Annotated in this window: 47 protein-coding genes (2 of these 47 running past the window's edge); 16 read left to right on the forward strand and 31 right to left on the reverse strand. The window is 73.0% G+C overall.

Features of this window, described 5'->3' with window-relative positions; all coding sequences use genetic code 11:
* Positions 1-380: the start of a hypothetical protein gene (locus OG357_RS27085; protein WP_329623626.1), read on the reverse strand. It extends 1,063 nt beyond the left edge of the window; 380 of the gene's 1,443 nt are visible here — the first part of the coding sequence; its start codon is at positions 378-380; its stop codon lies beyond the left edge, outside the window.
* 49 nt (positions 381-429) lie between these two features.
* On the reverse strand, positions 430-852 hold the full coding sequence (locus OG357_RS27090) for a hypothetical protein (RefSeq protein ID WP_329623627.1): 423 nt from the start codon (positions 850-852) through the stop codon (positions 430-432).
* Positions 853-1,061: 209 nt separating this feature from the next.
* On the opposite strand from OG357_RS27090, the gene OG357_RS27095 reads away from it, so the two are divergent.
* Positions 1,062-2,009, forward strand: a complete 948-nt coding sequence (locus OG357_RS27095; protein WP_329623628.1) for a hypothetical protein — start codon at positions 1,062-1,064, stop codon at positions 2,007-2,009.
* An 8-nt stretch (positions 2,010-2,017) separates the two neighbouring features.
* On the opposite strand, the gene OG357_RS27100 is transcribed toward OG357_RS27095, so the two are convergent.
* Positions 2,018-2,695, reverse strand: a complete 678-nt coding sequence (locus OG357_RS27100; protein ID WP_329623629.1) for a GAP family protein — start codon at positions 2,693-2,695, stop codon at positions 2,018-2,020.
* A 21-nt stretch (positions 2,696-2,716) separates the two neighbouring features.
* Complete coding sequence (locus OG357_RS27105; RefSeq protein ID WP_329623630.1) at positions 2,717-3,142, reverse strand: SHOCT domain-containing protein; 426 nt, start codon at positions 3,140-3,142, stop codon at positions 2,717-2,719.
* Positions 3,143-3,407: 265 nt separating this feature from the next.
* Between OG357_RS27105 and OG357_RS27110 the strand changes: the two genes are divergently transcribed.
* On the forward strand, positions 3,408-3,965 hold the full coding sequence (locus OG357_RS27110) for a potassium channel family protein (protein WP_329623631.1): 558 nt from the start codon (positions 3,408-3,410) through the stop codon (positions 3,963-3,965).
* 20 nt (positions 3,966-3,985) lie between these two features.
* Here the strand turns inward: OG357_RS27110 and OG357_RS27115 are convergent, their stop codons facing one another.
* The 3 genes from OG357_RS27115 to OG357_RS27125 all read right to left on the reverse strand — a co-directional run bounded on the left by OG357_RS27115 (position 3,986) and on the right by OG357_RS27125 (position 6,426).
* Entirely contained in the window at positions 3,986-5,422 is a 1,437-nt protein-coding gene (locus OG357_RS27115) for a DUF2252 domain-containing protein (RefSeq protein ID WP_329623632.1), read from the reverse strand.
* A gap of 167 nt (positions 5,423-5,589) precedes the next feature.
* A complete protein-coding gene (locus tag OG357_RS27120; protein ID WP_329623633.1) occupies positions 5,590-5,916 on the reverse strand; it encodes a carboxymuconolactone decarboxylase family protein in 327 nt (108 codons plus the stop codon).
* Positions 5,917-5,967: 51 nt separating this feature from the next.
* Positions 5,968-6,426: a DUF7144 family membrane protein gene (locus tag OG357_RS27125; protein WP_329623634.1), complete on the reverse strand. Its 459-nt coding sequence runs from the start codon at positions 6,424-6,426 to the stop codon at positions 5,968-5,970.
* Between the two features lie 363 nt (positions 6,427-6,789).
* Here OG357_RS27125 and OG357_RS27130 point away from each other — a divergent pair, with 363 nt between their 5' ends.
* Complete coding sequence (locus OG357_RS27130; RefSeq protein WP_329623635.1) at positions 6,790-8,001, forward strand: hypothetical protein; 1,212 nt, start codon at positions 6,790-6,792, stop codon at positions 7,999-8,001.
* Positions 8,002-8,077: 76 nt separating this feature from the next.
* Here OG357_RS27130 and OG357_RS27135 read toward each other — a convergent pair whose 3' ends face one another.
* The 5 genes from OG357_RS27135 to OG357_RS27155 form a co-directional block, all read right to left on the reverse strand.
* Complete coding sequence (locus OG357_RS27135; protein WP_329623636.1) at positions 8,078-10,135, reverse strand: phosphocholine-specific phospholipase C; 2,058 nt, start codon at positions 10,133-10,135, stop codon at positions 8,078-8,080.
* A 166-nt stretch (positions 10,136-10,301) separates the two neighbouring features.
* Entirely contained in the window at positions 10,302-12,143 is a 1,842-nt protein-coding gene (locus OG357_RS27140; protein ID WP_329623637.1) for an HEXXH motif domain-containing protein, read from the reverse strand.
* 21 nt (positions 12,144-12,164) lie between these two features.
* A complete protein-coding gene (locus tag OG357_RS27145) occupies positions 12,165-12,359 on the reverse strand; it encodes a hypothetical protein (protein ID WP_329623638.1) in 195 nt (64 codons plus the stop codon).
* Positions 12,360-12,443: 84 nt separating this feature from the next.
* Complete coding sequence (locus OG357_RS27150; RefSeq protein WP_329623639.1) at positions 12,444-13,568, reverse strand: effector-associated domain 2-containing protein; 1,125 nt, start codon at positions 13,566-13,568, stop codon at positions 12,444-12,446.
* Positions 13,565-14,803 carry a hypothetical protein gene (locus tag OG357_RS27155; protein WP_329623640.1) on the reverse strand — a complete coding sequence of 413 codons (1,239 nt, stop codon included), beginning with the start codon at positions 14,801-14,803 and terminating at the stop codon, positions 13,565-13,567. Before OG357_RS27155 ends, OG357_RS27150 begins: the two co-directional genes overlap by 4 nt.
* Before the next feature lie 125 nt (positions 14,804-14,928).
* Between OG357_RS27155 and OG357_RS27160 the strand changes: the two genes are divergently transcribed.
* Complete coding sequence (locus tag OG357_RS27160; protein WP_329623641.1) at positions 14,929-16,287, forward strand: cation:proton antiporter; 1,359 nt, start codon at positions 14,929-14,931, stop codon at positions 16,285-16,287.
* Between the two features lie 66 nt (positions 16,288-16,353).
* Here the strand turns inward: OG357_RS27160 and fxsT are convergent, their stop codons facing one another.
* From fxsT to OG357_RS27180, 4 genes are all read right to left on the reverse strand, one after another.
* The gene (gene fxsT, locus OG357_RS27165) at positions 16,354-20,937 is read right to left on the reverse strand and encodes an FxSxx-COOH system tetratricopeptide repeat protein (protein WP_329623642.1); all 4,584 of its coding nucleotides are present in this window, start codon (positions 20,935-20,937) and stop codon (positions 16,354-16,356) included.
* Entirely contained in the window at positions 20,937-22,043 is a 1,107-nt protein-coding gene (locus OG357_RS27170) for an AAA family ATPase (protein WP_329623643.1), read from the reverse strand. Before OG357_RS27170 ends, fxsT begins: the two co-directional genes overlap by 1 nt.
* On the reverse strand, positions 22,040-23,596 hold the full coding sequence (locus tag OG357_RS27175; RefSeq protein WP_329623644.1) for a VMAP-C domain-containing protein: 1,557 nt from the start codon (positions 23,594-23,596) through the stop codon (positions 22,040-22,042). Before OG357_RS27175 ends, OG357_RS27170 begins: the two co-directional genes overlap by 4 nt.
* 114 nt (positions 23,597-23,710) lie before the next feature.
* Positions 23,711-24,127, reverse strand: coding sequence for an organic hydroperoxide resistance protein (locus OG357_RS27180; RefSeq protein ID WP_329623645.1), 417 nt, complete (start codon positions 24,125-24,127; stop codon positions 23,711-23,713).
* 138 nt (positions 24,128-24,265) lie between these two features.
* Between OG357_RS27180 and OG357_RS27185 the strand changes: the two genes are divergently transcribed.
* The gene (locus OG357_RS27185; protein WP_329625707.1) at positions 24,266-24,748 is read left to right on the forward strand and encodes a MarR family winged helix-turn-helix transcriptional regulator; all 483 of its coding nucleotides are present in this window, start codon (positions 24,266-24,268) and stop codon (positions 24,746-24,748) included.
* An 18-nt stretch (positions 24,749-24,766) separates the two neighbouring features.
* Here OG357_RS27185 and OG357_RS27190 read toward each other — a convergent pair whose 3' ends face one another.
* From OG357_RS27190 to OG357_RS27210, 5 genes are read right to left on the reverse strand one after another with little or no spacing between them, the layout of a single operon-like run.
* Positions 24,767-25,990 carry a beta-ketoacyl-[acyl-carrier-protein] synthase family protein gene (locus OG357_RS27190; protein WP_329623646.1) on the reverse strand — a complete coding sequence of 408 codons (1,224 nt, stop codon included), beginning with the start codon at positions 25,988-25,990 and terminating at the stop codon, positions 24,767-24,769.
* Complete coding sequence (locus tag OG357_RS27195; RefSeq protein ID WP_329623647.1) at positions 25,990-26,220, reverse strand: acyl carrier protein; 231 nt, start codon at positions 26,218-26,220, stop codon at positions 25,990-25,992. Before OG357_RS27195 ends, OG357_RS27190 begins: the two co-directional genes overlap by 1 nt.
* A 53-nt stretch (positions 26,221-26,273) precedes the next feature.
* Positions 26,274-27,929, reverse strand: a complete 1,656-nt coding sequence (locus OG357_RS27200) for a prenyltransferase/squalene oxidase repeat-containing protein (RefSeq protein WP_329623648.1) — start codon at positions 27,927-27,929, stop codon at positions 26,274-26,276.
* A 41-nt stretch (positions 27,930-27,970) separates the two neighbouring features.
* Positions 27,971-28,471: an NUDIX domain-containing protein gene (locus OG357_RS27205; protein WP_329623649.1), complete on the reverse strand. Its 501-nt coding sequence runs from the start codon at positions 28,469-28,471 to the stop codon at positions 27,971-27,973.
* Positions 28,468-29,757, reverse strand: a complete 1,290-nt coding sequence (locus OG357_RS27210; protein ID WP_329623650.1) for a cytochrome P450 — start codon at positions 29,755-29,757, stop codon at positions 28,468-28,470. Before OG357_RS27210 ends, OG357_RS27205 begins: the two co-directional genes overlap by 4 nt.
* A 105-nt stretch (positions 29,758-29,862) precedes the next feature.
* On the opposite strand from OG357_RS27210, the gene OG357_RS27215 reads away from it, so the two are divergent.
* Positions 29,863-31,119 (forward strand): wax ester/triacylglycerol synthase domain-containing protein, encoded by a 1,257-nt coding sequence (locus OG357_RS27215; RefSeq protein ID WP_329623651.1) that lies wholly within the window; start codon positions 29,863-29,865, stop codon positions 31,117-31,119.
* 73 nt (positions 31,120-31,192) lie between these two features.
* Here the strand turns inward: OG357_RS27215 and OG357_RS27220 are convergent, their stop codons facing one another.
* The 3 genes from OG357_RS27220 to OG357_RS27230 are packed head-to-tail and all read right to left on the reverse strand — an operon-like array spanning position 31,193 to position 34,104.
* Positions 31,193-32,677, reverse strand: coding sequence for an MFS transporter (locus tag OG357_RS27220; RefSeq protein WP_329623652.1), 1,485 nt, complete (start codon positions 32,675-32,677; stop codon positions 31,193-31,195).
* Positions 32,674-33,279 carry an NAD(P)H oxidoreductase gene (locus OG357_RS27225; RefSeq protein WP_329623653.1) on the reverse strand — a complete coding sequence of 202 codons (606 nt, stop codon included), beginning with the start codon at positions 33,277-33,279 and terminating at the stop codon, positions 32,674-32,676. The genes OG357_RS27220 and OG357_RS27225 overlap by 4 nt, the downstream gene beginning before the upstream one ends.
* A 45-nt stretch (positions 33,280-33,324) precedes the next feature.
* On the reverse strand, positions 33,325-34,104 hold the full coding sequence (locus OG357_RS27230; RefSeq protein WP_329623654.1) for an SDR family oxidoreductase: 780 nt from the start codon (positions 34,102-34,104) through the stop codon (positions 33,325-33,327).
* Positions 34,105-34,280: 176 nt separating this feature from the next.
* Between OG357_RS27230 and OG357_RS27235 the strand changes: the two genes are divergently transcribed.
* The 4 genes from OG357_RS27235 to OG357_RS27250 all read left to right on the forward strand — a co-directional run bounded on the left by OG357_RS27235 (position 34,281) and on the right by OG357_RS27250 (position 43,166).
* Positions 34,281-37,562, forward strand: a complete 3,282-nt coding sequence (locus OG357_RS27235) for a BTAD domain-containing putative transcriptional regulator (RefSeq protein WP_329623655.1) — start codon at positions 34,281-34,283, stop codon at positions 37,560-37,562.
* A 35-nt stretch (positions 37,563-37,597) separates the two neighbouring features.
* A complete protein-coding gene (locus OG357_RS27240) occupies positions 37,598-38,044 on the forward strand; it encodes a GNAT family N-acetyltransferase (RefSeq protein ID WP_329623656.1) in 447 nt (148 codons plus the stop codon).
* Positions 38,041-39,303 carry an MFS transporter gene (locus tag OG357_RS27245; RefSeq protein ID WP_329623657.1) on the forward strand — a complete coding sequence of 421 codons (1,263 nt, stop codon included), beginning with the start codon at positions 38,041-38,043 and terminating at the stop codon, positions 39,301-39,303. Before OG357_RS27240 ends, OG357_RS27245 begins: the two co-directional genes overlap by 4 nt.
* Positions 39,304-39,467: 164 nt before the next feature.
* The gene (locus tag OG357_RS27250) at positions 39,468-43,166 is read left to right on the forward strand and encodes a S8 family serine peptidase (protein WP_329623658.1); all 3,699 of its coding nucleotides are present in this window, start codon (positions 39,468-39,470) and stop codon (positions 43,164-43,166) included.
* 76 nt (positions 43,167-43,242) lie between these two features.
* Here OG357_RS27250 and OG357_RS27255 read toward each other — a convergent pair whose 3' ends face one another.
* From OG357_RS27255 to OG357_RS27270, 4 genes are all read right to left on the reverse strand, one after another.
* Entirely contained in the window at positions 43,243-44,688 is a 1,446-nt protein-coding gene (locus OG357_RS27255; RefSeq protein ID WP_329623659.1) for an acyl-CoA synthetase, read from the reverse strand.
* 61 nt (positions 44,689-44,749) lie between these two features.
* The gene (locus OG357_RS27260) at positions 44,750-45,934 is read right to left on the reverse strand and encodes an MFS transporter (RefSeq protein WP_329625708.1); all 1,185 of its coding nucleotides are present in this window, start codon (positions 45,932-45,934) and stop codon (positions 44,750-44,752) included.
* Positions 45,935-45,993: 59 nt separating this feature from the next.
* Positions 45,994-47,706: a GAF domain-containing sensor histidine kinase gene (locus tag OG357_RS27265; RefSeq protein ID WP_329623660.1), complete on the reverse strand. Its 1,713-nt coding sequence runs from the start codon at positions 47,704-47,706 to the stop codon at positions 45,994-45,996.
* Positions 47,707-47,767: 61 nt separating this feature from the next.
* Entirely contained in the window at positions 47,768-48,829 is a 1,062-nt protein-coding gene (locus OG357_RS27270) for a rod shape-determining protein (RefSeq protein ID WP_329623661.1), read from the reverse strand.
* Positions 48,830-49,305: 476 nt separating this feature from the next.
* On the opposite strand from OG357_RS27270, the gene OG357_RS27275 reads away from it, so the two are divergent.
* Positions 49,306-50,184 carry an SCO2400 family protein gene (locus OG357_RS27275; RefSeq protein WP_329623662.1) on the forward strand — a complete coding sequence of 293 codons (879 nt, stop codon included), beginning with the start codon at positions 49,306-49,308 and terminating at the stop codon, positions 50,182-50,184.
* 25 nt (positions 50,185-50,209) lie between these two features.
* Here OG357_RS27275 and OG357_RS27280 read toward each other — a convergent pair whose 3' ends face one another.
* Positions 50,210-50,650: a MarR family winged helix-turn-helix transcriptional regulator gene (locus OG357_RS27280; protein ID WP_317594711.1), complete on the reverse strand. Its 441-nt coding sequence runs from the start codon at positions 50,648-50,650 to the stop codon at positions 50,210-50,212.
* 106 nt (positions 50,651-50,756) lie between these two features.
* Here OG357_RS27280 and OG357_RS27285 point away from each other — a divergent pair, with 106 nt between their 5' ends.
* From OG357_RS27285 to OG357_RS27305, 5 genes are all read left to right on the forward strand, one after another.
* Complete coding sequence (locus OG357_RS27285) at positions 50,757-51,776, forward strand: NADP-dependent oxidoreductase (RefSeq protein WP_329623663.1); 1,020 nt, start codon at positions 50,757-50,759, stop codon at positions 51,774-51,776.
* 63 nt (positions 51,777-51,839) lie between these two features.
* Entirely contained in the window at positions 51,840-52,262 is a 423-nt protein-coding gene (locus OG357_RS27290) for an organic hydroperoxide resistance protein (protein ID WP_317594708.1), read from the forward strand.
* Between the two features lie 85 nt (positions 52,263-52,347).
* Entirely contained in the window at positions 52,348-53,187 is an 840-nt protein-coding gene (locus tag OG357_RS27295) for an EI24 domain-containing protein (RefSeq protein WP_329623664.1), read from the forward strand.
* 12 nt (positions 53,188-53,199) lie between these two features.
* Positions 53,200-54,015 (forward strand): pectate lyase, encoded by an 816-nt coding sequence (locus tag OG357_RS27300; RefSeq protein WP_329623665.1) that lies wholly within the window; start codon positions 53,200-53,202, stop codon positions 54,013-54,015.
* A 298-nt stretch (positions 54,016-54,313) separates the two neighbouring features.
* Positions 54,314-55,372 carry an RNA-guided endonuclease InsQ/TnpB family protein gene (locus tag OG357_RS27305; RefSeq protein ID WP_329623666.1) on the forward strand — a complete coding sequence of 353 codons (1,059 nt, stop codon included), beginning with the start codon at positions 54,314-54,316 and terminating at the stop codon, positions 55,370-55,372.
* Positions 55,373-55,486: 114 nt separating this feature from the next.
* Here the strand turns inward: OG357_RS27305 and OG357_RS27310 are convergent, their stop codons facing one another.
* Entirely contained in the window at positions 55,487-56,200 is a 714-nt protein-coding gene (locus tag OG357_RS27310; protein WP_329623667.1) for a carbon-nitrogen hydrolase family protein, read from the reverse strand.
* Between the two features lie 7 nt (positions 56,201-56,207).
* Positions 56,208-56,831, reverse strand: partial view of a LysR family transcriptional regulator gene (locus OG357_RS27315; protein ID WP_329623668.1) — the 3' portion only. 318 nt of this gene lie beyond the right edge of the window; the window shows 624 of its 942 coding nt (coding positions 319-942); its start codon lies off the right edge, out of view — the gene reads right to left on this strand; it ends in the stop codon at positions 56,208-56,210.

The following is a 56,831-nucleotide window of genomic DNA, read 5'->3' on the forward strand; positions in this document are numbered from 1 at the left end:
TCGTGAGAGTAGGCCGTTCGCTCAGCCTGGGTGAGCCGCTCCGAGTCGAAGGAGATCGTGCCCTGGTCGGAGACGCGCATGCCCGCGTCGACGGCGCCGTCGCGGATCGCTTTGACCCGGTTCCTCAGGTCGGTGAGCTGCGTGTGCGCGTCACGGAGGATGGCGGCGACCGCCTTCGCCTCCCTCCGAGCTCCTTGGAGTTCCTTGAGCGTGACGGCGAACCTGTCTTGGGCAGCCTGGGCGCTCAGGCCGATCCAGGACTCGCCGAGTGAGACGCCGTGGACATCCTTCTTGTAATGGTCCTCCAGCGTCTTGAACTTGGCCGCCATCTCCTCCCACTTGCCCGCGGCGGTGGCGAGCCTGGACAGGTCCGTACTCATGACCTCGTGGTAGGTCGGCATGTCTCTCCCCCCGGGACCGGTCGGCCGGTCAGACGCCGTCGATCCGCGACTGACGAGCCAGTCGCGCCGTGATGTCGACTTCGTTCTGCTGGAAGCTCATGCCCGTGGCGCTCAGGGCCTGCCTCTCCGAAGCCAGCCGTCCGAGCAGCATCGTGATCTGCTTCTCCCAGGTCTCGTGCGCCCTTTTCAGCGCGCTGGACGTGTCCCAGCCGTAGCCGTCCTTCGGGCCGAACTCCTTGACCGCGGCGCCCGTCGTCTCGGCCGTGTGTCTGCCGTCGCGGGTGACGCCCGGCTCCAGATCCCCGCCGATCGCCTTCGCCGCAGCCTTCTTGGCTGCCGGGCTCGAGGCCATGTCCGGCTTGGCGGCGCCGCTGCCTCCCGCTTCCGGGGCCGGTTGGTTCAGCCGCATGGGCGCGGCCGCCTTGATGTGCTCCCACTCGTCCCAAGCCATCGAACCCCCAGGCTGACAGTCCCTCCGACACCTTATGGAACAGGGCTTACGGCTGGTGAGCTCGATTCGGCCAGGGAATTCGTCAGTGGCCGGGTCGACGGCCCAGGCGCCGCGAGCTCCTCCGGCGGCTGGGGCGTTCGTTCGTTAGGGTTGATGGCAGACGTTCGTCTCCGTCGGAAGCACAGCCCCACCCGCGACTGGAGCGTCGCATGGCCTTCCGTCCGATGCGTCTCGCGGCCGTGTTCGTGGTGGCCTTGGTCGCCGCTCCGGCGCCTCCCGCGCAGGCGTTCACCGGGGGTAACCACGAGAGCATCACCAGGGCCGCCCTGCCCTGGGAGTCGGGCACGCTCTCCGCGATGGCGGATGACCGTGACGGGGCGATCAACGCCAATGACCATGGCGGGTACTTCCTCGCCGGGCCTCTGCACTGCGACAACGCCGACTACCTCGCCCCCCGCTACGCCCAGGACTATCCCCGCAGCCGGGACGAGGCCACCACCGAGCTCCTCGCCTGCATTCGTTCCTCCGTCGCCCGCTTCCGGAACGCGGTCCAGGCGGCCGACGGGCTCGTCGACGCCCACGGCAAGGTCCGGGCCGAGGAGACCGATCTCTCCTCTCCCTGTGTGTGGAACGAGAGCTCCGACCGTGCCAAGTGCGACGTGCTCGAACAGCTCGGCCGCGGCTGGCACCAGCTCCAGGACTTCCACGCGCACTCGAACTGGTCCGACCGGGCCGCCCCCGGTCCCGTCGGCCTGGACAACCCGCCCGGGCTGGCCCGTACCGGTGCCGTCCCCTTCCTCGACATCCGGCGCTACAGCACCATGGAGGACGGTGAGTGGACACGGGAGGTACGCGCCCTCGTACCCGCGGACCTCGCCACCGGCTGCTACTCCGACTTCGACTCCACCGGCGTCAAGTCCGCCGACTGCGCCGGCCGTGTCACGCACAACCGCGCCCTGAACAAGGACACCGCCGCGTCCGCCCGCTCGAAGACCGGCGACAACTTCAGCCGCGCCGTCTCCGGCGCCACCGCCGAGACCACCCGCCAGTGGAACGACTTCGCCGCCGAACTGCGCAGGGCCTATCCGGACGACCGGCGCGGCGAGCAGATGATCTGCGCACTCGTCCACGACGAGCCGGCTTCCAGCTGTCCTTGAGCGGGGAGTCAGCCTGTTAGTTGGTACAGGCTCCTGCCTACCAGCCACAGCCCGAGCACCAGACAGATGAGGACGATCGCCGGGTCCTTGTGGCGTTCCAGCCACGCGCGCAGCCTCGTCAGGCTCAGCTGGGCCTTCTCGGGCGCGAACACCATGTACAGCTCCATGGCCAGCAGGCTGGATGTGGCCAGGACACAGAAGCCGAAGAGCGCCAGAAAGGACTGGACGTGGGCGAGATCGGCCTTCACGACGGTGGCGGCCGCGGCGCTGACCATTCCCCAGGGCTGGAGGAGCACGGCCAGTCCGGCCGCGGACCATCCGGTGGCCTGGTCCATCCGGGAGGTCAGCGACCGGCCGCCGGAACCCTTGGGCGGCTCCTTGTCCGAGGCGGACGCGGCGCGGCGGCTTCGGCGGCGTCTGTGCTCGCTGTAGACGATCAGGCCCACGCCGATGACCAGCGTGGCCGTGAGTGACGCGATCGAGGGCGGGGAGCGGGGCGCGGGCGGTTGCCCGTCGGTGAAGGCCAGGACCATGGCGATCACGGCCACCAGGCAGCCGAACCAGGCGATGATGAAGGCCAGTCCCTTGTACACCCCGCGGGGTGCGGACACGACCAGGACGAAGGCCATGACCGGCAGGGGGTAGACCGTGATGGCCACGCCGATGAGGAACAGGTCGAGGATCACGGGCGGGTACCGCTGACCCGGTCAGGTCGCGAGGACCTTGGCCTTGGCCTGGGCGAACTCGGCGTCCGTGATCGCGCCGCGGTCCTTGAGCTCGGCGAGCCTGGCCAGTTCCTCCGCGTGGCTGCCGCCGGTCCCCGTGGTCCCGGCAGTCTCGCGTACGTACGAGCGGAACTGCTCCTCGTTCTTGCGGACCCGGTTCAACTCGCGTTCGCCCATGCTGCGCCCGCGGGCGATGAGGTAGATGAACACGCCGAGGAAGGGCAGCAGGATCACGAACGCGGTCCACCCCGCCTTGCCCCAGCCGCCCAGCTCGTCGTCGCTGAAGATGTCGCCGATGATGCGGAACAGCAGCATGAACCAGAGGACCCAGAGGAAGATCATCAGAATGGTCCAGAACATGTTCAGCAGCGGGTAGTCCACTGCCAGGTTCACCATCGAGTCCTTCATGGTCGATCTCCTGCCGGTCGTGACGGTCGCGGCTGCCCTTCCGGGTGCCGCGATCCGGCGTGACGAACTGATTCCAGAGTGCGCCGGGGTCGGGCCCGCCGCACCCCGGACGGGGACCCGGGCCCCGGGGAGGATCACCGCTCGACGGAGCACCGGTGCCTCCGGCCCGGTGACCTCCCGGTGCGCCTGCCGTACGGCGCCGGGGTCGCCTGGGACAGTGACCGCCCTCTGGCAGGGGCGCAGCACGAGAGGGGAACGGGGACACGTGGACGGGAATCCGAAGGGCCGCCGGTCGGCGGTGCTCACCACGGCGCGTGCGATTCTGTCGCTGGCGGCCGTTCTGGCCGCCTACTACCTGTTGCCGTTGGACTCGGCCTTCACCGCGGGCACCGTGGCGGTGCTCGCCGGCGGCATCGTCCTGGTGGCGCTGCTGCTCGCCTGGCAGGTGCACACGATCATGCGTTCCGCGCGCCCGGGGCTCCGGGCCATCGTGGCGGTGGCGTCGGCGCTGCCGTTCTTCGTGCTCCTGTTCGCCGCGACCTACTACCTGCTGGAGCGCAGCACACCGGGGAGTTTCAGCGAGACGATGTCCCGGACCGACGCCCTCTACTTCGCGATGACCGTGTTCAGCACGGTCGGCTTCGGCGACATCACCCCCCGCACCGAACTCGCCCGGCTGTTGACCACGGCACAGATGACGGCCAATTTCCTGCTGATCGGCGTGGCGGCCCGCTTCCTGCTGGGGGCGGTCCAGGAGGGCCGACGCCTGCGGGAAATCGAGGCGACGGGCGATGAGGACGGCGGCCCGCCCACCGTGCGGTGACCGGGTCCGCCGTCTCCGGTTCAGGCTCCCGGCAGCTCCTCAGCGGGCAGCCGGCCCGTGACCACGGCGTCGACCAGCGCCTGGTGGTCGCGCTCGTTCTGGTCGGCGTAGGCCTCCGCGAACGTCGCGATGGCCCGGTCGAACGACGTGCCGCTGCCCAGGTACGAGGCGATCGCGATCCGGTCGCCCGACCGCGCGTGCGCCCGCGCCAGCGTGACCCCGCACAGATCCCCGAACGCCTCCATGCGCCGGGGGTTCATCCGCTCCGGCATGGCGATGCCCTTCCAGTCGCGCAACTGGCGTACGTAGAAGTCGCGCCGCTTGCCGTCGATCCCGTCCACGCGCTCCCAGCCAAGGAAGATGTCACTGGTGGCCTGCATCAGCCGCTGGCCGGAGACGACGCGCTCGCCCTGGTTGCGGTACGCGCTCGCGCCGACGTGCTCGGCGAGCACCGAGGTGTCCGCCTCCTTGGCCTGGAGGAAGAGCGGGTCCTGGTCGTCCCGGCCGAGGAGCAGGAAGATCCAGCAGCGGGTCCCGACGCTGCCGACCCCGACCACCTTGCGGGCGACGTCCGCCAGACGGTAGTCCGAGAGGAGTGTGCGCCGATCGGACTGCAGGGTGCTGCCGTACCGCTCGATCAGACCGCGGAACTGGCGTTCGAGGGCGGTGCGCTCGACGTCGGGCAGCAGGTCGCCCGCCGGAACGAGCAGCGGGGGATCCGCCGCGATCACGGGCCGGCCGTCGACCGTCTCGGTGAGCTTGTCGAAGGCTTGGAGGCTGTCGCGGGTGCGGGCCTTGGCCATGGCGCGGGCCAGGTCCTTCCGTCCGCGCTTCTGGAGCCGGTCCGTGGCCAGGTCCTCGAGGCGGTCCGCGTCGATCTTCGCGTACCAGACGTCGATGGTGCGCATGCCCGCGAGGCGGATCATCGCCTCGCGGTAGGAACGGACCGTGTGCCGGACGATGCGGGCGCGCTCGGCGTCGTCGAAGCCGTTGGCCCGGGCGGCGATGACGAAACTCGCCGACAGTCGTTTGACGTCCCACTCCCAGGGGCCCGGCAGCGTCTCGTCGAAGTCGTTGATGTCGAACATCAACTGCCGTTCCGGGGAGGCGAGGAGGCGGAAGTTGAGCATGTGCGCGTCCCCGCACAGCTGGGCCGTGAGCCCTGAACGGGGGGTGTCGGCCAGGTCGGAGGCCATGATCGCGGCGGCGCCGCGGTAGAAGCGGAACGGGGACTCCGTCATGCGGGCGTAGCGGATCGGTACGAGCTCGGGGACCCGTGCCGCCGACTGCGCCTCCAGGATCGTCAGCGGGTCGGGCCTGTCGGCGGACGGCCGGTACTCGGCGTGGCCCGACCGGGGCGAGCGGCGCCGGGCTTCCCTGCCGAGCGCCGCACGTTCCTCCGGCGTCGCGTGGCGTGCCGCGCGCATCGCCGTCGCCGTGGTCGATTTCCGGGGCATGGGAACCCCTCCTGCCTGGCCCTTGTGCAGGCCGTTGGCCGTGGGAATGCCCGGCGCGAGGGTCAGGCGGCCGGAGACGGCTCCATCGCCTTCTCGCCTTCTCCGGTGGGGGCCGCGCCGGGCATCGATGTCGGGTGGGGATGAGGGTGGTGGGTGGGGGGCGGCTCTCAGCCCTGGTCCTCAATCTCGGCATCCGCGACGGCGATGGCGATGCCGAGCGCCGCGGAGATGTTGCCTGCCGCCGTCATGACGCGGGCGGTGCCCACGATCGGCGCGATGGCGACCAGGACGTCCTGGAGCTGCTCGGCGGTCATGCCGGTCTCGATGGCGAGTTCGATGTGGGCCGCGTACGAGATCGGAGGGGCGTCCGAGGCGGCGAGGGCCGCCATCCGCGCGACCATGAGCATGTCCGGAGCCAGGCCGCACCGCTCGATCGAGTCGATCGTCATGGCGGCGAGGGTGTCCAGGACAGGGGTTTCCGATGCGGTGGACATGTCGTATGTCCTCCTGAGAGGTGTGGTGTGGTGTGGTGGGGGTCGAGACCGTCAATCGGTGTGGTGCGACCAACTCGCGCACAGCGCCCAGATGATGAAGATGTCGATCGCCAGGATGACGAGCGCCCACCACGGCTGGTACGGCAGCCAGAGGAAGTTGGCGATCGCGCTGAGGGAGGCCAGGGTGATGCCCGTTGCCCGCGCCCAGTTCTGGCTCATGAAGAGGCCCACCGCGCACAGGATGACAATGATCCCGAGGACGAGGTGGATCCAGCCCCAGGCCGTCAGGTCGAACTCGAAGACGTAGTCGCCGACGCGTGCGTACACGTCGTCCTTGGCGATGGCCCCGATGCCCTGGAGGACGGCCAGGAGGCCCGAAAGGGACAGCAGCACCGCGGCGAACACGGTGCCCCCGCCGGCGACACCGCCGCCGTCTCCGGACCGGTGCGCGTTCCCTGGCGCGGGGCCGGTGTTCTTCCACTGCCCTCCGGCCGGTGTTTGCTGGCTCATAGAAGTCACCTCGCAGCTCGCGGTGCGTTGCCGGGCATCCCTTCGGCCGTGGATGTGCTGGTGCCTCCTCGGGAATGTCGGGCCTAGGTGCCTCACTTCGAGTATCACGGTCGCCGGGCCGGCGTGCTCGACGGCGGTGTGACCGGCTGTCGGCGGCCACGGCTCGCACCTCGGTGGAGTAACCCGGAGTGCGAGGTCGGCTACGGCGAGTGCCTAATGGGGTGCCAGTACCCTCTCCGCAGCCGCCCCGGGAGTGTCATGAGTACGCCGCCCGAGCCTCCCCCGCCTCCCCCGCCGCCCGACGCCGCTCCTCAGGCTCCGTCGCCGCCGGGCCGGAAGGGCTCACGCGCCGGACGGATCGCGATGAGCACCGTCTCGGCCATCCTGATCACGCTCACCTGCATCCTCGTGCCGGTATCCCTGATCACCGTCTGGGTGCACGACATCGTCCTCGACAACGACCGGTACGTGTCGACGGTCGCCCCGCTCGCGTCGGACCCGGCGATCGAGGCGGCAGCCGTCAAGCGGATCGCCGAAGCCGCCGACGCCAGGGTCGACGGCCCGCAGGTCACGTCCGACATCGCGGCATGGCTGCAGTCCCAGGGGCTGCCGCCCCGCGTCGCCAACGCGATCAAGTCGCTGGGGCCGCAGCTGGACTCGGCGGTCGACCAGGCCGTCACCAAGGTGGCGACCCGCTTCGTCGAGAGCGACCGGTTCGAGACCGTCTGGACCGGGGCCAACCGCGTCGCCCATTCGGCCGTGGTGCACGCCCTGACCGGTGAGGGCCGCGGCTCCGTCGAGGTCAGCGGCGGCACGGTCACCCTCGACGTCGGCGCCGCCGTCGAGCAGGTCAAGAAGGACCTCGTGGACGCCGGACTCTCCCCGGCGGAGAAGATCCCGGACGTCAACAAGCAGATGGTGCTCTTCCAGTCCGACAAGCTGGAGAAGATCAGGGACGGGGTCCATCTGCTCGACGTCGTCGGCAACTGGCTGCCCATTCTCACGGTGGTGCTCGGCGCCATCGGGGTGGTACTCGCCCGCCGCCGTCGCCGGGCCCTGGTGACCACGATGCTCGGCGCGGCCGCGGCCTGTCTGGTGCTCGCCATCGGCCTGGTGATCGCCCGCCGCTACTACCTCGACCATCTGCCCGAGCAGGTGCAGTCACCGGACGCGGCCGCGGCGATCTTCGACACGCTGCTCCGCTTCCTGCGCGTCAGCATCCGCACCGCGATCGTCCTCGGGATCCTCGTGGCGCTCGGCGCCTACCTGTCCGGTACGGGCCGCCTGCCGCGTGCCGTGCGCGGCGCGTCCGAGCGTACGGCCGACTCCGTCGCGCGCTGGGGCGCGGGCCACGGAGTGCACACCGGGAAGGCGGGCACCTGGGTGAACACCTACCGCCGGTGGCTCACCATCGGGGTGCTGGTCGTCCTGGCGCTGGTCTTCGCGTTCTGGAACCACCCGACGGTGCTCACCGTCCTGCTGCTGGTGCTCATTCTCCTCGCCGTCCTGGCGGTGATCGCACTGCTGGCCGCCAGTGGACGCGAGCGCCATGACGAGGCGGTTCCCAAGGTCTGAAGCCGGGAACGAACGCCGAATCGCCACCCCGCCCGCCCGCCCGTTCGACGGGTCAGCGGGCGGAGTGGCGTACGGGTCAGTACGTCAGGATGCCCGGGTCCGTGACGCCCTGCGCGCCCGTCTCCACGTGGCCCGCGAGGCGCCGGAGGTAGTCGGCGGACGTGTCCGAGGTGACCGTCACGTCGTACCAGGCGCGGCTCGTGCTCAGGTCGACGGTGTGGGTGACGGTGGCGCCGCGGGGGACCGTGACGGTCCGCGGGCCGCCCGCGTAGGCGTGGGTGACGGTGAGACGGGCGTCGGCCGTCCCCACGTTGGTGAAGGTGAGGTCCAGATTGCCCGTGGTGGCGTTGTGGCGGGCGGTGACCTCGGGGACGGCGGTCTTGCCGGGGGAGCGGAAGCGGCGGAGGAAGCCGTTGGGGCCGTGGACCGTGAGGTCGGTGAGGGTCTTGGAGTACTTGGTGTTCCAGGTGTCCGAGAGGGACTTGTTCGCCTCGGTCGTGTACGTCCAGGGCGCGTCCGTGCGGTTCGCCGACGTCACGTAGAACTGGGCGCCCGCCGAGGGGCCTCCGCTGAAGGTGAGGCGGTAGGTGCCGGCCGTGGTGTCCGCGCTGCCGTCCACGTACGGGGCGTACTTCAGGGGGCGGGTGGGCTTGCCGCCCGGCTCCTGGCGGGGCATCGCGCCGACGGCCGGGGCGGTGGCGAGGAAGTCGGGGTGGCGGTCGCGGTCCGGCGGGTAGTAGCCGGCGGTCGGCGGGAGCGGGGCGGCCTGGGTGTTCGTCCGCGTGAAGTCGAAGGCGGAGGTCAGGTCGCCGCAGACGGCCCGCCGCCACGGGGAGATCTGGGGCTCCTGCACCCCGAAGCGCTGCTCCATGAAGCGGATGACCGAGGTGTGGTCGAAGGTCTCGGAGCAGGAGTAGCCGCCGGTGGACCAGGGGGAGACGACGATCATCGGGACGCGCGGGCCGAGGCCGTAGGGACCGGCGACGTACCCCGTCTTCCCGGGGAAGTGGTCGAGCGCGGTCGGCGTGGTCGACAGGCCCTGTGCGGAGGAGGCCGGGACGTACGGCGGGACGACGTGGTCGAAGAAGCCGTCGTTCTCGTCGTACGTGATGAACAGGGCGGTACGGGCCCACACGTCCGGGTTCGAGGTCAGCGCGTCCAGGACCTGGGCGATGTACCAGGCGCCGTAGTTGGCGGGCCAGTTGGAGTGCTCCGAGAACGCCTCGGGGGCCGCGATCCAGGAGACCTTGGGCAGCCGGCCCGCCTGCACGTCGGCGCGCAGGTCGGCGAGGTAGGTGTCGCCGTTCTTCACGTTCGTGCCCGTGCGGGCCTTGTCGTAGAGCGGGTTGCCGGGCTGGGCGTTCCGGTAGGTGTTGAAGTAGAGGAGCGAGTTGTCGCCGTAGTTGCCGCGGTACGCGTCGTTGATCCAGCCCCAGGAGCCGGCGGCGTTCAGTCCGTCGCCGGTGTCCTGGTAGACCTTCCAGGAGACCCCGGCCGCCTCCAGGCGCTCGGGGTACGTCTTCCAGCCGTAGCCCGCCTCGGCGTTGTTGAGGACCGGGCCGCCGCCGGTGCCGTCGTTGCCGGTGTGACCGCTCCACAGGTAGTAGCGGTTCGGGTCGGTGGAGCCGATGAACGAACAGTGGTAGGCGTCGCAGATCGTGAACGCGTCGGCGAGCGCGTAGTGGAAGGGGATGTCCTCACGGGTGAGGTAGGCCATCGTGGCCTTGGTCTTGGCCGGTATCCACTGGTCGTACTTGCCCTTGTTGAAGGCCTTCTGCCCGCCGGCCCAGTCGTGGTTGAGGCCCTGGAGGAACTCCATGCCGAGCTTGGCGCTCTCCGGCCGGAAGGGCAGGGTGACCTTCGAACCGTCCGACTGGTTCCAGACCGGCTTCCCGCTCGGCAGGGTCACGGGACGCGGGTCGCCGAAGCCGCGCACGCCCTTCATCGCCCCGAAGTAGTGGTCGAAGGAACGGTTCTCCTGCATCAGGACGACGATGTGCTCGACGTCCTGGATCGTGCCGGTCGAGCCCTGCGCCGGGATGGCGGCGGCGCGGGCGATGCTCTCGGAGAGCAGGGTGAACGCGGCGGCACCGCCGGTGAGTTGGAGGAACCGGCGACGATCGATGTCGGTCATGGGGGGAGTTCTCCTCGGGGGTGCGAGCGGTCGGTGGGGGTGCGGGTACGGGTATGGGTGCGCGCGGCCGGCCGGAACCGGCGTGCGGGCGCCCCAAGGAGAGCGCCCGCGGCCCACGTCCGGGAGGCCGCCTCATGGCTGCCCGCCGTACGGCAGACGAACACGTTCAGCGGCCCCTGCCCGGTTGGCCGGCCACCCCCGAGGCCAGCCAGCGGGCGAGTCGCCGCGGGTCGGCCGTCGTGCCGATGACGCGGAGCTCGCGGTGGACGGCCCGGGGGAGCTCGGGGCGCCGGAGCAGCGGGCGGAGGGCGGGGTCGGCGAGGGCGAGGGCGAGCACGAGTCCGGTCCACGCGTCGGGGTCCTCGGGATCCTCGGCCAGGAGGCGCGCGTAGGCGTCCACCGCGGCCGGGTCCCCGGCGACGAGAGCACGCTCGGCGCCGAAGGGCCCAGCCAGGCGGCCCGAGTGTCCAGGCAGGTCGCCGGAGTCCGGTGTGTCGAGGAGGTGGCGGATCACGCGGGTGCGGGCGTGGGACCAGTGGGTCGTGAGGTCGGGGACGACCGAGGGCTCGGCGCCTCGGCAGTCGGCGGCGGCGCCGGTGACGTAGGCCCTGGCCAGGGCGCGTACGGCGTCCGGGGCGGGGACCAGGTGCCGGATCCGCCACTCGGTGCGGTGGTCGGTGGCGGCGAACGCGGCCATGGCGTCGATGCCCGGCCGGACCCGGCTGTCGGCCGTCCAGTCGGGCAGCCGGGCGGCCATGCCCCGCAGGAACCGGCGGCCGTGGGCGGTCAGCGCGGGATCGGCGCCGAGGGTCTCGACGGCCTCCCGCGTCTGGCGCAGTCTGAGGGCGAACTCGAACTCGGCCGAAGCCCGTTCGGCTGCGGGCGCCCGGTCGAGGCGGCGGGACCAGAAGTCGGTGATCCCCAGGAAGGCGTACGCGCCCTGGAGCAGACCGCTCAGGGGACGGGGGTCGTCCCGCCAGGGGGCGTGGTGCCGCTCGGCGCCGTCGTCCCGCTCCAGCGTCAGCAGATGCAGCAGCGCGCCGAGCTTGGTGTGCTGGAACTCGTGGACCAGCGTGACGGCGAAGGTGACCGGATCGGGCGGCAGCGAGGTCAGCAGGCCGCCGAACGCGTCACCGGAGGAGGCGCTGAGGACCGCCCCGGTCGATAAGGACCGCACGGGCGTCATGCTGCGCAAGCCCTCCGCGACAGCCGCGGCCGTCTCCGGGTCGCTGTCCTCCAGAACGCCGAGCGCCAGGCCGAACCGTTCCCGCCAGCGGGCGGTCTCGTCCGGGGCGAGGCGGTGTGCGGGGAGCGGCTCGCTGAGGTCCCGGTAGGGGTCGATGTCGTCCAGCCAGACCCCCACCGGCCGCCCCGCCACGCGCGCGTGCAACCGGTGCGGCTCCTGCCACCCCGGGGCGTCGCCGGCGGGCGGGTCGGGCGGACCGACGCACGCTCCGTACGGGTCGACCCTCAGCCGTCCCGCCTCCACCACCACCTCCGCCGTTCCCCAGCGCGGGCGGTCCGGCAGCCGGGCGAGTCCGAGGGTGGGGAACATGACGCCGCCGTCCCGCACGGGCACGGTGGTGCGCAGCGGCAGCCCCGTGCGCAGCGCGGCGACGGCGCACACCGTGAAGACGTGCCCGACGTCGGTCCAGAGCGGTCCGTCGCCCCAGGCCGTCCGCCGCAGCCGCCGCAGCCCGTGCCCCAGCCAGACCCCGACGTGCGGATGCATCAGCAGCTCCCCGAAGTCCTCCGGGGCGCGCTGCTGAGCGGCCGTCAGCGTGTCCCACACGCTGTCCACGTCCGGCAGCGGGCCGAGCGCGCCGGGCGTCTCCGCGACGGCGTCGAGCAGGGCCCGCAGCAGCAGGAGGCGCCTGCTGTACTCGGTGGTCCGCAGGAAGCGGATCGTGCCGGCGTCGCCCCGGCCCGCGGCCAGGGCGTCGAAGTGCGCCGAGGGAACGAGATGGTGCGCGCTACGGGCGGGTTCGTGTCGTCCGTCGGTCTGCACGGATCTCCTCCCCGGGGACCGTCAGTCGGCCCGCCCGGGCTTACCGTCCCCGGCGAAGTTGACCCGCGGAGACTCGACCTGACGGAGCAGCCGCTCCAGCGAGCGGGCGTGCAGGCTCGGGCTCTGCGACCGGAGGGCGGAGAGCGGGACGTCGCTGAGATCGACCAGCTCGGATCCCATGTACTCGGATCCCATGTACTCGTCGGACGTGTGCATGCGACATCCCCCTAGCAGCCGTGAACCCCGTTGACTTCATGATGGCGCAGCCACAGAGGTTCGGGAAGAGCGTGATCAGCCCGGTCAGCCGCCGGATCCCGGTGTCAGCCGGCGGTCGGCCCAGTCCTTCAGCTCGCGCTGCTCCAGGGAGCCCGGTTCGAGCAGGGAGAGCGCCTCGACGAGGGCGGCCAGCCCTCCCGGGTGGCGTCGGCAGGTCCGTACGATGCTGATGATGTCGGGGCGCGGCGCCCCCATGCGGGGGATCGCGCCGGCGAGGTCGGGGGGCAGCATCCCGAGGACGAGCTGCCGGTGGTCGCGGTCCGCCATGCTGGGCCAACCGGCCAGCAGGCCGATGAGTTCGGCCAGCCCGGCGTCCGTCACCGGTTCCTCCAGGCGCCGGGTGGACGGGAAGTCCAGGGGCCGGGCGGACGGGAACTCCAGCCGGCGCTCGTCACCCGCCCAGGACCGGTGCCAGAGTGAGGTGGGCCGCTGTCCCGGCCCGGTGAACTCCCCGAGGACCGTGTCCGCGACCGCGTTCATGTCGGGCGGCCACGCGCCGCCGTCCGACGCGGCCAGGGCGGCCAGTACGGCACGGGAGAAGGCTCCCGTCTGCCGTACGGGGTCGTTGACCGCCCGCTGCCCGGGGCCGGAGGCCAGCAGGACGTACTGCTCCCGGCCGGGCAACCGCTCGCCGCCCGAGGGCAGTTCGGTGGGCAGGGCGCGGGCGAAGCCGAGGTCCTCGACGAAGGTCTGGCAGGAGTCCACCAGCCAGATCTGGCGCCGGAAGCCCGGCAGGAGGTCGGTGGTGAAGGCGGTCAGCCAGGCGTCCAGGTCCAGGTTCCGGCGGTCGTCCGGGCCGGCGTCGCCGTAGAAGAGCCTGCGGTGTCCCTGCGGGTCGGTGACGCCGTGGCCGCCCCAGAACACCCAGAGGAGGTCGCCCTCCAGGGCCGGCAGCCGGCGCGTCAGCACCTCCTGCACGGCCTCCCGCCCGGCGGTGCCCGCGGCGACGTCGACCTCGGGTCCGCCCGCGCCGGGCAGCGGATCGAGCAGCAGGAAGACGTTGGCCGCGGGCACGCCGCGGCCGCGCAGCCAGTCGGTGAAGCGGCGGGCGTCGGCGGCGGGCCCCGGCAGGTCCCAGGACGGCCCCGCCGCGTAGCGCTCCGCGCCGACGACGACGGCGTACGTGCGCTCCGGGCGCGCGCCGGTCACGGCAGCTCCTCCGCGAGGAGGCGGTACAGCTCGGGGTTGCTCCAGTAGGCGCTGTGGGAGAGGGGGAAGGGCTGGCGGCCGTCGAGGGCCACGTCCCGGACCCGGTCGGGGAAGACGCCCGCGCCGACGTAACCGAGCAGGTCCCGCCGGTCGTACACGTTCACCCAGCGCGGTACGTGTGCGGGCAGCGGGCTGCCGTGCTCCAGGCTCGGCAGCGCCCCCAGCTCGTACAGGAACGGCGCCTGTGAGCCGACGGTGACGAGCAGTTCGACCTCCGGCAGCGCCCGCAGCACCAGCAGGTCCAGGGAGGCGATGCCGCCCAGGCTGTGGGCGAGCAGGACGACCGGCGGCTCGGCGGCCCGGACAGCCTCCGCGACGACCTCGCGGATCGCCTCGCCCCGGGACAGGTAGAGCAGGACGTCCCCGGCCGCCGGATGCGCCGCGTCGGTGAGCGCGGACCGCCGCTTGACCGCCTGGGCGGAGGCCAGGCCGAGCGCCAGACGTCCGGCCAGCTTCTTGACCCGCCGGGTGACCGGGCCGCGATGCGTCCCCGGCCCGTCGGAACCGTCAGCCCCGTCGGACGGGTCGCCGGGGAGCAGGGCGACGATCCGGGCGACGGCCTCGTCGCGGGCGGTGCCGTCGAAGGCCTGTGCCGTGCCCTGCCGCTCGGCCCGGCGGCGTACCGCCTCGGCCGTGAACGCCCGTGCCAGTGCGCCGACTTCGGTGCTCGCGGCGGGGGAGCGCAGGAACTGGCGGCAGTCCGGCGAGGTGAGGACGGCGGCGACGGCGGCGGGGAACTCCTCGCCGATCCCCGCGGCGTCGAGCAGCTCGCGCAGGCGGGCGTCCCCGGTGAGGGACTGGGCCGCCGAGGAGAGGGCCTCGCCCGGCGGGACGGCGCCCGGGGCCAGTTCCGTACGGGCGGCCGGCTCCGAGGTGAGCAGGCGCAGTTCGAGCAGCGGATCGAGGTAGAGGAGACCCCAGAACTCGACGTCCTCGTCGGGTCCGTCCGCCTCCGCTCCCGGGGCGCCCGCCCCCGGCAGCCCGCGCCCGGTGCCGTACCCCGGCACGGAGGCTCCGTTCGAACGCAGTGCCGATCCCGCGCTTTCACCCCAATAACAGGGAGTAATGGCGACTTCGGGCCGTAAGGGCAGCAATCCCGCCCGTACCAGCTCCAGGGTTCCGGTGAATCCCGGCTCGCGCACTCCCGTGCCGTGTACGAACAGCACTGTCGTCATGCTGACCCCCCGTTCGTGGCGGCATACGCCAAACGGCTTCCACGATAGGCCACTTGCGCGGATGGCGGCTACACTCCGTAGGGGCTGTGCCACAGTGAGCGGCATATGCCAGAAGGGGAATGCCGGTGAGCTCGGACTCCGTGATCACGCATGTCGTCGCAGCCCTCGCCGTGGTGATCGCGGCCTCCTCCGTCATGGGCGCGGCAGCGCGCAGACTCGGTCAACCACCGGTCGTGGGCCAGCTCTTCGCGGGCATCGCGCTCGGTCCCAGCCTCCTGGGCCTGTTACCCGGCCAGGTGTACGAGACGCTCTTCCCGGCGGAGATCCATCCCATTCTGACGGCCCTGGCCCAAGTGGCCCTGGTCTTCTTCCTCTTCGCCGTCGGATACGAACTGGACCTGGGCCTGCTGCGCGGGCAGCGGGCCGTGGTCGCTGTCTCCCTGGGCGGCTTCGTCGTCCCCATGGCGATGGGCGCCGGCCTCGTCCTGCTCCTCCCCGAGGCCTTCGAGTCGGTCAACGGCGGACATCCCGTCGACACCACCTTCGTCCTCTACATGGCGGTCGCCCTGTCCATCACGGCGGTCCCCGTCCTGGCGAGCATCATCAAGGACCAAGGGCTGGCCGGGAGCGTGCCCGGCACGGTCGCGATGGCCGCCGCCGGCGTCATCGACGCGCTGAGCTGGCCCGTCCTGGCCGTGGTCCTGGTCGGCGGCGCGCACGGCTCGCTGCGGTCCTGGGTGGTCAAGGCCGCCCTGCTGGCCGTGTACATCCTCGTGATGCTCTTCGTCGTACGGCCCCTCCTGGCCTGGTGGAAGGACCGGCCCGGCACCCGGGTGTCCCAACAGGTCCCGGTCGCCGTCTCCGTGGCACTGGCCTCGGCGTGGGCCACCAACGCACTCGGGCTGCACGTCATCTTCGGCGCGCTGCTCGCCGGGGTCGTGATGCCCCGCCGGTCCGACGGCTCCCCGGACAGCAGCCTGCTCCGCCCGCTCCAGGACGCCGGGGGGCTGCTGCTCCCGGTGTTCTTCGCGGTCTCCGGGATGGCGGTCGCGCTCGACGGGCTGCACGGCTCCGACCTGCTGCTCCTGGCGGTGATATGCGGCGCGGCGGTGGTCGGCAAGGTGGCCGCCGGCACGCTCGCGGCCCGCGGCGTCCGCATCCCGTGGCGGGACTCGCTGCTGATCGGCGTCCTGCTCAACACCCGCGGTCTCACCGAACTCATCGTGCTCAACGTCGGGTTGGCGGCCGGGGTGATCGGTCCCCGGCTCTACGCGCTGCTGGTCGTGATGGCGCTCCTCACCACAGCCGCCGCCGGGCCGATGATCGGACTGCTGCGCCGCCGTCCGGACGCCGCACCGCCGGCCCCGCCCGCCGGTCGCCGGTCGGGCAGCGGGACGTCACCGGAGATCCTGACCGGGCCGGGCTCCGGTCCGGACTCCGGACCGGTGTCCGCCGCGGGCGCCGAAGCGGCGCCACGGTCGTAGCTGAGGTCCCGAACCCCTGTGGGCCGGCCGGGTCCAGGACCCGGCCGGCCCACAGGGGCAGGCGCCCTAGAAGGGCACCGGGGCGATGTCGACGTCCGCCCGCCGGCCGGCTGCCGAGGCGGCGACCGCCGGGTGGTCCTCGCCGAGCCGGCGGCGGAAGCGGGTCAGGGTCTCGGTGTGCAGGGCCGTGGCCTCGGTGTCGCGGTTCAGCGCACGAAGGTCCAGGACCATGTTGGTGGCGCAGGCCAGCGTCGTCGGGTGGTCCTCGCCGTGATCCCGGGTCAGGATCTCCAGGGTCTTCTCGTCCAGCTCCAGGGCCTCCGCGAGACGCCCCTCGGCGGCGTGCTGGCTGGCCGCGCCGATCGCCGTGGTCAGAGTGAGGATGTGCGTGTCGCCCAGCGACTCGCGCATTCCGCGCAGGGCCGCGTCGAGGTGCCCCCCGGCGGCGTCGAGGTCCCCGAGGTGCCGCAGGGTGATGGCGAGGTTGGTGCGGGACGACAGGGTGTAGGAGTGGTTCGGCCCGAGCTTCGCCGCGTAGCGCTCGACGTTCGCCTCGCCGAGCTCCCTCGACCGTCGCAGCTGTCCGTCCTGCCGCAGGTCCACGACGAGGTTGGCCGCACAGGCGACGGAGTCCGGGTGGTCGGGGCCGTAGCGGTTCACGAACTTCGACCAGACCGTCTCACTGAGCGCCAGCGCCCCGTCGTGGTCCCCCGCGCGGCGGCGGCACACCGCGAGGACGCGGCCGCAGCCCAGGCTGGTGGGGGTGTCCTCGCCGAAGGAGGCGAGGTAGCGGGCGTAGACGTCCTCCTGGTGGGCCGCGGCCTCCAGGTAGTCGCCGGCCTCGCGGATGTCGATGGACAGACCGCTCAGGGTGTTCAGGGTGTCGAAGTGGTTCTCGCCCAGGTTGAGGGTGCGCAGCCGGGCCGTCTCCGCGTCGTACACGCGCGCCTCCCGGTACTGCCCCATCAGCCGCAGGCCGACGCCCAGGCTGTGGGCCGCGCGGAGGGTGGCCGGGTCGTCCTCGCCGAACGCCCGCAGGGAGCGCTCGTACACCGACCGGTTGATCTCCAGGCCGCGCGCCATCTCGTCCCGCAGTCGCAGACCGGTGCACAGCTGGATCAGGGCGTCGAGGGTGCCCTCGTCGTCCTCGCCCGCGGTCCGGATGTACGTGTCCGCCGTGCGCTGCATCATGGCGGCGGCTTCCTGGTACTCGCCGAGCACGCGCAGGATGAAGGCCAGCCACTTCGCCATCTCCAGCGTCTGCTGGTCCTCGGCGCCGAACTTCTCGGTCCACATCTCCAGCGCCTCGCGGGCCATCGACGCCGAGCCCTTGTGGTCGCCCCAGACGTAGAGGAACTCGACCATGCCGCGCACCAGGCCGCGCACCCAGGGCGACTCGCACTCCACGGCCCGGGACACCACCACGTGCGGGAGCAGTGCCTGGTAGCGCGGCCAGAGTTCGCGCGAGCCGGGGCTGTTGGGGTTGGCGTCGGCCAGGAGGAGATGGGCGCCGTGCCGCATGTCCGCCTGCTGCTGCGGAGACATGCGGTTGACCAGCACGGCCTGAACCAGTCGGTGCAGCTGGATGGTGTCGTGGCGGTGCTCGATGCGGGCCAGGGCGTAGACGTTGATCTCCCGGATGGCCCGGCCGAGTTTGATCGGATGCCGCAGGGCGTCGTCCAGCTCGGGGGCGATCGTGGTGCTCCGCGAGTTGTTGAACAGGGAGCGGGAGATCGGCTCGGGGGCGAAGAAGGAGCAGACCTGGAGGAGTTGGAGCGCGGCCGGGTTGCGCTGTTCGAGCTGGCGCAGCGAGACGTCCCAGGCGGCGGCCACCGACATGGGGTAGTCCGGCGACGGGACGAGCTCGAGCATCAGCTCCGCGATCTTCTCCTTGATCAGGCGCAGGTACTCGGGCACGGCCATGCCGGTCACGGCCTGCCAGGCCGCCGCCTGCTCGATGGCGAGCGGCAGGTCGCCCAGGGCCTCGGCGAGCTTGTCGGCGTCCTCGTCGGTCAGGTCGCGGGCGCGGCGGCGGAGCAGCGACTTGCTCTCCTCGCGGGAGAAGACGTCGACGGAGAGCGTCCGGGCCACCCGGTCCCACTCCTGGTTCCGGGAGGTGATGAGGATCTTGCCCGTGCCGCCCGTCGGGAAGTAGGGGCGCACGGCCTCGACGTTCTCGGCGTTGTCGAAGACCAGCAGCCACCTGCTGTAGGGATCGCCGCGGCGCAGTGCCTCGCGGACGGCGGGCACCGCCCGGTTGGCCTCGCTGCCCGCGTTCAGGCCCATCCGCTGGGCGAGTTCGGTGAGCGCGGTCAGGATCATCGTGGGCTGTTCGGAGGGGATCCACCAGACGATGTCGTAGTCGGACGCGTACCGGTAGACGTACTCGATGGCGATCTGCGACTTTCCGACACCGCCCATGCCGTGCAGCGTGTGGGGCAGCACCGCCGAGGTGTCACCGGTCAGCAGCTGCTCGCGGACCTGGGCGAGGAGGTCCTCCCGGCCGACGAAGTTGGGATTGTTCGGGGGGACGTTGCCCCAGACGGCGGGTACGGAGGGGCGCGGGTGCGCGTGCGGCTGCGGCTGGGGCTGGGGCTGGGGCTGGGGCTGCGGGGCGGCCGGCCCGGGGATCGGGGTGCCGTGGGCGGGCGTCGTAGTGCCGTGGGCAGGGGGCGTCCCGTTGTCCGGCTGCCCGTCGGGACTCGGGCCGGGAATCGGCTGGACTGGGGTGCCGTTCAAGGCCCCTCCGTCTTCGCGCTGGTGCTGACTGGCAGTGGTGTCGGTCATGGCAAGGCCGCCCGTGTCGGAATTTTCAGGTGTATGACGGATATCGTGGACCAATGGCGGAGCGTTCAGTACGAGCGACGCTCCCGGTGAAGCGCCCTCCAGGGCCGCGCTGATCCGCTGCGCCCGCTCCAGATACGGCCCGGAGAGGGCGCGGAGCACGGCCAGCTCGACGCGGACGAACGGAAGACTTTCCTCCGTCAGTGGCGGGTCGGGTGCGTCCTCCGGGGCGAGCAGGGCGCCCCGGAGCCCCCGGGCCGCCTCGAACCGGTCGCCGTAGAAGTCGGACATCGAGCGCACCACGCGCGCGGTGTCCCCCCGCATCGCGCTGGACAGCAGTGCCTCACGCGCCCCGTCGACGAAGTCCAGCGGCGTCGGGAAGGCGGCGCCGCGCGGCTCCTCGGACGGCAGCTCCTCGACCAGACCGCTGAGGAACAGCTCGGCCACATGGGCCGGTTGGGCCTCCGGGACGAGCGTGCGCCGGACGTCCCGCACCAGGCGGGGTTCGAGGACCGTGGCGGCCAGATGGGTGGCGAGCCGGAAGGCGGTGGGCGTGGCGTGGCTGCGGAAGCGGCGGACGCGCTCCTGCACCGACGGTGCCGAGGGCTCGGCCTCGTCCTCCCACGGGGCCGGGGCGGGTGCGCCGAGGAGCAGGACGGACGCGTCGGTCCACCCGGGCTCCGTACCGGCCACCAGCGCGGCCCAGCGGCCCAGCCAGTCGGCGTCCAGCTCAAGGACCGGAACCGCCACCCGCCAGGTCCCCGGCGGCGGATCGAACGGGTCGTACACCTCCTCCGGGAAGCGCACGGACAGTTCGGTGTTGCGGGCGCCCGAGCGCGGGCCGCGGATCCGGGCCCGGCGGGGCGTCAGGGCGGTGCGGTGCCAGTCCCGCTGGGACAGCAGGTGCACGATCGCCGCCGGTCCGGCCGTCGCCCACAGCTCCAGGGCCTTCAGCCCGGCCCCGCCGCGCCACAGCGGTGCCAGGGCGTCGGTCAGGACGAGGACGATGCGGCGGCCGGTCCTGTCCAGCAGCTCGGCGGGGTCGCCGACGGGGCCGTCCGCGTACGGGCCGCGCAGCACCGCCTCCTCGCCCGCGGCGGTCTCGCGCACGCCCAGCCGGCGGACCCGGACGTCCCGGAAGGCACCCGACTGCTCCACCACCGCGGTGAACTCGGCGACCGTCTGCTCCCAGATCGACATGGTCACGTGGTCGTCGACCACCAGCACCAGGTCGAAGCGGCGCTCGTCCGCCGACCGGACGTAGGGCATCCACAGCCCGTCCTCGGCGGCGCGCTCGGCCGTGGTCTCCTCGTCCAGCTCGATCTCGGACGCCGAGGGCACCACCTGTCTCAGCGGCCGCAGCCAGCGCCCTATACCGGGCGCGTCGCGAAGGTCCGGTGCCGGCCCGGCCCGGACGTACACGTCCTGGAACTCCCCCGCGAGGGGGTACGCGGCGACCGGCGCGCCCCCGGTCGGGAGCCGGCCGCCGGGGCCGCCCGGGAACGACGACGGCCGGACGGCGCCGGACACGTCGGACACGCCGGGCACCCCGGGCGCGAGGTCCGGGCCGGTGGCCTCCGCCATCTTGCCGGGCACTCCGCCCGGCGGCATCGCACCGTCCTCGGGCATCCTGCGGTCTTCCACCGCCCCGTGGCCGGGGGGTTCGGGCAAGCGGTGGTCTTCGGGCTGCTGCCCGTGGCTGTCGAGCGGCCCGGAGAGCCCGGAGAGTCCGGGTGGCATCGTCGGCCGGGGGCGTGGCGGGTCGGTGGACGGGGGCAGCCGGGCCGCGAGCGTCTGGTACGCGTGCAGCCACAGCGCCTCGGCCACCTCGAAGGCCTCCGGATTCGGACGGGCTTCGTCGTCCATCAGGGTGCTCCCGACAATTCACGCCAGAGCGCGTCCAGCAGCTCGCCCCATGCCTCGTCGTCCTCCCGGACGCCCGCCGTCCGCAGGAAGATCGCGTTCAGCAGCTGGTCCGTGGCCAGTCCGCCGTTCTCCCGGCTGCGTTCCATGAACTGCCGGATCATGGCGTCGGGCCGGCCGCCCTGGTCCCGGAAGTGGGCGGCGATCATGGCGGCGAGCTGGTCCTCGCGCGGCGGGGAGACGTCCAGCCGGACACAGCGGCGGAGGAAGGCCGGCGGGAACTGTCGCTCGCCGTTGCTGGTGATCACGATGAAGGGGAAGGCCCGGCACTTCACCCGCCCGTCGGTCACCGTGACCGTCTGGTCCGGGTCGTCGGTGAACACCCGGGCCTCGCCCTCCTGATGGCGGGCGCGGACCAGCTCCGGGATGTCGTACGAGCCGTTCTCCAGGACGTGCAGGAGGTCGCTGGGCAGGTCGATGTCGCTCTTGTCGAGCTCGTCGATGAGCAGGACGCGGGGCAGTTCGTACGGCAGCAGGGCGGTGCCCAGCGGGCCCAGCCGGACGAAGTCCCCGATCCTCGCCCCGCCCGCGCCGTCCTCCGCGCCGCTCCCGGTCGCCTGGACCGGCACCGGCAGGCCGGGCCGGCCGCGCCCCAGGGAGGCCTGGGCCCGCCCGATGGCGTCGTACTCGTAGAGCCCGGAGCGCAGGGTGCTGCGGGAGGTGATGCCCCAGTGCAGGACGCGGCCCAGGCCCAGTTCGCGTGCGACGAGGTAGGCCAGGGTCGACTTGCCGATGCCGGGCCGGCCCGTCACCAGGAGGGGCCTGCGGAGCAGCAGCGCGGTGTTGATCATGTCGATGTCGTGCGCGTCCTGCCGGGGCGTGGCGCGGCTCACCGCGCCGAGGCGCCGGTCGCTCTCGGCGTTCTCGGCCGGTACGGGGGGCAGCACCGGGCCGCCGTCGAAGTCCCGCCAGCCGGGTGGCGGCGGCAGGATGTCGCCGAGGCGGATGTCGGTCAGTGGCTGCCCGGTGCCCCGGTAGATCCACCAGCTGCGGCTGCTGACGTGCCCGCCGTTCCGACCGCTCTCGACCGGATGTTGGAGCCCGCTCATGTGTCCCCCTCGTCGTCGTGTCCGCCCCGTACGTTCCCGGTGTCGGCCCCCGGCGACCCGGACCAGTCGACGATGCGGTTCGGGTCGTCGAAGAGCACCGCGACATGCCGTCCCACGTGGGCGTCTCGTTGTGCGGCGGCGGCGGTGGCCGCCTCGTTCCGCAGTTGCTGGATTCGCTGGGGCAGGTCGACCGGCTTACCCTTCACGAGCTTCTTGGCCCGTTTGCGGAAGTCGGCGGGTGCGCCGGGGCGGCGGTCCCACACGACCATCGGCACTCCGGCGCGCAGGGCGGTCTCCAGGGAGTCCCGGCTGCCGCCGGGGCCCTGGACCGGGGGAGCGTTGAGGGCGACGGCGACGAGCCGCTCGTCGGCGGTGAGCCGGCTGTTCCACTGGACCTGGTCGTGACCGCGCTTGCCCGCCGTGTCCCAGTGGCAGACGGTGTCGTGGCTGTCCTGCATCTGCTGCCAGCGGTTGTGCCAGCGCCGGTGGAACTGCGGTGCCCGCATGCGCTCCAGGCTGCGCAGCACGACCGGATAGCTCAGGCACAGGGCGCTCGCGAAGGAGGACTGGGAGCCGAGCGGCAGCCATTCCATCGGATGGTTCAGGAGGTGGAAGGGGAGGACGAATTCCAGCACCGGTTTCCCCGGGCGCCCTGCCCAGTCGTTCTCCGCCTGGTAGACGAGCTGTTCCACCGCGGGTCCGACCTCGGCCAGGGACACGACCCGGTCCTCGCCGCGCTCCGGCCGCCACGGCCCCGGACGGATCTGGCGCCAGTGGGACAGCAGATACCGGTCGGGGGTCATTCCGTGTGTGCACACCTGCACAACGAGACAGGCGGGAGCTGGTTGTGCCGCCGGGCCCCGGGTGCTCTCGTCGCGTACCGCCTTCAGGGGTGCCGCGAGGCCCAGCTTGACCGCCTGGACGTCGTTCCACTCGCGCAGACCGACGGCGGTCTGCGCGTGGGCGGGCGACCGGTCGAGGGCCGTGGCCACGTGCTCGACCAGCATCATGGTGGGGAGCAGACCGTCGGGGCGGGCGTTGGCCCAGCTGAGGAAGTCGAACGCCTCCCCGAGGGTGGCGACGGGCCGGTGGGGGAGGGGGAGGTCGCCGGCGACCGCGTACAGCTCTCCGTGTGCGTCGAGGTGGTCGACGCGGGCGAGCAGCGCGCGGACGTCCCGTAACTCCGCTTCGGGCAGGGCCGCCAGGACCGGAGGGGTGGCGACGAGTTCCTTGATCCTCAGTACGGGGGCGGAGCCGGGGGCGTAGACGTCCAGGGTGGCGAGCAGTTCGGGCAGTCCGCGCGGCTCCCGCAGGCAGGCCCGGACGATCTCCAGCGCGTCCAGCCGGGTCCGGCCGTGCCGGCGCACGTTGCCCAGTTCGGGTAACGGGCCGGCCAGCATGCTGATCAGGAGATCGCGTCCGTCCGGGGTGTCGAGTCCCGTCACCGCGCACATCTGATCCACCAGCGCGTGTTCGAGTGCCGGTGGATGAGTGACATGGCTCTCGCTGAACAATGGCCCCCCGTAACGGATTCGAAGTTCCCGACTCCCCATCGGACATGGGTGGTTCGGGCACTGCCGTCCCCCGTCCAGGGTATGGCGCGGGCCTGACGCGTCGCCACCCTGTACGCGGGTTCCCTCGGGTTCCCTCCCCCGGAACCGTCCGGACTACTCGACGACCAGCTCGACCGTGATGTTCCCGCGGGTGGCCTTCGAGTACGGGCAGAAGGCGTGGGTCTTCTCCAGGAGGGTCAGGCCCGCCTCGCCCTGGAGGTGGTCCGGGAACTCGGCGCGCATGATCACCGCGAGGCCGAAGCCGCCGTCGGCCGGGTCCTTGCCGATGGAGACCTCGGCGGTGACCGAGGCCTCGGAGACGTCGATCTTCTCCTGGCGGGCGACGACGCCCATCGCGCTGGCGAAGCAGGCCGCGTACCCGGCGGCGAAGAGCTGCTCGGGGTTGGTGCCCAGGCCGTTGCCGCCGAGGGCCTGGGGGTGGGCGAGCGGGAGGTCGATGTGGCCGTCGGAGCTGACGGCGCGGCCCTCGCGGCCGTTGGCGGTGGCGACTGCGGTGTAGATCGCGTCCATGGTTCTTCCGTTCCTGTCCTCGGGGCCCTCGGGGCGGTGTCCCCGTGGCGTGACTCCATTAGTAGCGCACTATTCAGTTGTGCACAACTGAATCGCGTGTGAGCTGTCCTCGCGTATCCTGGAGCCATGCCTGGATCCATGGAGACGCTCGACACGGTCCCGGACGAGGAGTTCCTCCGGCTCGACCACCAGATCTGCTTCTCGCTGCACGCGGCGACTCGCGCCTTCAACGGCGTCTACCGCGAGGCCCTCAAGGAGCTGGGGCTCACCTACCCCCAGTACCTCGTCATGCTCGTGCTCTGGGAGCACGGCGAGCTGCCCGTGAAGGGGATCGGCGAGCGGGTGCGGCTCGACTCCGGGACCCTGTCCCCGCTGCTCAAGCGGCTCGAAGCCGCCGGATACGTCGAGCGGCGGCGCAGCCCCGAGGACGAGCGGTCCGTCACCGTACGGCCGACCGGCGACGGGACCGCGCTCAAGGAGAAGGCGCTCGGCGTCCCGCGCCGCATCGCCACCGCGACCGGGCTCCCGCTGGAGGACATCCGCGACCTGCGGGAACGGCTCGACGCCCTGGCCGTCCGGCTCGACGCGGTCGACCCGGACGCCCTCTCCTCCTGCACCTGATCCGCCGGACGGCAGACCCTAAGGCGCGGTGATCACCAGGGCCGCGTTGTGCCCGCCGAAGCCCACCGACGTGGAGACGGCGAGCCCGACCCGGGACGACCGGGCGATGGTCGGCACGTCGAGGTCGATGCCCTCGCCCGGCTCCGTGAAGTTGGCGGTCGGCGGCACCGTGCTCTCCGCGACCGACAGCACCGTCAGCGCCGCCTCCACGGCGCCCGCCGCACCCAGCAGGTGCCCGGTCACCCCCTTCGTCGAGGTCACCGGCGGCCCGTGCGGCAGCAGCCGCGCCAGCACCGCCGCCTCCACGGCGTCACCGCGCGGCGTGCCCGTCCCGTGCGCGTTCACCAGGTCGACGTCGCCCGGCGCCGCACCCGCCTCCGCGAGCGCCGCCCGGACCGCCGCCGCGAGTCCCGAGCCGTCGGGCCGGGGCGCCACCACGTGATGCGCGTCCGAGGTCGCCCCGTACCCGCCGATCAGCGCCCGGGTACGGGCCCCGCGCGCCGCCGCGTCGGCCGGCCGCTCCAGGACCAGGAACCCGGCCCCCTCCGCCATCACGAACCCGTCCCGCTCCGCGTCGAACGGCCGCAGCCCGCCCGAGGGGTCGTGGAAGCGGTGGGAAAGCGCCTGCAGCCGGTCGAAACCGGCGATGTAGAAGGAGCTCAGCGAGGCGTCGGAGCCGCCCGCGAGGACCACGTCGCAGCGGCCGAGCGCCAGCAGGTCGAGCGCCACACCGATCGCCGTGGCCCCCGACGCGCACGCCGTGGTCACCGCCATCGACGGGCCCCGGATGCCGAACTCCACCGCGAGCTGCGCCGCGACCGCGTTCGGCAGGGCGCCGGGCACGGCGAACGGGGACATGTCCCCGGGCCCGTCCTCCCGCACCACCGCGAGCTGCCGCTCGTACGTGAGGGTGCCGCCCGCCCCGGTCCCGGCGACCACCCCGACCCGCGCCCCGTCCCAGCCGTCGGCGTCCAGACCTGCGTCGGCGAGCGCCTCCCGCGCCGCGACCAGCGCGAGGGCCGCGCTCCGGTCCGGCCGGCGGGCCGCCGCCGCCCTGCCGAGCCCGCCGGGTCCGTCGGCCGGCCCGGGAGCCCGGCACGCGAGATGGCGGAGCCCGTCCAGCTCCTCCAGACCGGCGGTGGGCTTCCCCGCGCACACCGTCTCCCAGGTCGCCGCCCGGTCCGCGCCCGCCGGGGTGAGCAGCCCCACGCCGGTGACGGCGGCCCCTGACCACCCGGACATCAGGCGACTCCCGCGTACCGGGAGACCAGGCCCTCGATCGCGGCGACGGTCGGCGCCGCGTACAGGTCCTCCTCCGGTACCGGGATGCCCCGCTCCTTGCGCAGGACGAGCGCGAGCTCCGTCAGCAGGAGCGAGTCGAGACCGGCCTCCTCACGGGTCGACTCCGGCGCGATCTCCGCCGGGTCGAGGCCGAGCGAGACCAGCAGGTTCTTCAGTTCGTCGAACGTCATGGTGTTCCTCAGGGGGGAGTCGGGGGAGTCGGGGGAGTCAGGGGGAGTCGGAGTCAGAGGGAGTGCCGGGTGCGCGGGCCGGTGGCGCGCGCGTGGTTGAGGCCGAGCAGGACGCAGACGTCCGTCAGGAGCGGTACGTGGTACGCGAGGGGCCGCGGCCCCGCCTGGTCGGGGCGGGAGACGAAGCCGCCGTCCGGGCGCTGCCGCTCCAGGAGGTGGCGTACCGCCCGCTCCGTCGCCCCCCGGGCGGTCGGCGCGCACGGCGCGGCCGGTTCGTCGCGCCCCCGGGAGACGGCGATCAGCGCGTACGCGGTGCTGATCGGGTCGCTCGGGTCGCCCGGCACGTGCCCCCAGCCGCCGTCGGCGTTCTGCGTCGCCACGAGCCGGGCGACGGCCCGCGCCCGCGCCCGCGCGACCCCCGCCTCCAGGGCGTGCCCGGGCGGTGCGACGGCGCGGAAGGAGTCGCAGGCCAGGACGGTACGGAACAGGGCGTTGCTCTCGTTGAGGCTCCAGCTCCGCTCGAACACCCCGGTTCCCTCCTGCCGCGCCACGACGAACCGGACCGCGGCCTCGACCGCCGGCCGGTGAGCGGCCTGGGGGGCCAGCGCGTTCACGGCCGCCGCCGTTATCGACACCTCGGAGGGGGTGCCGGGCTCGAAGGTCGGGAAGCCGCCGTCCCCGCCCTGCCGGTCGAGGAGGTACCGCTCGCCCGCCGCCACCGCGGGGCCGCTCCGCTCCGGGGCCGAGGCCCGCAGGAACTCCACGCAGTACGCGGTGTCGTCGACGTCGCTCTGCCCCACGCCCCGGTCGAACCCCCAGCCCCCGTCCGGGTTCTGCCGCTCGGCCAGGGCGGCGGCCAGGGCCCGCAGCGTGTGCGAAGGAGCGCCCGCCCCGGCCAGCGCGAGACCGCCGGTCGCCGTCGCGAAGACGTCCATCCCCGTGATGAAGGGCAGTCCGCCGTCCCCGCGCAGCCAGGTCCGCACCTCCCGCGCCCGCGCGCGGACGGCCGCCGCGTACCGGGGCCGGTGCCGGAGCGCCAACAGGGCGAGAATCCGGGCGAGATGGTTGCCGTACGGGGGCGGGCCGGGGAGCGAGCAGGGCGCCAGCGCCCGCCAGTCGTCCTCGGTGACGAGGTGCGGGACGCCGGTGCCGAAGGCGTACAGCGTCTTCAGCGCGGCCATCTCCGTGACCAGCCACCGCTGCTGGCCGCGCGCCTCGAAGTCCGGCTCGGGCGAGGAGAGTTCGGGGAACGGGTGGGCGCCGAGCTCCGCCAGGACCGTCCGGAACATCAGACGCTTGCGCCCGGCGGTGTGGTGGTCGAAGCCGCCGAGCAGCCGGTTCAGCGCGGCCCGCCCGTCCACGTACTCGCCGAGCGCCGCACGCGCCGCGGCCTCCTGGACGGGGTCGGGGGCGCCCTCGTCCAGTGTGGTCTTCAGGCAGCGGGTCAGCCGCTCCTGGGCGTCCGGGTCGACGTTCGTCACCGTGAGCAGCCGCAGGGCCAGTGCGGACTCCAGGATCCGGCCGTCGCACGGGGCGCGGAGCAGACCGTCGGGACCGGCCGCCGCCACCAGGCGGGTGGCCAGCCGGGCCCGGGCCCGGTCGAGCTCGGGGTGCTCGGATCCGGGCCGGTGCGGGTGCGGGGGCGGGGGAAGCGCGCCCGGGACGGCGAGGGAAGCGCCGTGTAAGGGCAGCGCGCAGGACGTCGGCATCGTGGGGGTCCTTCGTCGGGATCGTACGAGAGAGGTACTGGTCAGAGAGGGAAGAGGCGGCGGACGGCCTCCGCACCGGCCGGGACCAGCGGGGTGTACCCGCCGGTCACGATCGACAGCGGCGTGACGAAGCCGCACCAGGCGATCTCCGCCGGATCGGGCCGGGGCGCGCGGTTTACGGTCCAGCGGTGGACCGTCAGGAAGCAGTCGCCGTGCGGATCGTCGACGCGGATCCGGTACGCCTCGGCGAGCCCGGGTGCGGCCGCCCAGCCCAGCTCCTCCCGGAGCTCCCGCAGCGCCGCCGCGCGGTACTCCTCGCCGGCCCGCACCGCCCCGCCCACCAGCACGTCGTAGTGGTCCGGATAGGCGGGCGCGGAGGCGGTCCGCCGGTACAGCAGCACGCGGCCGGCGTGGTCGGTGCAGACGGTCGCCGCGTACCGGCGCAGCAGGCCCGTCGGGTTCCCGGTCGCGCGCCCGCCCTGGGCGACCACCCGGTCCCCGGGGTCGACGTAGTCGACGCGCTCGGAGGGCCGTGCGCTCACGACCGCTCGCGGACGCGCGCGAACAGCGGGCCGGCCGGGCGCAGGTTGATGCCGAAGACCGGCTCGCCCGCCGGTTCGGTCGTCTCGACGGTGAACCGGGAGAGGAGCGCCCCCAGGAGCGTCTCCATCTCCCGCATCGCGAACCGGGTGCCGAGGCAGGCGCGCGGGCCGATGCCGAAGGGGAGGTACGCGCCCGGCGGCAGCGGTGTCCGGGCGGGGAAGCGGTCCGGGGCGAAGGTCTCGGGGTCGGGCCACACCTCCGGGTCGCGGTGGGTGAGGTAGGGGCAGACCAGGAGGTCCGTGCCGGCGGGGATCCGCCGGCCGTCCAGCGTCTCGTCGGCCGGGGCGTGGCGCGGGAGCAGCCAGCCCGTGGGGTAGAGCCGCAGCGTCTCGTGGAGCACCGACTCGACGGCCCGCGCGTCGTGCGCGGCTCGCTCCATGACCTCGGGGTGCCGGTCGAGGAGGACGAAGGCCCAGGTCAGGGTGCGGGCGCTGCTCTCGTATCCGGCGACGAGCAGCGTGACGAGTTCGTCGCGGATCAGCCGGTCCGTGTACGCCGGATCCGTCTCGGCCGCGTCGAGGAGCCGGTCGAGGACGCTCGGCCCGCCGCTGCCGGACCTGCTTCCGGCGGCCGAGTGACGGAGCCGGGCCTGGGCGATGGCCCGGTGCATCCGCTCGTCCAGCGCGGCGAGCGCGGTCTCCACCTCGGGCGGGAGCGCGGCCGAGCCGCCCACGTCGGCGGGGAGCGCGGCGACGATGTCCTGCACGGCCGCCAGGTCGACGTACGTCTCCTGGTCCAGGGGGTGGTCGGTCAGCGAGCGCCAGATGGTGTCGACGGTGAAGAACTGCGTGTCCTCGGCGATGTCCGTCGGCTCGCCCCGGCGGGCCCGCTCCGCCCAGCGGCCGACGACGCGGTCGGCCGCCGCGACGATGTGGTGCTCCCAGCGCTGGATGCCCCGGCCGGTGAACATCGCCTGAAGGAGGCGGCGTTGGGACCGCCACGCCTCGCCCGTGGCGGTCAGCATGCCGTCGCCGATGAGGGGTCTCGCCCGGTGCGACCGTTTCACGTACCGGTCTCCGCCGACACCCAGGACCTGGTGCACGTGCCGGGGCTCCGTGACCAGGACCGCCGCCCGGCCGCCCCGGCGGAAGCCGGTCAGCCGGCCCGGCGTACGGGCCTGGCGCAGGAGGTCGACGAGCGGGGCTCCGGAGGCGGACCAGGCTGCCACGACGGAGTCGTCGAGGAAGTCGGGAAGCATGCCATCCGTCACGCTTTGCGATTGCATGATGACGTATCGTAGCGGTCCGTGCGATCTTCAGGTCCTGTGCGATCTTCCGCCCGTCCGCCCGTCGGATCATCTCCCCGGCCTTCCGGGGGAGTTCCCCTCTCGGTGCTCGACCGGCTCTCCCTCGACGTGGCGGCGCTCCACGCCACGGACTCCGCGCTCCACCTCGGCGCGCTCATCACCCTGGAGGGTGAACCACCCTCCAGGGGAGAGGTGTCGGAGCAGCTGAGCCGGCGCGCCGCCCGACTTCCCGAGCTCGCCCACCGGTTGGCCGGACGCCCCGGGCGGCCGCGCTGGGAGCCCGACCCCCGCTTCGACCCCGACCGTCACGTGTACGAGCTGCCCGGCTCCGCCGACCCGGCCGCCGTCCTCGCCGAACTCCTGCGACAACCCCTCCCGCGCGACCGGCCGTTGTGGGGGATCTGGCTCGTCCGCCGGGTCGGCGGCGGATACGGGCTCGGCTACCGCGCCCACCACGCCTTCCAGGACGGCGCCGCCGCCGTCGCGACGCTGGAGCGGCTCCTCGGCCCCGAAGAGGCGCCGCGCCCCCGGGTCCTCTCCTTCCGGCCGCCCCGGCCCGTGTCCTGGGCCGCCGTCCTGCCCGAACTCCGGCCACCGCGCCGCACCACCTGGTGGCCGGCCCTCGACACCCCGCCCTCCCAGGCCTACGCCGCGACCCTCGCCGACGTCGACACGGCCCGGCTCCACGCGCTCGGGCGCCTGACCGGCGCCACCGTCCCGCAGCTCTGCCTGGCCCTCGCCACCGAGGCGCTGCGCGCCTGGCACCCGCACGACTGGGAACCCGGCGGCCCCGGCCACGGCCTCGGGCTGCGCGCCAACCTCGCGATCGGCGTCCGCGGCCCCGGCGACCCCCTGCCCCTGCTCGGCAACCGCGTCGCCGTCGCCGGGGTCGACCTGCCCTGCGGCGAACCCGACCCCCTCCGGCGCCTCGACCGCGTCGGGCGGGCACTCGACTACCCGCGGCTCGCCCGGCTGGCCGACGCCCACCGGGTGATCCTGCGCCGACTCCCGTACCGCGTCGGCCGGTTGGCGCTCACCCGCAGCGTCGACGCGCGGTACACGCCGGTCGGCGTCGCAGACCTGCGCATCCGGCGGCCCCTCGGCTTCGCCGGGGTCCCGGCGTCCGGGGTGTACGCCCTGCCCGTCATGGTCCCGGGCCAGCCGCTCTTCGTCTCCTGGGTCACGCACCGCCGCCGCCTCCACGTCACGTTCACCACCGACTCCGCCCTCGCCGGCGCCGACCGGCTGCCCGAGGCCTGGCACACGGCCCTCGCGGCACTCGAACGGCGGGTGGCGGACGGCGAGTTCGCGCAGGAGCCGACCGTGACGGGAATGCGGTGAAAACGGGGCCGGCCGGGCGGCTGATGCCGTCCGGCCGGCCCCGTCAGATGCTGCGGGGGCTCATGTGCGGGGCTCACGTGCGGGGGACGCCCCGCAGGAGGGCGATGACCACGACCGCCGTCACCAGGGCGAAGCCCGCGCTCAGAGCCGAGGCCGTGTGCAGGGCCGTGGTGAACGCCTCCCGGGCCTGGGCGATCAGGCCCTCGTCGGCCAGGGTGAGCGCCGCGCCCAGGCTCTCGTGGGCCGCCGCCGGGGCGTCCGCCGGGATCTCCGTGCGGTAGACGGCCACCGCCACGCTGCCGGTCACCGCGATCCCCAGGGCCAGGCCCAGGTCGTAGGCCGTCTGCCCGGTGGCCGCCGCCGCGCCCGCCTTCTCCGGCGGGGCGGCGCCGACCGCGAGCGCCGTACCGAGGACGCTGATGGGCGCCGCGCCGAACATGATCACGGCGAGGCCCAGGGCGGCCACCGTCACCCCGGAGGCCAGGGCGACCACCGCGTACCCGACGAGGGAGACGAGGAGCCCGCCGGCCAGGACGTACGCCGGGCGGACCCGGGCGGCCACGAACGGCGTCAGCTGCGAACCGGCGATCAGGGCGGCCGCCCCCGGCAGCAGCCACAGCCCCGCGTCGAGCGGGGAGAGCCCGGCGACCGACTGGAGGTACTGCGGGATCAGGTACTCGACGCCGTTCAGCGCGGTCATCCCCAGGAGCAGGGCGAGCAGCGCACCCGTGAAGGCCTTGTTCCGGAAGAGCCGGAGGTCCAGGAGCGGAGTCGCGAGCCGGTTCTGCCGGCGGACGAAGAGGACGGTGAAGGCGCCGCCGAGAGCGAAGGCGGCCGCCGCCTCCCCCGTCGGGCCGTGCGCGGCCAGCGACTTCACGCCGTACACCAGCGGCAGCACCGCCAGCAGGAACAGGACCACGCTCGCCGCGTCGAGCCGTCCCGGCTTCGGGTCGCGGTACTCGGGGAGCAGTAGCGGGGCCGTGACCAGCGCGATCAGCATGACCGGCAGGCCCATCAGGAAGACCGACCCCCACCACCAGGCCGCGAGCAGCACCCCGCCGATGACCGGCCCGATCGCGAGACCGACCGACAGGGCCGTCACCCACATCGCGATCGCCGTGGCCCGCTGCCGGGCGTCCGTGAACATATGGCTGATCAGGGCGAGCGTGGACGGCAGGACCGCCGCGCCGGCCACCCCGAGGAGGGCGCGGGCCGCGATCAGCGTCCCGGCGTTCGGGGCGTACGCGGCGAGCAGCGAGGCGAGCAGGAAGCCCGCCGAACCGGCCATCAGGAGCCTGCGGCGGCCGAGCCGGTCCCCGAGTGTGCCCATGATGACGAGCGTCGCGGCGGTGAGGAAGCCGTAGATGTCGGTGATCCACAGCAACTGGGCGCCGCTGGGCCGGAGATCGGCGGAGAGGTACGGGGTGGCCAGCCACAGCACCCCGAGGTCGGCCGTCATCAGGGTGACGGGGAGCAGGAGGACGGCGAGGCCGAGCCACTGGCGGGCCCCGGCCCGGGTGGGTGCGGCGGCCGTGCCGGCCGTCAGGGTCTTCGTCATCGCGGGAGCTCCTCGTCGACGATCCGGTCCGCCGCCGCGAGCAGTTCGGCCACCCGGGCACTGCGCAAGTTCTTGGCCACACCGGAGAGTTCGGTGCCGTACACGATCCGTACCGAGGAGTCCTTGATCCCGCAGTACTCCGAGACGCCGATGCGCAGTTGGGTGTCCAGGACGGTGGACAGGCCCAGGTGCTCGATCTCCTCGGCGGGGTTGCCCATCAGGGCCAGCCACAGCATCCGCTTGGCGGCCAGGCGGGGCTTGCTGCGCCCGTAGGCGAAGCCGTAGTTCCACACCCGGTCGATCCAGCCCTTGAGGACGGCGGGCGGTGCCATCCACCACACCGGGAAGACGATCACGATGTCGTCGGCGGCCAGGATGCGGTCCATGTGGGCGTGGACCTCGGGGGAGTACCGCTTCTCCCGGTCCTCCCAGTCCGGTTCGTCGGCCGGGCGGAGGACGGGGTCGAATCCCTCGGCGTACAGATCGAGTACGTCGACGGTCCCTCCCTCGTCCTTCAGCCGGGCGTGGGCGAGGTCGGCGACCTGGGCGGTCAGCGAGTCGGAGCGGGGGTGGGCGTGCACGAGGAGGGTATGGCGGGTCACGGCGGGGATCCTTCACATGAATGGGGGCTGGTGGGCGGGGCCGCGTCAGATACCGAGGCCGGAGCCGCCGCTCGCGTCGATGTTCTGGCCGGTCACCCAGCGGGCGGCGTCGGAGGCGAGGAAGCCGACGACATCGGCCACGTCCTCCGGCTGGCCCACCCGGTCGAAGACCGAGAACCCGGCGGCGTGTGCCTTGGCGGCCGGGTCGGCCATCCACGGGTGGATGTCGGTCTCGATCGTGCCCGGGGAGACCGCGTTGACCGTGATGCCCCGGGAGCCGAGGGTCTGGGCGAGCGTCAGGGTCAGCACCTCGACGGCGCCCTTGGAAGCGGCGTACGAGGTCATGCCCGGGAAGGCGACCTTGGTGACCCCGGAGGAGATGTTGACGATCCGGCCGCCGTCGCGGAGCCGGCCGAGGCCCTGCTTGATGATGAAGAACGGCGCCTTGGCGTTGACCGCGAAGACCCGGTCGTAGTCGGCCTCCTCGACCTCGTGGATCAGGCCGGGGCCGGAGATCCCGGCGTTGTTGACGAGGATGTCGAGGCCGTCGGCGTGCTCGTCGAAGGCCTTCCACAGGGCCTCGGCGTCACCGGGGACGCCCAGTTCGGCGCGGATCGCGAAGGCGGTGCCGCCGGCCGCCTCGATCGCGGCGACCGTCTCCTTCGCCGCCGTCTCGTTGCCGGCGTAGTGGACGGCGACGCGGGCGCCGTCGGCGGCGAGGCGGAGGGCGATCGCCCGGCCGATGCCCCGGCTCGAACCGGTGACGAGGGCGGTCTTGCCGGCGAGGGTGCGGGCGGTGGCGGTGGCGGTGGCGTTGCTGCTCATGTCCGGCTCCTGGTGTGTGTCCGTGTGTCTGTTCTGCGGTTTCCTGCTGACAGGGATGACTCTGACGGGCGGGTGTTCGGGTCCGGCTCGGATCCTGTTCGGGCCCGGTCCGGGCTCTGTTCGGGCCTGGTCAGGGCTCTGTTCGGGCCTGGTCCGGGCCGGGTTACGGTGGCCGCATGCGATTCGCGGTGCTGGGGGAGACGTCCGTACGGACCGAGGACGGGCGGCCTGTCCGGGTGCCGGAGCTCAAGGTGCGGGCCCTGCTCGCGGCCCTGCTCGTCGACGCGGGACGGCCGGTCGCCGCGTACCGGCTCGTCGACGACCTGTGGGGCGACGAACCGCCCGGCAGCCCGCTGCGGGCCCTCCAGGCCAAGGTCTCCCAGCTGCGCCGCGCCCTGGACGAGGCCGAGCCCGGCGGGCGCGAGCTCGTCGTCACGCGGGCCCCCGGCTACCTCCTCGCCGTACCCGAAGGGGCCCTGGACGCCCACCGGTTCGCGGCGCTCACCGCCCGCGCCCGGGACACGGCCGCGCCGCGCGCCCGGGCGGAGCTCCTCGGCGAGGCCCTCGGCCTGTGGCGGGGGCCCGCGTTCGCGGACTTCGCCGCCGAGCCGTTCGCCCGGGCGGCGGCCGACCGCTTGGAGGAGGAGCGGCTCTCCGCGCGCGAGACGCTGGCCGAGACGCGCCTGGAACTCGGCGAACACGACCTGCTGGCAGGCGAGTTGGCGGAGCTCGTGGCCCGCCACCCGCTGCGCGAACGCCTGCGCGCCGTACAGCTGCGGGCCTTGTACCGCGCGGGCCGGCAGAGCGAGGCGCTCGCCGGGTACGAGGAGCTGCGCGCCCTCCTCGCCGACGAGCTCGGGCTCGACCCGAGCCCCGAACTGGCCGCGCTCCACACGGCGATGCTGCGGCAGGACGCCGACCTGTCGCTTCCCGCGTCGGCGGCTGTGCCGGCGTCGGGATCCGCGCCCGCGACCGGCCCGGCGGTCGTCGGCGGGTCCGCGCGGGGCAACCTCCCCGTGCCGCTCAGCGGAATCGTCGGCCGTGACGAGGCCGTGGCGGAGGTGACCGGACTGCTGCGCGAGCGGCGGCTCGTCACCCTGACCGGACCCGGCGGCGTCGGGAAGACCCGGCTGGCCGTCGAGGCGGCCCGGCAGGTGGAGGAGGCGTTCCCGGACGGCGCCTGGCTCGTCGAGTTCGCCGGTGCGGGCGGCGAGCTCGCCGAGGTCGTCGCCGCCGCGCTCGAACTGCGCGACGACGGCGTGTGGGGGCTGCGGCCCGACGGGGAACGGCCGCCCACCACGGCGGAGCGGCTCGCCGAGGTCCTGCGCGGGCGACGCACCCTGCTCGTCCTGGACAACTGCGAGCACGTCGTCGACGAGGCCGCCTCCCTCGCCGAACTCCTGCTGCGCGCCGCACCCGGCCTCGTCGTCCTGACGACGAGCCAGGAGCCGCTGGCGCTCGCGGGCGAGACGCTGTGGGCGGTGGAACCGCTCGACGCGGACGGCGCGGTCGCCCTGTTCACGGCCCGCGCGACCGCCTCCTCGCCCGGCTTCACCCTCGACGCTCCCGCCCTGGAGGCGGTACGGGGAATCTGCCGCCGCCTCGACGGCATCCCGCTCGCCCTGGAGCTGGCCGCGACCCGCGTCCGCGCCCTCGGGGTGCACGGCCTCCTGACACGGCTCGACGACCGGTTCCGGCTGCTCGACTCGGGGCTGCGCGGCGCGCCCGCCCGACAGGCCACTCTCCGGGCGGTCATCGACTGGAGCTGGGACCTGCTGAGCGCACCGGAGCGGACGGTACTGCGCCGCCTCGCCGTCCACGCGGAGGGCTGCACCCTGGCGGCGGCGGAGTCCGTCTGCGCGGGGGAGAGCGCGGCGGACGGAGACGGTGACGTCATCGCAGGGGACGTGCTCGGGCTGCTCGCGCGGCTCGTGGACCGCTCGCTCGTCGTGGCCGTCGACGGGCCGGACGGGCCGCGCTACCGGCTGCTGGAATCCGTGGCCGCGTACTGCCTCGAACGGCTGCGGGACGAGGGCGAGACCGAGGCCGTACGGGAACGCCACCTCGCGTACCACCTCCGCGTCGCCGAGGAGGCCGGGCCCGCCCTGCGCGGCCCCGACCAGCGGCGTCGCCTCGCGCAGCTCGACGCCGAGACCCCGAACCTGCGGGCGGCCCTGGACCGGGCGCTCACCGCGCCCGGCGGCGCCGGGGCGAGCGCGGGGGCCGCGCTCCGGCTCGTCGACGCGCTCGCCTGGTACTGGATCATGCGCGGGCGGCTCGGCGAGGCGCTCCGCTCGGCGACGGCGGCGCTGCGGGCGCACCCGGACGGCGGCGCCGACGACGAACCGGGGCTCGCCGTGCCGAGGGCCCGCGTGGGGGTCTGGCGCACGGGGCTCGCCGTCATGGGCGGCGATGGGACGGACCGGCGCGGCCGGATCGCGGAGGCCCTGGCGGCCTACGACGCGGTGGACGCGACCGGCCGCCCCTGGGCCCGCTGGTTCCTCGCGCACGCGCTCTGCGGCACCGGCAGCCAGGTCGAGGGCGGTGAGCTGACCGGCAGCGCCCTCGACGGCTTCCGGGCCCACGGCGACCGCTGGGGCGAGGCGGCGGCGCTCGCGGACCGCTCCGTACAGCTCCTGCTCAGGGGCGACGTGGCGGGCGCGGAGGCCGACGCGGCCCGCTCGGACGCGCTCTTCGCCGAGCTCGGCGACGCGTGCTCCCGGCTGTGGACCGTGTACCCGCTCGCGACCGTCGCGGAGATCCACGGCGAGTACGAGCGCGCCGACCGGCTCAAGCGGGCCGGTCTGGCGGCGGCGGAGAGCTTCGGTCTGACGACCGAGGTACCCGACCTGCTCGCCGGGCTCGGCCGCACGGCCCTCCTCCGGGGCGATCTCGCCGAGTGCCGGACCTATCACGAGGCCGCCAGGGACCGGGCCGCCGAGGTCGGCTTCCGCGCGGGCGAGATCAACGCGGTCCTCGGCCTCGGCCTGGGCGCCCGCCGCGAGGGCCTCTTCGAGGAGGCCGAGCGTCACATGCGGGAGGTCCTCGACTGGCACCGGGCGGTCGGTCTCGACTCAGCGAACGCCCTGATCCTGGCCGAGCTCGGCTTCTCGGCGCTCGGGCGCGGCGACCTGGCCGGAGCCCTGAAGCTCCAGGAGGAGGGGTACGGGACCGCGCTGACCTCGGGCGACCCGAGGGCGGTCGCACTCGCCCTGGAAGGCCTGGCCTCCGCGCACGCCCCCGCCGGTCGCGCCCGGGGCGCCGCGCTCCTGCTGGGCGCGGCGGCCGCGCTGCGTGCCTCGACGGGCGCGCCGCTGCCCCCGGCGGAGCGCGCCGACGTCGACCGTACGGAGGCGGCGGCCCGCGCCGCACTCGGCGAAGCCGCCTTCGCCACGGCCTTCACCCACGGCGGGAGCCTCACGCACGACACCGCCGTGACCGAGGCCACGAAACTGTAAGGAGTCACCGCGCTCGACGTTCCTATACTCACCCCATGCCCGACATCACCATCCGGCGCGCCGGCGCCGACGACTCCAAGCGGCTCACCCGGCTCGTCCGGACCTCCGCCGCCTACCGGGGCGACTACGCGGCCATGGTGGAGGGGTACCAGGTCGGCGGGGCGTACATCGAGCACCACCCGGTCTTCGTCGCCGTCGACGGGACCGGCCGGGTGCTCGGCTTCTACGCCCTCCTCGTCGACGAGGCCGAGCTCGACCTCGCCTTCGTCGCCGACAGCGCCCAGGGCCTCGGCATCGGCCGGCTGCTCATGGAGCACATGGCCGGGGAGGCGAGGGCCGCCGGACTCCAGGCCGTGCGGGTCGTCGCCCATCCGCCCGCCGAGGAGTTCTACCTGCGCACCGGCGCCGTCCGCACCGGAGTCCTCCCGCCCGCCGGACGGATCCACTGGGCCCGCCCCGAGCTGCGGTACGACGTCGCGTGACCACCACCGAGAAGCCACAGGACGAAACCAGCCGCCGCCGGGTCTTCGCCGACCTCACCCCGCTGCGGACCTCCGCCGACTACCGCCGCCTCTGGTTCGGGAGCACCGTCTCCTGGGTCGGCCAGGGCATGACCTCCCTCGCCGTCTCCCTCCAGGTGTACGAGATCACCCGCTCGCCCTTCTCCGTCGGGCTCGTCGGTCTTTTCTCCCTCGTCCCGCTCGTCGTCTTCGGCCTGTACGGCGGCGCCGTCGCCGACACCGTCGACCGCCGCAAGCTCGGCCTCGCCAGCGCCCTCGGCTCCGCCGTCCTCTCGATCGCCCTCGCGGGCGCCGCGTTCGCCGGCTTCCACCGCGTCTGGTTCCTCTACGGGATCGTCGCCCTCCAGGCCGTGTGCGCCGCGCTCAACTCGCCCGCCCGGACCTCGATGATCCCCCGGCTCCTGCCGCCCGAGCAGCTGCGCGCCGCCAACGCCCTCAACTCGATGGTGATGACCTTCGGCATGCTCGTCGGGCCCAGCCTCGGCGGCCTGATCGTCGGCGTCGCCGGGTACCAGACGGCGTACCTCGTCGACGCCCTCGCCTTCTCCGCGAGCCTCTACGCGATGTGGCGGCTGCCGTCGATGCTCCCGGAGCGGAAGGGGAACAAGCGGGCCTCCGTCCTCGACGGGCTGCGCTTCCTCGCCACCCGCCCCAACCTGCGCATGACGTTCTTCTCAGACTTCTGCGCGATGATCCTCGCCCACCCCCGCGCCCTGTTCCCGGCCGTCGCCGTCCTCTGGTACGGCGGGGACGCGAAGACCACCGGACTCCTCGTCGCGGCGCCCGCGTTCGGGGCGCTCCTCGGCGGGGTCCTCTCCGGCTGGCAGGGCCGGATCCGCCACCACGGGCAGGCGATCCTGATCGCCGTGGCCTGCTGGGGCACCGCCATCGCCGTCTTCGGGCTGACCCGGCACCTCTGGCTCGGGCTGCTCCTGCTCGCCCTCGCCGGCTACTCCGACACCGTCTCGATGATCTTCCGGAACACGATGATGCAGGTCGCCGCGCCCGACGAGATGCGCGGCCGGCTCCAGGGCGTCTTCATCGTGGTCGTCGCGGGCGGGCCCCGGCTCGGGGACTTCCTCGCGGGCTCCGTCGCCGATCTGACCTCCCCGGCCGTCGCCATCACGGGCGGCGGGATCGCCTGCGTCCTCGCCGTCGGCGTCCTGGCCCTCTACGGACGCCGTTTCCGCCGGTACGACGCAAACAACCCCACTCCGTGAGGCTCCGGGCGGGTTTCACCCCGAAGTCACCCTCCTGACCTGGCGGTTGACCGCCACGGCACATAACCGCCAGGAATGAACGGAGTCAACTCCCGCCCCGGAGGCCAAGACTCCTCCCGGCACCCGGAAACACCCCCGACCCCGGGTCCGCGAGGAGTTCGTCGATGACGTCGAGGATCACCCCCTTCGGCAGAGGGAGAGCCGGGCTGTTCGCCGCCGGCATCTCCCTCGTGATGCTCTCGGCCGGGCAGACCGCCGCCGCGCCGGGCACCACCACCCCCGTACCCGCGACCTTCACCGGGGCCAAGGGCACGGGCACCACCGCCACCGTCACCCTCGTCACCGGAGACCGCGTCACCCTCACCGACCTCGGCGGCGGCAAGCAGACCGTCACCGTCGACCGGGCCGACGGCGCCACCGGCGCGATACGCAGCCAGATCGTCGACGGACGCGTCACGGTCGTTCCCGACGAGGCCGCCCCCTACGTGGCCTCCGGTGCGCTCGACCCCCGCCTCTTCGACGTCACCGGCCTCGTCGAGCAGGGCATCACCGGCGAACTGCCGCTGATCGTCACGTACGGAGCCAAGAGCGCCCGGGCCGCCGCCCCGGCCCCACGCGGGACCGAGACCGTCCGTGCCCTCCCCAGCGTCGGCGGCGCGGCCGTCACCGCCACCGACCCCGCCGCCTTCTGGCGCGGCTTCACCGCGCAGAAGACCCAGCGGGCCGCGACCGCCCCCGCCAAGGTCTGGCTCGACGGCAAGGTCGAGGCCGCCATGGCCGACTCCAACGCCCAGATCGGCACCCCGAAGGCCTGGGAGGCCGGGCTCACCGGCAAGGGCGTCAAGGTCGCCGTCCTCGACACCGGCGCCGACCTCGCCCACCCCGACCTCGGCGGCCGGGTCGCCGAGAGCAAGTCCTTCATCGAGGGCCAGGAGGTCGCCGACCGCAACGGCCACGGCACGCACGTCGCCTCCACCGTCGGCGGCAGCGGCGCGGGCTCCGACGGCAAGGAGAAGGGCGTCGCCCCCGGCGCCACCCTCGCCGTCGGCAAGGTCCTCAGCGACCAGGGCTCCGGCACCGAGTCGCAGATCATCGCCGGCATGGAGTGGGCCGCCAAGGACATCGACGCGAAGATCGTCTCGATGAGCCTCGGCTCCCGCGAACCCAGCGACGGCACCGACCCGATGGCCCAGGCCGTCAACACCCTCACCGCCGAGACCGGCGCCCTCTTCGTCATCGCCGCCGGAAACTCGGGAGCCCCCGGCTCCATCGGCTCGCCCGGCGCAGCCGACTCCGCGCTGACCATCGGCGCCGTCGACTCCGCCGACCGCGCCGCCTACTTCACGAGCCAGGGCCCCCGCTACGGCGACCAGGCCCTCAAGCCCGACCTCTCGGCCCCCGGCGTCGGCATCGTCGCCGCCCGCTCCCAGCTCGTCACCGGCAGCGGCCTCTACACCTCCATGAGCGGTACGTCGATGGCGACCCCGCACATCGCCGGCGTCGCCGCGCTGCTCGCCGAGCAGCACCCCGACTGGACCGGCGCCCAACTCAAGAACGCGCTCATGTCCTCGTCGAAGACGCTCGACGCCTCCTCGTACGCCCTCGGCGCCGGCCGGGTCGACGTCGCCGCCGCGATCTCCGCGAACGTCACCGCCACCGGCTCCGCCGACCTCGGCTTCGTCTCCTGGCCGTACGAGGAGAGCAAGCCGGTCACCAAGACCGTCACCTACACCAACTCCTCCGACACCCCCGTCGAGCTGAACCTCGCCGTCGAGGGCATGCCGGCCGGCGTCGCCGCCCTCGCCGACACCACCCTCACCGTCCCCGCCCACGGCTCCGCGAGCACCACCGTCACGGGCGACGGCACCAAGGCCCCCGTCGGCCAGTCCTCCGGCCGGATCACCGCCACCGCCGGCGGCACGTCCGTCGCGCACACCGCGCTCGGCCTGGTGAAGGAGGAGGAGCGCTACACCCTCACCGTCCACGTCAAGGACCGCGACGGCGCCCCCACCTCCGCGTACCTCGGCATGAAGAAGCTGGCCGAGGGCGCGCAGCCCTTCCCGGCGACCGTCGGCGAGTCCGGCACCGTCGAACTCCGCCTCAAGCCGGGCACGTACACCGTCGACACCTTCCTCGACGTGCGCGGCTCGCACGGCAAGGACTCCCTCGGCCTCGGCTTCCTCGCCTCGCCCGAGGTCGTCCTCGACCGCGACCGCGAGATCACCCTCGACGGACGGCAGCTCCGCGAGATCCGCGCCGAGGTCGACAAGCGGACCGAGACCCGGCAGCTCCTCATGGAGTACGACCGCAAGGCGAACGGGACCTCCTACACGGACGTCGTCCAGGTCCCGTTGACGTACGACTCGCTCTTCGCCGCGCCCACCGCGCCCGTCACGAACGGCACCTTCGAGTACCGGACCGTCTGGCGCCTCGGCAAGCCGATGGTGGAGGCGAGCGTCGACGGCGTCCGGCTCTCCGGCGCCACCGCGCAGGGCGGCGGAACCCTCCTCGAAGGCCGCCACCGCCTCGGCCTCGTCGACGCGGGCACCGGCACCCCCGCCGAGTACACGGGCAAGGACGCCACCGGCAAGGCCGTCCTCGTCCGGCTCACCGCCGGCGCCGACCCGAAGCAGCTCGCCCAGACCGCCCAGGACGCGGGCGCCAAGGCCCTGTTCGTCACCGACGACCAGCCCGGCCGGCTGATGAAGTACTTCGGCACCGCCGACTACGAGGACCGGCCGCTCGCCGTCGCCACCGTCAACACCGCCGACGCCCAGCGGCTCGCCGCCGGCGCGGCACACGGCAAGCGCGTCGAGGTGACCGGCACCCGCTTCACCCCGTACACGTACGACCTCTCCGAGGGCCACCCCCGCGCCATCGGCAAGGACCTGGTCTTCCGGCCCGACGAGGACGAACTGGCCACGATCAGCTCCACCTTCCACGCGCCGACCAAGCGCGCGGAGCTGGGCGGCGAGTTCCGCTACTCGATCACCGAGACCTTCCCGATCGGCTTCGGCTTCAAGGAGTGGATCGCCTTCCCCGTCGAGCGCACCGAGTACGTCTCCACCGGTACCGGCCAGCGCTGGCACGAGTCCGTCGACCTCGCAGACTCCCTGGAGGAGCGCGGCGGCACCCCGTCGTACCGGGGCGGCAGCCGTGTCGACCTCGACTGGTTCGGCCCCGTCTGGCACCCGTGGCTGGGCACCGGCCTCGGCTGGGGCCAGCAGCGCGTCGGCAACGACCTGCGCTTCAACACCCCCGGCTGGGGCGACTCGGGCACCGACCACACCGGCTTCGGCAACGTGTGGAACGACGACTCGATGACCCAGTTCACCGAGGTGTACGTCAACGGCACCCGCGTCGACCGCAAGATGAGCTCCGGCGCCTACGCCTGGGACGCCCCGGCCGAGGAGGCGACCTACAAGGTCGTCACCGACACCACGCTCGACCCGGCCCGCTGGCGGCTCGCGACCAAGGGCCACAGCGAGTGGACCTTCCGCTCGGCCGAGACCCCGTCGGACCGGATCACCTACCTGCCGATGCTCAACCTCGGCTTCGACCTGGACACCGACCTCAACGGCGACGTCCGGGCCGGCAGCCGGCTGTCCGTCCGGACCTTCGCGGAGTACGTGGAGGGCGCGGCCGGCACCGGCACGATCACCGGCGGCACCCTGGACGTCTCCTACGACGAGGGCAAGACCTGGACGAAGGTCGCCCTCAAGCCCTCGTGGCGCGGCGCTTCCTGGAGCGGTGAGCTGCGGATCCCGTCCGGGGCGGCCTCCGTCTCGCTGCGGGCGGGCGCGAGCGACGACCAGGGCGGCACGGTCACGCAGGAGCTGATCCGCGCGCTCGGCGTGAAGTAGTCACCACCTTGCAGGACGTGTGAGGCCGGACCTCGGTGAGCCGGGGCCCGGCCTCACACGTGCGCGACGCGCCTGGTCAACGAGGCGCCGGGAGCGCCTTCTTCAGGACCTTGCCCATGTCGTTGCGGGGGAGCGCGTCGAGGTAGCGCACCACCCGGGGCCGCTTGTGCGGGGCGAGCAGCCCCGCCACGTGGTCCGCGAGATCCGATTCCGTCGGCGGCTTCCCGGTGTCCGCCGGCACCACCCACGCCACGATCCGCTCGCCCAGGTCCGGGTCCGGCTCGCCCGTGACGGCCGCCTCCCGCACGCCGGGGTGGTCGAGGAGCGCGTTCTCTATCTCGCCCGCCCCGATCTTGTAGCCGCCGCTCTTGATCAGATCGGTCGCCTTGCGGCCCACGAGGCGCACCGCGCCGTCCGTCTCGCGGACCGCCATGTCGCCCGTGCGGAACCAGTCGCCGTCGAAGGCCGCCGCCGTCGCGTCCGGCCGGTTCAGATAGCCGGAGAAGAGGTTCGGGCCGCGGACCTGTACCTCGCCGACCGTCTCCGCGTCGTACCCGCCGAGCACGGAACCGTCCTCGTCCACCAGCCGCAGGCCGACGCCCGCGAGCGGGGTCCCGACCGTTCCCGGCCGGGGCTCGCCGCCCGGCCGCACACTCGTGTTCATGAGCGTCTCGGTCATCCCGTACCGCTCGACGACCGTCCGGCCCGTCGCCGCCGTGATCCGCTCGTGGTCGTGGACCGGCAGCGCCGCCGAACCCGAGACGAGGAGCCGCGCCCCCGCCAGCGCCTCCGCGAGCCGGGCGTCCTCGCCGAGGGCGTCCGCGACCCGGTGGTACATCGTCGGTACGCCGAACAGCATCGTGCCGCCGTCCCTCAGCTCCTTCGCCACGCCCTCCACCGAGAACGCGCCCAGGTGCCGGACCTCGCCGCCCCGCCTCAGCGGGCCCAGGATCCCGAGGATCAGGCCGTGGACGTGGAACAGCGGCAGCGCGTGCACGAGGACGTCGTCCGCCGTCCAGCCCCAGGCCTCGGCCAGCGCGTCGAGGGAGGCGGATATCGCCCGCCGGGAGAGCACGACCCCCTTCGGGGGACCCGTGGTGCCGGAGGTGTAGACGATGAGCGCGGGGGACTCGGCGTCGTCCGGTTCGGACACCGCGGGCCCCGTGGTCGCGGTGAGCTCCACGTCGATCCGGGGGAGCGCGGCGAGCCCGGCCGGCAGCACGTCCCCCGGACCCGCGAGCACCGCGCCCGGCGCGCTGTCGCCGAGGATGTGCGCCAGCTCCCGCTCGCCCGTGCGCGGATTGAGCGGTACGGCGGGCACGCCCGCGAGCAGGGCGGCCACCACCGCGACCGCCGTGTGCGCGCTCGGCGTGGCCCAGACGGCGACCCGGTCCGCGCCCCCGATCCGTACCGCGAGGGAACCGGCGGCGCGGGCCAGTCCGGCGTAGGTCAGCGTGTCCGTGCCGCAGCGCAGCGCGGGCCGGTCGGACGGAACCGCCAGGGCGGGGAAGAGCGCACTCACCGGTCGTACTCCTCGGGTCGATGTCGAGATCGAGGGTTGCCGGGAGAATTCTGCCCGCCCGTCAGGGCCGCCGGGCTGTGATCTTCGCCGTCTCGGGCTCCGGCTCGGCCCCGCCGGGCCGGATCCCGCGCATCCGCCCGTACGCGTACACACAGCCCGCGAGCGCCAGGTCGGAGAGGAGCATGAAGCCGATCGAGTACGAGTCCTTCGCGCTGTAGATCGCGCCCATCACCAGCGGCGGCACGAAGCCGCCGAGGCCGCCCATCGCGCCGACGATGCCGGTGACACTGCCGACCTGGGCCTGCGGTGTGACCTGGGAGACCAGGGCGAAGACGGACCCGCTCGCCGTGCCGAGACCGGCTGCCATGCCGAGCAGGGCGATCGTGCCGCCCGGGTTCAGCGGCGGGTCGAAAGCCTGGACGATCGCGAAGAGGGCGACCACGCCGAGCGCGGCGGACGTCACGATCGCCGGGTGCACCCGGTCCGAGAGCCAGCCGCCGATCGGCCGGAAAACGACGGTGACCAGGGCGAAACCGGCGGCCTTGGTGCCCGCGTCCGTCGGGTCGAGCTCGTACCAGGTCTTCAGGTACGTCGGCAGGTAGACGCCGAACGCGACGATGCCGCCGAAGCCGATCGCGTACAGCGCGGACAGCTCCCACGTCACCCGCAGCCGCCCCGCCGAGCCGAGCCGGGTCGCGAGGGAGGCGGTCGGCACGGGGCGGTCGGGGCGGTCGGTGATGAGGAGCGCGGCCAGCACCGCGTACACGGCGAGCGCGATCGCCACCACGATGAAGGGGAGGTTCTCGCCGTGCTCGGCGATCCGGGGCGTGAAGTAGCCGGAGAGCGCCACACCGCCCATGCCCATGCCGAACACACCGAGCGCGAGACCGCGCTTGGCCGGCGGGAACCAGGAGTTGACCAGCGGGATGCCGATGGCGAAGGTCGTGCCGCCCAGGCCGAGGAGGAAGCCGACGGCCAGCATCAGGGCGTAGCTGTCCTTGGCGACGATGAGGAGCAGGACGGGGATGATCGTCAGCGCCGAGACCACCGGGAACATCAGTTTCGCGCCGTACTTGTCGGTCAGGGCGCCCGCCGGGATGCGACCGACCGAGCCGACCAGGACGGGCACCGCCACGAGCAGCGACTGCTGGAAGGAGCTGAGCTCGAGCCGTTCGCCGTACCAACTGGCGATCGGCGCGATCAGGTCCCACGCCCAGAAGGTGAGCGTGAAGCCGATGGTGGCCATCACCAGATTGCGGTAGGCCGCCGCGGGCGGGGTCTTGGTCTCGGTGTCCACGCCTCCAGTCAAGATCCGGCCGGGGGACGCGGCGCGCCGGGCTGCTCCGTACGGGGCAGCCCGGACACCGCCGCGGGCCAGACGACCGTGGTCGGCGGGATCCCGTCGTCCTCGACGCGGAGCCGTACGCCGTCACCGCCGGCCGTCACCTCGACCGTGATCGCGCTGATCCCGGACCTCCGGTGCGCCGCCGCGAGCGCCCCGCGCAGGGTGGCGAGGAGCTTCCCGGCCTCCGCGTCCTCCACGAGCGTGTCGACCGCGCCCGAGAAGTGCACGGACGGCTGGAAGCCGAGCAGGGCCGCCGCCCCGCCGGTCTCGCGCAGCACCCGGCCGCGGAAGGAGGCCGGTGCGTCCGCCGGGGGCTGCTGGAGCGCGAAGATGGTCGTCCGGACCTCCTGGATCGTCGAGTCCAGCTCGTCCACGGCCCGGCCGAGAAGCAGGCTCTCGTCGGAGTCGGAGTCGGAGTCGGAGTCGGAGTCGGAGTCGGGGGTGGAGCCTGGGCCGGGGCCGCCGGCTCCCGACGCGCCGAGGGCCCGCCGGCGGGTCGACTCCAGCATCATCTCCGTGGCGAACAGCCGCTGGACGACCAGGTCGTGCAGGTCCCGCGCGATCCGGTCCCGGTCCTCGTACACCGCCAGCCGCTCCCGGTCGTGCCGGGCGCCCGCGAGGACCAGCGCGAGCGCCGCCTGCGAGGCGAACTGCGAGGCCAGCAGGCGGTCCACCGCCGTATACGGCGAGCCGCCGCGCCGCCGGGGGAGAGCGAGGGTGCCGATGAGCTTCCCGCCGCTCTGGAGCGGCAGCATCATCGACGGGCCGAAACGGGACCGGACATGGGTGGTCATCCGGGGATCCGTCGCCGAGTCCTCCACGAAGACGGGCTCCCCGCCGAGGAGCTGGACGAGGACGGGGGAGCCGGGCGCGATCGTCGTGCCGACCAGATCGCCGGGGTCGTCGTTGGTGGAGGCGGCGACGATCTCCATCCCGCCCTCCGGGGTGGGCTGGAGGACCACACCGGCCGAGGCGTCGGCGAGGATCCGGGCCTGTTCGGCGACGGTCATCAGGGCGTTCTCGGCGGACTCGCCGGTGAGGAGGGCGGTGGTCACGGCCGCCGCGCCCTCGATCCAGCGCTCGCGCTGCCGGGTCGTCTCGTACAGACGGGCGTTGCCGATGGCGATCCCGGCCTGGGAGGCGAGGACCCGGAGGAGGGCGAGGTCCTGCTCGGTGAAGGTGCCCTTCCGTTTCTCGGTGAGGTACAGATCGCCGAAGACCTGGGTGTGCACCCGGATCGGGACGCCGAGGAACGAACGCATCTCCGGGTGGCCCTCGGGGACTCCGGACGAGCGCGGATCGGCCGTCAGGTCGTCGATCCGCAGCGGCCGCGGGTCCCGGGCCAGGACGCCGAGCAGACCGGTGTGACCGTCGGGGAGGCGGCCGACGCGCTGCCGCTCCTCGTCGGTCATGCCGGTGGTGAAGAGCTCGGTGAGCCGGTTGCGCTCGGGGTCGACGACCCCGAGCGCGCCGTAGCGGGCCCCCGTCAGCTCGGTCGCCGAGTCCACGAGGTGCTGGAGGGTGGCGTGGAGTTCGAGATCCGTCCCGACACTGAGGACCGCTTCGAGCAGCAAGGGCAGGCGGGCGCCGTCCTCGTCCACACCGTCCTGGTACACGCTGCCCTGGTCCGCACCGCCCACGTCCTCGTGCTCGGCTTCGTCCATGATCGTCATGGTCTCATCATCGTACGAATCGGGCGATTTCGAGGGATCGTCCGAGGGATCGTCCGAGGGCTCAGGCGTCGTCGGCGAGCGGGTCGCGCACCGACAGCGGGTCGAGGATCATCGGCTGGACCTTGCCCTCCAGCATCGCGCCGAGGCCCAGGACCGCGCACACGTCGGGCCGTTCGGCGATGTGCACCGGCATGCCGGTCGCCTCGCGCAGCATCTGGTCGAGGCCCGGCAGCAGGGCGCTGCCGCCGACCATCATGATCCCGCGGTCCGCGAGGTCGGCCACCAGATCCGGCGGGCAGTCGCGGAGCACCTTCCCGATGCCGTCGAGGACCGCCGTCAGCGGGGTGTGGATCGCCTCCCGTACGGCGGCGGTGTCGACGGTCACCGAGCGGGCCAGGCCCGTGGCGACGTCCCGGCCGTGGATCTCCGTGGAGGCCGGACCGTGCGGCGTCAGGCCGTTGCCGCTGAGGGCGAGCTGGAGCGGGCGCACCGACTGGCTCGGCAGCATCAGCTCGTGGTGGTGGCGCAGGTGCTGGATGACGGCGTGGTCGATGGCGTCGCCGCCGATCGGCATCCGCTCGGCCGTCACGATCGAGCCGAGGGAGAGCACCGCGACCTGCGTGGTCGCCGCGCCGCACACCAGGATCATGGTCGCGGTCGGCTGCTCGACCGGGAGGCCGCAGCCCACGGCCGCGGCGATCAGGGTGTCGACCAGCTCGACCCGGCGCGCCCCGAGACCGACGAGGGTCTCCACGGCGGCGCGCTGCGCGAGGGGGTCGCTGTCGTGGGGCGTGCAGGCCGCCGCGCGCAGCCGCGGCTTGCGGCGGAGCTGGCGGCGCAGCTTCTCGCCCAGGAGGTGGCGGAGCATCCGCTGGGCCATCTCGATGTCGACGACCGTGCCGCCGGAGACGGGGCGGACGACCCGGATGTAGTCGGGGGTGCGGCCCGTCATCTTCTCGGCCAGCGCGCCGACGGCGATCAGCGCTCCTGTACGGGTGTTGACGGCGGCGACGCTGGGCTCGTCGACGACGAGTCCGGCGCCCTTGACGAAGACCCGGGTGCGCGCGGCCCCCAGGTCGACGGCGACATGGCAACGGCGCAGTTGCTCAAGGCTGACGGTCACGGCGGATCCTCCGGAATGCGGTGCTGGCACGGGCGAGGTGTTTCGCGTTGCGCGGTCCCAGGACCTGTCCGGCCGACCATGGCCGGGGCCGCGCCCTGGTCGACCGGACAGGTCCTAGTTCGCATCGTGCGACCGCCCCGGGCCCGGCGCGCGCTGGGCTGAGCCGCCCGGGGCCACCCGGGGGACGGCGGCGGTGGCGGCGGCACGGCGCGGAAGGCACCCGGACGGGCTCAGGAAGGCACCCGGACGGACGCCGGAAGGCACTCGGACGGGCCTCGGAAGGCACCCGGACGAGCGCAGGAAGGGCTCCGGACGAGCGCCGGACGGACATCGGAAGGGGCCCCGGTGCGGCCCGAGACGATCCTGACCGAAGCGGGAGAATCACGACGCACCGCCGACGACCTGCGGTTTCCTCACAGGATCCTCACTTCCGCGCCTACCTGCCGCCGCATCGCGCCGCATAGCCTGCGGGCCCCATGGACTACTGCCACGCGTGCCGGCGGCATCTCAACGGGGCCCTCGCCTGTGCCGGGTGCGGGACCCCCGTCGAGGAACTGCGGTACGAGACCCCCCACGTACCCGTTCCGCCCGCCGAGCCCGAGTACGTCTACGAACTGGACGTCGTCGAGCCGCCGCGGCCCGCCACGGGTGGCCGCCGCGCCGCCCGTACCGCCGCGCGGGGCCGGTCCGCGTCGCGCGGGAGCAGACGGGCGCGGGCGCGCCGGGGGCGTACGGCCCTCCTGGGGACGGTGGGCCTGGTCCTCGCGGCCGGGACGCTGGGCGTGGTGCAGCTGGCCATGGAGGAGCCGGAGGCGAGCGGCGCGGCCACGGCCGTGCAGGAGCAGGAGATCGTCGAGACCTCGTCGCCGCCCACCCCTGCCGAGACCACCGAGAGCGCCGCGCCGCCGGACGGCTCCGGCCCGTCCCCGGTCACGGACGCCCCGAGCACGAACGCGCCCACCCGCGAGCACCAGGTGGACACGGGGTCGGGCACGGGTGCGGGCTCGGGGTCCGGCTCAGGCTCGGGCTCGGGATCCGGCTCGGGTACGGGATCCGGCTCCGGTTCAGGCTCCGGTACGGGCTCGGGATCCGGTTCCGGTACGGGGGAGGGGCCCGGGGGCGACCCGGCCGAATCGCCGACGCCCACCCGCACGGCTTCCCCGTCCGCCACGCCCGACGTCACGCAGCCCGGCACGCCGACCCCCTCGGGCACGCCGACGGCGACGCCCACGGGCACCGGGCCCACCCCGAGCGGCTCACCCTCCGGGACGGTGACGGCGGCGCCGCCCGCGAGCCCCACACCGACCCCGACCCCGACGGAGGAATGCACCCGCTTCCTCTGGTTCTGCGTCTGAGGGCGCGCGGAGCCCCTGTCGCCTCTCAGACCTGGACCGCGTCCTCGCCGAGCATCCGCTTCAGCAGGTCCCGCAGGAGGGTCCGCTCGACCTCGGTCAGCTCGCCGAGGGGCTCGCGGGCGAAGTCCAGTGACTCGCGCAGCCGCCGGGCGGTGTCCCGGCCCTCGTCCGTGGGGACGGCCAGCTTGACCCGCCGGTCGTCCGGGTCGGGCCGGCGCTCGACCAGGCCGCGGGCCTCCAGGCGGTCGACTATCCCCGTGATGTTGGACGGCTCGCACTTCAGCTTCTGGGCGATCCGCCGCATCGGCAGCGGGTCGAGCGAGAGCAGCCCGAGGACCCGGGCCTGCGCGCCGGTCAGCGAGTGCTGAGCGGCCGCCTGCTCGTACTCCTCGTAGTAGCGCGCCACGACCGTGCCGATCAGCTCGACGACTTCGAGGGTCAGGGGGTCCGTGCGTGAGGTGGCCATGGGCTTCATCCTACCCGGATACTTGACAACATGAAATATCAAGGCGCATGGTTGTTTCAGTCAGTGAATCATTTGTGTTCTGAAGCTTTATCTGGAGGCCGTGCTCATGTCCGTTCTTCCCGCGTCCAGCCGTGAGTGGCACCTCGTCGCCCGTCCGCACGGCTGGCCGACCGCCGCGGACTTCGCCCTGCGCGAGACCCCGGTCGCCGAGCCCGCAGAGGGCCGCATCCTCGTGCGCAACCTGCACTTCTCCGTCGACCCGTACATGCGCGGCCGGATGAACGACGTGAAGTCGTACATCCCGCCGTTCAAGCTCGACCACCCCATGGACGGGGGCGCGGTCGGCGAGATCGTCGCGTCCAACGCGGAGGGCTTCGCCGTCGGCGACCACGTCCTGCACGGCCTGGGCTGGCGCGAGTATGCGGACGTCCCCGCGCAGCACGCGACCAAGGTCGACCCGGCGCTCGCCCCCCTCTCCGCCTACCTGGGCGTGCTCGGCATGACCGGCCTCACGGCCTACGCGGGACTGTTCGATGTCGCCTCCTTCAAGGAGGGCGACGCCGTCTTCGTGTCCGGCGCGGCCGGGGCCGTCGGCAGCCAGGTCGGCCAGATGGCGCGGCTCAAGGGCGCCTCCCGGGTCATCGGCTCCGCGGGCTCCGACGAGAAGGTGAAGTTCCTCGTCGAGGAGCTCGGCTTCGACGCGGCCTTCAACTACAAGAACGGCCCGGTCAAGGACCAGCTCCGCGAGGCCGCCCCGGACGGCATCGACGTCTACTTCGACAACGTCGGCGGGGACCACCTCGAAGCCGCCATCTCCTCGCTCAACGTGCACGGCCGCGCCACCATCTGCGGCATGATCGCCCAGTACAACGACACGGAGCCGGTCGCGGGCCCGCGCAACATGGCGATGATCATCGGCAAGCGGCTGCGCCTCCAGGGCGTCCTCGTCGGCGACCACTACGGCCTGCAGAACCAGTTCGTCCAGGAGGTCGGCGGCTGGCTCGGCTCCGGCGAGCTGAAGCACCGCGAGACCTTCGTCGACGGCATCGAGAACGGCGTGGACGCCTTCCTCGGACTGCTGCGCGGGGACAACACCGGAAAGATGATCGTCTCGGTGAACCGCTAGTCTTCCCTCAGCCGTCGCGATCGTGGGCGCGAGTCGCGGCGAACTGACGAAGGAACGACCAGCATGTCCATACAGCACTCCGACGTTCTCTACACCGCCGTCGCCACCGCCGAGAACGGCCGGGACGGCCGGGTCGCCACCGACGACGGTCAGCTCGACGTCGTCGTCAACCCGCCCAAGGCCATGGGCGGCTCCGGCGCCGGCACCAACCCCGAGCAGCTCTTCGCGGCCGGCTACAGCGCCTGCTTCCAGGGCGCGCTGGGCGTCGTCGCCCGCAACGAGAGCGCCGACATCTCGGGCTCGACGGTCACCGCCGAGGTGGGCATCGGCAAGAACGACGACGGCTTCGGCATCATCGTCAAGATCTCGGCGACCATCCCGAACGTGGACGCCGAGACCGCCAAGAGCCTCATCGAGAAGGCCCACCAGGTCTGCCCGTACTCGAAGGCGACCCGCGGCAACATCACCGTAGAGCTCGCCGTCTGAGCTTCGGACCCGCACACTGAGTGAGGGCCGCACCCCGACCGACCGGGGTGCGGCCCTCACCGCGCTCCTCAGTAGGGTGACTCCCATGCGTGATCTCGGGGTGGGTTTCAGATATCTGGTACAGGGCCAGAAGTGGGTCGGCCGGCACGGACGGTGGTTCGGATTCGGGCTGTTGCCCGGTCTCGTGACCCTCGTGCTCTACGTGGGAGCGCTCGTCGGCCTCGGCTACGGAGCCGACGACCTGGCGGCCTGGGTGACGCCGTTCGCCGACGACTGGAGCTCGCCCTGGCGCGGGATCTTCCGGGGCACGGTCACCGGCCTCGTCTTCGCCTTCGGGCTGTTCCTCGCGGTCATCACCTTCACCGCCGTGACCCTGCTCGTCGGCCAGCCCTTCTACGAGTCCCTCTCGGAGGAGGTCGACCGCAGCGAGGGCGGCGACGTGCCCGAATCCGGGCTGCCGCTCTGGCGTGAGCTGTGGATCTCGGCCCGCGACAGCCTGCGGGTCCTGCTGCGGGTCGCGTTCTACGGCATCCTGCTCTTCGCCTGCGGTTTCATCCCGGTGATCGGCCAGACGGTCGTCCCCGTCCTCGGTTTCTGCGTCTCCGGCTTCTTCCTCACCCAGGAGCTCGCGTCCGTCGCCCTCCAGCGCCGGGGTGTCGAGCTCAAGGAACGTCTCGCGCTGCTGCGCGGCCGCCGCATGGTCACCCTGGGCTTCGGCGTGCCGCTGACCCTCGCCTTCCTGGTGCCGTTCGTCGCGGTCTTCCTGATGCCGGGAGCCGTCGCCGGAGCCACCCTCATGGCCCGTGACCTGCGCGGCGAGACGGCCGGCGAGGGCCGGGACGGCGACTCCCAGGAAAACGATCAAGAACGCGGCAACCTTCCGTCCTCCGGTGGCGACCAGGGGGTGCACCACTTCCCCCACTGAGGAAAGAGCACCATGACGTCACACAAGCGGAAGACAGGTCGCCGCCGCGCGGTCGTCGGCGGCCTGAGCGCCCTCGGCATCACCGGCGCGGCGATCGTCACCACCACCCTGCTCGCCCCCGCGGGCGCGGCGACGGCGGCCGCCTGGCCGCAGGCCAAGGGCAGCAAGCCGGTCGCCACGACCATCGAGGTCTCGGGTACCTACGACGGCAAGCTCACGCGCTTCTCCGGCACCGGTGAGCTCGGCTCCGACGGGCAGAGCGAGAGCCAGCAGCCGCTCTTCGTCCTCAAGGACGGCGCGACCCTCAAGAACGTGATCATCGGCACCCCCGCCGCCGACGGGGTTCACTGCCTCGGCAGCTGCACCCTCCAGAACGTCTGGTGGGAGAACGTCGGCGAGGACGCCGCCACCTTCAAGGGCACCGCGAAGACGGCGGTGTACGCGGTCCACGGCGGCGGCGCGAAGGGCGCGTCCGACAAGGTCTTCCAGTTCAACGGCGCGGGCAAGCTGGTCGTGAACAAGTTCCAGGTCTCCGACTTCGGCAAGCTGGTCCGCTCCTGCGGCAACTGCAAGAAGCAGTACCCCCGCACGATCCTGATCAACGACGTCGACATCACCACGCCCGGCAAGTCGATCGTCGGCGTGAACGCCAACTACGGCGACACCGCGAGCCTGCGGAACGTCCGGGTCCACGGCGACACCAAGAAGAAGATCAAGCCGTGCACCCGCTTCACCGGCAACGACACCGGCAAGGAGCCGAAGGAGATCGGCACGGGCCCCGACGGCACCACCTGCCGCTACGCCGCCGGAGACCTCTCCTACGACTGACCCGGAGGGAGCACCCGGTCCTCAGGCGTCCCGGACGCCGAAGGCGCCTCAGCCTTCGAGGACCGGGTGCAGTTCGGGACGCGCGGCCCACCAGTCCCGGTAGAAGGCGAGCCCGCCGCGATCAGGGCGTGGTGCATCTTCCGGTCGGCCACCCGGTGCCGCAGCGAGTGATGAAGCGATCCTGAGGAGTGCTCTGAGTCGCAGGCTGGACAGTATGTGGAAGAGCCGAACGCACGGTGACAACTGGAACGAATGTTCCGGTGTCGGATCGTGGGGCGGTGATCATACGGTGATCGTCATGCAGCTCCGGTACTCCTTCCGCCTCTACCCGAATGGGCCTCAGCGTGCTGCGCTGGCCCGTGCTTTCGGGTGCGCGCGGGTGGTCTACAACGACGCACTACGTGCACGTGAGACCGCCCGGGCCGAGGCAGCACCGTTCCCGAGCGCCGGGGACTTGTCGAAGCTGCTGATCACCGAAGCGAAGAGGACCGCCGAACGGTCCTGGCTCGGCGAGGTCTCGGCCGTCGTCCTGCAGCAGTCGTTGCGGGACCTGGATACCGCGTACCGGAGCTTTTTCGACGGCCTCAAGGGTAAGCGCCCGCGAATGGGCGCACCCCGGTTCAAGAGCCGGAAGGACAGTCGGCAGGCTGTCCGGTTCACCGCGAACGCGAAGTGGAAGATCACTCCTGGCGGGGATCTGTCGCTCCCGAAGGTCGGGGACGTGCGGGTCAAGTGGTCCCGTGCACTGCCGTCGGCGCCGTCCACGGTGACGGTGATCAAGGACGCGGCCGGGCGATACTTCGCGTCGTTCGTGGTGGTGACCGATCCGGCCTCGCTGCCGGAGGTGGAACCGGTCGTCGGTATCGACCTGGGGCTCGGGCACTTCGCGGTCCTCTCGGACGGTACGAAGGCCGACGCTCCGCGGTTTCTTCGGCGGGCGGAGAAGAAGCTCAAGAAGGCCCAGCGGAGCCTGAGCCGTAAGGCGAAGGGCTCGAACAACCCGGACAAGGCCAGAGTCAAGGTCGCCCGCGCGCATGCGCGGGTGGCCGACGCGCGGCGCGAGTTCCACCACCAGCTCTCCACGAAGGTCATCCGCGAGAACCAAGCGGTGGCCGTGGAGGACCTGGTGGTGAATGGGCTCGCCCGTACGCGTCTGGCCAAGTCCGTGCACGACGCGGGCTGGGCTGCGTTCGTGACGATGCTGGAGTACAAGGCCGCCCTGTACGGTCGGACCTTCGGACTGGCGGTGTCAGCCTGTCGAGCGCAGGTAAGACCGGTACGCGTACCGGCACAGCGCGGCGAAGCAGGAACCCACCGAGACGGTCGGCCGACCGTGGCAGGAATCCCCGCCCTTTAGGGGGGGAGCGGAAGTCGATACCGGTACGTGGTCCTACTGCAGCGGCTCCGGTGCGTACGCGCTGGGCCTGAGCGCCCCGCACCACGGATCAACGGCCGCCCGGTTTCCTCGTGCTCAGCCGGCCTCGGCGAGTACGTACCCCGGTTCCGACCCGCCCGCGTCGGCGATCCGCTCGCCGTCCGGGCCCCAGGCCCCGGCCCCGCCGATGCCCACCCCGTCCTCGTTGGACCCGAGGACATTGCCGAGGACCACGTACAGACCGAAGTCCCGGGCCCGTACCGGGTACACCTTCTCGAGCGAGTCGTTGCCGACGGACAGAACCGAACTCGCCAGGTACACCGAGCAGTCGTCGGCCACCGCCCGCTCGGCGAGCTCGGGGAAGCGGTTGTCGTAGCAGGTGGCCAGGGCGAACCGGATCCCGTCGAGCGTGAACCGCCCGTCGGCGGTGCCCTGCTCGAAGACCTCGTGCTCGAAGCCGTGCAGGTGGAGCTTGTCGTAGCGGGCGAGGAGCGAACCGTCAGGGCCGATCACGAGCGTACTGAGCCCGGGCTTGGAACCGGCCGTTCGCACAGGCCCGTTGACCACGGCCGCCGCCGAGACCTCCCGGCAGGCCTCCCGTACGGGTTCGAGGCGCGGGTCGTCCTCGGTGAGGACGAGCCCCGGGGTGTCCCGGATCAGGGACGGCTCGTACCCGCTCAGACAGAGCTCGGCGAAGACGACCACCCGGGCCCCCTCCGCCCCGGCGGCCCGGACGAGCCCGGCGATCGTACGGACGTTGGCGTCGATGTCCCCGGCGACCGGGGCGAACTGGGTGGCTGCGACGATCATGCCCCCATCATCCCGCCCGCCCGCCGCGCGGGAACCCCCGGGAGCCCCGCAGCGCCTCCGCCGTCTCTCGCAGCTGCCCCAGAAAGGCCGTCGCCGCCACGGTCGGGACCGGTGGGGTGACGGCGCAGATCCTGCGGTACGGGACGTCGTCCGGGTGGATCGTGACGAGCGTGACGTCCCGCCGTACGGCCGCCGCCGCGAGCGCCGGTACGAGGGTGATGCCCAGACCCGCGGCGACCGCCCCGAGCTTGGCGATCCAGTCGTGCGCCATCAGCCCGGTGCGCGGCCGGAACCCGGCGGCGACGGCCGGCCGGAAGAGGGTGTCCTCCAGGCGCTCGGCACCGACGATCCACTCCTCGTCGGCGAGCTCGGCAAGCCGCACCGCCCGCCGTCCGGCGTGCGGATGGCCGCGCTCCAGGGCCACCAGCATCGGCTCGTCGAGGAGGTGATGGAGCGTCACACCCTCCGGCGGGGGAGTGGCGAGGGCCGGGCTGACCACCGCCAGGTCCTGCTCACCCGCGGCGAGCAGCGCCAGGTGCTTCACCGACGGGCCCTCGGTGCGGGTGACGGCCACGCCCGGATGCCGGGTGCGGAACGCGGCCTGCGCGCGGGGGACGAGCGCCGCGTTGGC

Source organism: Streptomyces sp. NBC_01255 (assembly GCF_036226445.1).
Taxonomy (GTDB): domain Bacteria; phylum Actinomycetota; class Actinomycetes; order Streptomycetales; family Streptomycetaceae; genus Streptomyces.

What these genes read in the sequence shown, in the direction of transcription:
- OG357_RS27275 (WP_329623662.1), top strand. Translation starts at nt 49,306, where the DNA reads ATGGACTACTGCCACGCGTGCCGGCGGCATCTCAACGGGGCCCTCGCC.
- OG357_RS27260 (WP_329625708.1), bottom strand. Translation starts at nt 45,934, where the DNA reads ATGGCCACCATCGGCTTCACGCTCACCTTCTGGGCGTGGGACCTGATC.
- OG357_RS27115 (WP_329623632.1), bottom strand. Translation starts at nt 5,422, where the DNA reads ATGCCCCGGAAATCGACCACGGCGACGGCGATGCGCGCGGCACGCCAC.
- OG357_RS27280 (WP_317594711.1), bottom strand. Translation starts at nt 50,650, where the DNA reads ATGGCCACCTCACGCACGGACCCCCTGACCCTCGAAGTCGTCGAGCTG.
- OG357_RS27250 (WP_329623658.1), top strand. Translation starts at nt 39,468, where the DNA reads ATGACGTCGAGGATCACCCCCTTCGGCAGAGGGAGAGCCGGGCTGTTC.
- fxsT (WP_329623642.1), bottom strand. Translation starts at nt 20,937, where the DNA reads ATGGACGACGAAGCCCGTCCGAATCCGGAGGCCTTCGAGGTGGCCGAG.
- OG357_RS27175 (WP_329623644.1), bottom strand. Translation starts at nt 23,596, where the DNA reads ATGGGGAGTCGGGAACTTCGAATCCGTTACGGGGGGCCATTGTTCAGC.
- OG357_RS27145 (WP_329623638.1), bottom strand. Translation starts at nt 12,359, where the DNA reads ATGCACACGTCCGACGAGTACATGGGATCCGAGTACATGGGATCCGAG.
- OG357_RS27180 (WP_329623645.1), bottom strand. Translation starts at nt 24,127, where the DNA reads ATGGACGCGATCTACACCGCAGTCGCCACCGCCAACGGCCGCGAGGGC.
- OG357_RS27125 (WP_329623634.1), bottom strand. Translation starts at nt 6,426, where the DNA reads ATGAGCCAGCAAACACCGGCCGGAGGGCAGTGGAAGAACACCGGCCCC.
- OG357_RS27130 (WP_329623635.1), top strand. Translation starts at nt 6,790, where the DNA reads ATGAGCACCGTCTCGGCCATCCTGATCACGCTCACCTGCATCCTCGTG.
- OG357_RS27105 (WP_329623630.1), bottom strand. Translation starts at nt 3,142, where the DNA reads ATGAAGGACTCGATGGTGAACCTGGCAGTGGACTACCCGCTGCTGAAC.
- OG357_RS27240 (WP_329623656.1), top strand. Translation starts at nt 37,598, where the DNA reads ATGCCCGACATCACCATCCGGCGCGCCGGCGCCGACGACTCCAAGCGG.
- OG357_RS27230 (WP_329623654.1), bottom strand. Translation starts at nt 34,104, where the DNA reads ATGAGCAGCAACGCCACCGCCACCGCCACCGCCCGCACCCTCGCCGGC.
- OG357_RS27190 (WP_329623646.1), bottom strand. Translation starts at nt 25,990, where the DNA reads ATGTCCGGGTGGTCAGGGGCCGCCGTCACCGGCGTGGGGCTGCTCACC.
- OG357_RS27265 (WP_329623660.1), bottom strand. Translation starts at nt 47,706, where the DNA reads ATGACGATCATGGACGAAGCCGAGCACGAGGACGTGGGCGGTGCGGAC.
- OG357_RS27120 (WP_329623633.1), bottom strand. Translation starts at nt 5,916, where the DNA reads ATGTCCACCGCATCGGAAACCCCTGTCCTGGACACCCTCGCCGCCATG.
- OG357_RS27235 (WP_329623655.1), top strand. Translation starts at nt 34,281, where the DNA reads ATGCGATTCGCGGTGCTGGGGGAGACGTCCGTACGGACCGAGGACGGG.
- OG357_RS27210 (WP_329623650.1), bottom strand. Translation starts at nt 29,757, where the DNA reads ATGCAATCGCAAAGCGTGACGGATGGCATGCTTCCCGACTTCCTCGAC.
- OG357_RS27155 (WP_329623640.1), bottom strand. Translation starts at nt 14,803, where the DNA reads ATGACGACAGTGCTGTTCGTACACGGCACGGGAGTGCGCGAGCCGGGA.
- OG357_RS27200 (WP_329623648.1), bottom strand. Translation starts at nt 27,929, where the DNA reads ATGCCGACGTCCTGCGCGCTGCCCTTACACGGCGCTTCCCTCGCCGTC.
- OG357_RS27310 (WP_329623667.1), bottom strand. Translation starts at nt 56,200, where the DNA reads ATGATCGTCGCAGCCACCCAGTTCGCCCCGGTCGCCGGGGACATCGAC.
- OG357_RS27220 (WP_329623652.1), bottom strand. Translation starts at nt 32,677, where the DNA reads ATGACGAAGACCCTGACGGCCGGCACGGCCGCCGCACCCACCCGGGCC.
- OG357_RS27295 (WP_329623664.1), top strand. Translation starts at nt 52,348, where the DNA reads ATGCGTGATCTCGGGGTGGGTTTCAGATATCTGGTACAGGGCCAGAAG.
- OG357_RS27185 (WP_329625707.1), top strand. Translation starts at nt 24,266, where the DNA reads ATGGAGACGCTCGACACGGTCCCGGACGAGGAGTTCCTCCGGCTCGAC.
- OG357_RS27300 (WP_329623665.1), top strand. Translation starts at nt 53,200, where the DNA reads ATGACGTCACACAAGCGGAAGACAGGTCGCCGCCGCGCGGTCGTCGGC.
- OG357_RS27135 (WP_329623636.1), bottom strand. Translation starts at nt 10,135, where the DNA reads ATGACCGACATCGATCGTCGCCGGTTCCTCCAACTCACCGGCGGTGCC.
- OG357_RS27195 (WP_329623647.1), bottom strand. Translation starts at nt 26,220, where the DNA reads ATGACGTTCGACGAACTGAAGAACCTGCTGGTCTCGCTCGGCCTCGAC.
- OG357_RS27095 (WP_329623628.1), top strand. Translation starts at nt 1,062, where the DNA reads ATGGCCTTCCGTCCGATGCGTCTCGCGGCCGTGTTCGTGGTGGCCTTG.
- OG357_RS27290 (WP_317594708.1), top strand. Translation starts at nt 51,840, where the DNA reads ATGTCCATACAGCACTCCGACGTTCTCTACACCGCCGTCGCCACCGCC.
- OG357_RS27285 (WP_329623663.1), top strand. Translation starts at nt 50,757, where the DNA reads ATGTCCGTTCTTCCCGCGTCCAGCCGTGAGTGGCACCTCGTCGCCCGT.
- OG357_RS27305 (WP_329623666.1), top strand. Translation starts at nt 54,314, where the DNA reads ATGCAGCTCCGGTACTCCTTCCGCCTCTACCCGAATGGGCCTCAGCGT.
- OG357_RS27090 (WP_329623627.1), bottom strand. Translation starts at nt 852, where the DNA reads ATGGCTTGGGACGAGTGGGAGCACATCAAGGCGGCCGCGCCCATGCGG.
- OG357_RS27170 (WP_329623643.1), bottom strand. Translation starts at nt 22,043, where the DNA reads ATGAGCGGGCTCCAACATCCGGTCGAGAGCGGTCGGAACGGCGGGCAC.